This is a genomic window from Novosphingobium sp. FSW06-99, from assembly GCF_001519065.1.
Classification (GTDB): Bacteria; Pseudomonadota; Alphaproteobacteria; order Sphingomonadales; family Sphingomonadaceae; genus Novosphingobium.
Genome location: NZ_KQ954260.1, coordinates 161504 through 216379 on the forward strand (window position 1 = coordinate 161504; position 54876 = coordinate 216379).

Sequence of the window (54876 nt, forward strand, 5' to 3'; positions counted from 1 at the left end):
GAGTCTGCTGGCATGGTTGGAACGGCGCGGAGGTTCGGTGAACGACTTCATCTTCCCCAGTCGGATTGATTACACGGGACACCTCAGCACCCGGCAATATGCTCGCCTTCTTGATGAGTGGGTGTCGACCGTTGGCCTGGACAAGCGCCAATATGGCACGCATTCGATGCGCCGAACGAAGGCCTCTCTTATCTACAAGGCGACCGGTAATCTGCGAGCCATCCAGATCCTGTTGGGGCACACCAACATCGAGCATACGGTCCGTTATCTCGGCGTCGATGTCGACGACGCTTTGACACTGTCCGAAAGAACGGAGCTTTGATCAATTCGCTGGCCCATCGCTCAACCGGTGGGTCAGCACTTTCGGCATGAACGAACGGTCGGTTTCGACGAAATCATATTTGCCTGCGAATGACCGCTATCAAGGCGAGCCTGGCAATCTCCTTGAGCTGGTCCTGCGAAAACACAACGGATCCCCAATCAATCCGGCGCAGGCGGCGCTGGGATCACCGCCAGCAACTCCACTTCAAACGTCAGTGTGGCGTTCGGCGGGATGGTGCCGCGTGAGCCGCGATCGCCATAGGCGATGTTTGGGGGGCAGGTTAGGCGGGCTTTGCCGCCTACGCGCATCATCTGCAGGGCTTCGGTCCAGCAGGGGATTACGCGCAGGACGGCGAATTGGGCGGGTTGGTGGCGGTCGTATGAGCTGTCGAACACGGTGCCGTCTTCCAGCATGCCCTTGTAGTTCACGCGCACCATATCGTTGGCGGTGGGGGTGTCGCCGTCGCCATCGCGCAGCGATTGGTAGATCAGGCCGCTGAACGTGGTGATCGGGCCGGTTTGCGCGGTGGCGCTGCCGCCCGCCGCCACGGCGATGGCGGCGGCGATCAGGGCCGCCTGGCGGGCAATGTGGTGTGTGATCGACAAGCGGGACCTCCCCATGGGTTGCGCCATCCGTGCGGGCCCGCATGCCCTACGATCCGGGGGTGCCCATTTCAATGGCGCAAGGGGGCCTGTGCGGGTCGTCGCGCGTCAGGGGTGGTGGATCATCGCGCTTTTTGGGCCCTGGCCCAGGCGATGGCATCGTCGATGGTGGGCAGGATCGGGCTGGAATGTGGCGTGGCGGCGTTGCAGGCCAGCGCCTCGATCGCGGCTTCGCGCGTATGGGCGCGCACATGCCGGGTCGCCTGTCTGGCCAGATCATGTTTCAACAGGCGACCGTCGTAATCATAAAGGCCCACATAGCTGAGCACCGTCTTGTGCGCCTGACAATCGTTGATGTAGCGGCGCATGATATAGGCGATCTGGTGCGGATCATCGGCGCCAGCGTTGGTGTTGGCGGACAGTATCCAATAGGTTCTGGCCGTGCCGTCGATGGCGATGCTCGACGTTTCGATGAAATCCCACGATTCGACATAGGGTGTTGCGCCGATCGGCAGGAAATCCCTGGCCAGCGCGCGCGTGGCTTGCGCCGACAGCAAAACCACCAGCAACGCCAGAATTTCGCGCGGTTTTTTTGGTATCGCTGACACGACTTAGCCGGGAATGTTGAAGCTGCGGATGCCGCCGGCGCGCTGGATCGCGGCCTGGATGTCGGGCCGCTGTTTCAACGCTTCGATCCCGATCTTCCACATGCCGGGCGGGACGGGCAGGGGCGAAGGGGCATACGTGCTCAGTTCGAGCAGCGCGGCGGTGTGCTGTTCGGTCTGGTTCAGCCGGGCGATCTGGTCGGCGGCGGCGCCGTCGAGATCGTTCATGCAGATTTCCAGTTCGACAATCGCGCGCGGCGCAATGTCCTGATGTGCGCGCAACAGCGCCAGATCCGTCTTGGCCGCCTCGACCTGACCCAGCCGGTAGCTGGCACAGCCGTGGCTTTCGACCAATTGCATGCGGCCAAACAAGCTGATCGGGGCGTTTGGCCCCAGCAGCGGTTCCAGCGTGTGCAACGCCTCTTTGTAATGGCCGAACCGGTTCTGCGTTTCCGACAGGTTGATGGCCTGGCTGACATTGGTGGCGATGCCGCGTTCGCCCGATGCCACGCCCTGGCGATAGGCGGTTACCGCATCGTCGTAGCGGTTGAGGTCGATATAGGCGCGCGCCAGTGTGTTCCACCACCAGTTGGCCTGTTCATCCTGGTCGACGTATTTTGGCCCGTCCGCGCTGCCGGGGCGAACGCTTTGCAGAACCGCAATCGCCTGATCCGCCTCGCCCAGTGCCAGGTAGTCTTCAGCAACACTGATCACCGGTTCCTGGGCATCGGGATGCGCGGAAGCCATGGCCTGCATGACGGCCATATGGCGCTCGACTGCGGCGCGTGCGTCAAAGTTGGCAGGCATAAATTCGCGCAGGCGCGAATCCACGGCGGCGCCCATTAACGACCGCGGTTCCCTGATATGCGCCAGCAGCTCCGCTGCGCCAGCCTTGTCGCCGTCTTCTGCCAGCACTCTTGCATAGTCGATGCGAAAACTGTCGCCGGAATACCCTGGCTGGTTTGGCACATAGGCTGGACTGGCCAGCACTTTGAGCAGTCTGCGATGGAGCTGGGTCTCCGAACCGTCGTACAGGGCCCGCACCATCTCCGAAAGCAACCGGATGCGAATGGCATTGATGGCGCCGGGCGCAGTCTGAGCCATCGTTTCGATCGCCGTCACGGCGCCCGCATGATCGCCCGCCTGCCATGCCAGAAAGACGCGCGCGCCCCAAAGATAGGGCGATGCATTGGCGAAGGCGGTACCCGCCACGGCATATTTCAGTTGGAGATCGGGGCGTTTTGTCTTGAACGCACACTGCAGGCCGATCGCGTCGATCTCCATCCTGGCGCGGTCGGACCCCGATTGGAACAGTGGCGCCAGCGCAGGTCTTGCCAACAGGTCGAGCGCCTTGTCACACTGTTTGGCCTGCACCAGCGCGACAAGCTGGTCATGCGCATCCTCGGCATTGTCGGGCGTGCGCGCCTGCACCGCACACGACTGCGCCACAAGACCGCAAACAAGCATGCCGACCGATCCCAGCCGCCGTCGGATACTTGCCATCAATTTCCCCCAACCCATCAACAAATTGTGCGGACGGAATGGCTTAATTGTCGTCTTGGGGCAAGCCCGCGTGATGGGAATACTGCGCAGTCGACAATCACGGCGAAGTTGCATTGACGGCCAAGGTGCCGAAATGCACCCTCATCGTCAGTTGGCGCCCTATCCGGCGGGGGGTTCTGAACGGATCGGCTCGATCAGGTCCCAGCGATTGCCATACAGGTCTTCGAACACCGCGACCGTGCCATAAGGTTCGTGGCGGGGTGGTTCGACAAAGCGGACGCCGCGTTCGGTATAGGCCTGGTGGTCGCGGACGAAATCGTCGGTCTCCAGAAACAGGAACACCCGGCCGCCGCCCTGATGGCCGATCGCGCGGCGCTGGTCTTCGTTGGCGGCGCGGGCCAGCAACAGGCCGGCGTCGCTGCCGGGCGGACTCACCACCACCCAGCGCTTGGCGGGGGACAGTACGGTGTCTTCGCGCAGGACAAAGCCGAGCTTGCCCACATAGAACGCGATGGCCGTGTCATAGTCATCGACCACCAGCGCGGTCAGGCTCAGGCGCTGGGGCATCAGGCGCGCGCCAGCGTGGCAAAGCGTGCGGCGTTCACAAAGTCGGCGTGGCGGCGGGTGCGGCGGGCTGTGGCTTCGGCATCGTGGCCCCACAATTCGGCCTGCCACAACTCTTCCAGATGGGCCGCATCCCACAGGCGATCGAGCGGCGCATCGGGTTCGAGCGCGGCCAGGCCGATGATCAGCGAGGCGGCCAGGCTGGTCAGCGTGTGCAGCGCGGCCAGCGTGAACGCGTCGTGGCGATCCAGATGCGCGCGCAGCGTGGCCAGCGTGGCGTCGGGCTGCGCGCGGTGGATCACCCCGGCCACGCGCACAAACTGCACATCGAAACGCGCCTCTGCCGCCAGCACCAGGGGTTCCCAATCGGTCTGTTGGCGCGCGGCAAAGGGCTCGTCGGGCCAGGCGCGATAGCACAGCGTGTCGGTCTGCGCGAAACCGAGCAGCGTGGCGCGGATGGCGGCAGGATCGGGTGCAATCGCATCGATCGCATAATCGGCCAGATCGCGCAGGAAAAACCGCGTGGTGTCGATGGTTTCGCCCTGATCGGCCCATTCGGCGCGCATCGCCTCGGCCAGCGCGAGCGTGGGCACCACTTGGGCGCGGCCACCCTGAGTCTTGATCGCCCGCCCGTCGAGCAGCACGCGCCAGCCTCCGGCGGTTTGTGCCGCCGTTACATCACGATAAAACCGTTTCATCCCCTGCTTTTCCAGCGTTTGGCCAGGATCAGCGGCACCGCAAAGAACAGCACCGCGCCCGCCACGATCAATCCATCGCCCAATGCATCGGGCGCCCATGCCAGCAGCGCGATGCGATGGCTGAGCATCACCACGCCCAGCAGCGCGATCGCCGCGCCCGCCGCGCGCGCGGCCTGCAGGGCCATGAAACGCGGCAATGCGGGATCGTTCACGCCTCCAGCCCCTTGAGCAGCAGTGCCAGTTCGTCGACCGATCCGGCAATCGCCTCGGCCCCTGCGGCAATCAGTTCGACGGGGTGGTGGTATCCCCAATCGACCCCGATCGCGCGCACCCCGGCATTGACCGCCATCGCCATGTCATAGGCGGTGTCGCCGATCATCACGGTATGCGCGCGTTCGGCGCCGGTGGCATCGAGGCAGGCCTCGATCATCGCCGGGTCGGGTTTTGACGGGTGGCGGTCGGCGGTCTGCAAAGTCACGAAATGGCCGGTCAGGCCGTGATGGTCCAGGCAATGCGCCAGGCCCCGGTCGCTCTTGCCGGTTGCCACGCCCAGCAGCCAGCCCGCCGCATCCAGCCCGGCGACCAGCGCGGCAATGCCGTCATACAGCGGTTCTTCGACCATGCCCGCCGCGCGGCGCGCGCGAAACGCGTCTTTATACGCCTGCACCAGGGCCGAGGCGGTCTGTGCGTCCAGATCGGGGGATAGCTGGCGGATCGCTTCGCCGAGCGACAGCCCGACAATGCGCCGGATGTCTGCGCGCGGCGGCGCGGGCAGGGCGTGGGTGGCAAACGCCGCCTCCATCGCCAGCGCGATGTCGGCCTGGCTGTCGACCAGCGTGCCGTCGCAATCAAAGATGGCGAGGCGCAACGGGGTCACGGCTTTACGGGCGCCAGCGCGCGCATCAGCGTGGCCACCGCGCCCGATCCCGCCGCTTCCAGCCCCGCGATCACCCGCGCGCGTTCTTCATCGCGCTTGTTCTGCGACAGTTTCAGCGTGGGGCGCCAGGCCAGCACCTCCATCTCGAACCCGACGATCGCGTCGGTCAGCTTGGCCATCGTCGGCGGGGAGACTTTGTCCATCGTCCACGGCTTGCCCTCCAGCCGTGCCTCGTTGAGCGCCGAGGCCTCGGTCAGCAGGGCGATCAGTCCGTCGTGATCGAGCCGCCGCACCGGCCCTTCGCATTCGAGCGCCAGATAGTTCCACGTCGGCACCTGATCCGCATCGTGGTACCAGCGCGGAGAGACATAGCCATCGGGGCCATTGACCACGATCAGCGCGCTGGCGCCGTCGAGATGGCGGGTCAGCGCGTTGCCGCGCGCCAGGTGAAACGCGATGCGTCCGCCTTTACGCAGTACCAGCGGGGTATGCGCCACGCGCGGGCCATCGGGCGTGGTCAGGAACACCATGCCGAACCCGACTTCGGCAATCAGCCCGGCATAGAGTTGCGCGGTGTCGGCCGGATCGGTTTTCGGGCGAAAGGCGGGATTGGGGTGCATCGTTCGCGGCCGTTTTCAGGTGTTGCCCCTGGGCGTACGCGCCGGGGCGCGCCGCACGGGTTTACCCACAGGTTTGCCCACAGGTTTGCCCACAGGTTTTCCGGCGGGTTTCGGGCCCGGTTTTGCACCGGTTCTCCCCGGGGTTTTGCCCGGCTTTGCCACAGGTTTGCCCACTGGTTTGTCCACAGCCTTGCGCACCGGTTTGCGTGCCGGTTTGGCGCCGCCTGCTTCATCGCCGCGTTTGCGCCGTTCGCCCTTGCGATCGCGGCGCACATCGCGCGCATGCGCCAGCGCGGCGCGTTTTTCCACCACGCGCGGGTCCTTTGGCGGGGCGGCCAGCACCATCGCATCGCCATCGGCCTCGGTAAAACCAAGCTGGGCAAGGCCCGTGGCAAAATGGTCGGGCAGCGGCGCCGTGACGTCGAGCGCGTCGCCTTCGGGATGCGGGATCACCAGGCGGCGCGCATGCAGGTGCAGCTTGCGGCTGATCGTGCCGGTCAGAAACGCGGCCTGCCCGCCATATTTGCCATCGCCCACGATCGGGTGGCCGATCGCCGCCATATGCACGCGCAACTGATGCGTGCGCCCGGTCAGCGGTTGCAATTCGACCCAGGCGGCACTGTTGCCCGCGCGATCGATCACGCGATAGCGGGTGCGCGCGGTCAGGCCCGCGCCGCTTTCATCCACCATCATCTTTTCGCCGCCGGTGCCCGGCTGTTTGGCCAGCGGCAATTCGATCAGCCCGTCAAACACTTCGGGCACGCCGACCACCAGCGCCCAATAGATCTTGCGCGCCGAACGCCCGGCGAAATGGCGCGAAAAATAGGCCGCGCTGCCCGGTGTGCGCGCGATCAGCAGCACGCCCGAGGTATCCTTGTCGAGCCGATGGACCAGCCGCGGGCGCGGATCGTTGTCGCCGGCATAGGCATCGAGCAGGCCATCGACATGCACATGCGTGCCGCTGCCGCCTTGTGTGGCCAGGCCCGGCGGCTTGTTCAGCACGATCGCCGCGCGGTCCTTGGTCAGCACCATCGCTTCGGCCTGGGTGATCTGTTCGTCGGTCAACGGCGTGCGCGCGCGTGCGCCGCCGGGGCCGGGGGGCAGCGATCCGCCCGGCGGCACGCGCAGCGTCTGCCCCGCGGCCAGCCGCGTATCGACATCGGCGCGTTTGCCATCGACGCGGATCTGCCCGGTGCGCGCCCAGCGCGACACGGTGGCAAAGCCGACTTGCGGCAGGTGGCGTTTGAACCAGCGGTCGAGCCGCACGCCTTCGTCATCGCGGCCGACGACAAACTGGCGAACGGCGTCTTCGCCCGAGGGGGAGGAGCGGGGCGCCTTCATGCCACCGCTCGCGTGGCGGCCAGCCCGAAGAACAGTGCGCCGAACCCGGCCAGCAGCGACACGCCGACATAAAGCGCCGCCAGCCCCAGATTGCCGCGTTCGACAAACAATGCGAATTCCAGCGCGAACGAGGAAAATGTGGTGAACCCGCCGAGCACACCGACGCCGAGCAGCATCCGCCAGGCTTCACCGCCGGCCGAATGGCGCGCCAGCCAGCCGATCAGCATGCCCATCAGCAGCGAGCCGACGATGTTGACGCTGAGCGTAGCCCAGGGAAATTCGTTGGCCGCGATCGGGCCGATGGCAAAGTGCCACAGGCGCCCGGTGGCAAAGCGCAGCCAGGACCCGGCCGCGCCGCCGACCGTCACCAGCACAGAGGCCGTGACAAAGGAAAGAGGTGATTGCATGGGTGGTCCATAGAGCAAGGTGCGCAAAAGTGGTAAGCGGTTTTATTGGCCGCGATGCCGATGGTGCCGCGCGGGTGCTTGCGCGGGTCGGTTCGAAGTGATAATGGGCCCCCATTCTGAGCCGATCCCGTTCGGGAATCGGCCCTTTTTGTTTTTCCCTATTGGGTGTTCCCCCGGGTTCGTCCGCGCCTTCAATCCTTGTGGTGCGGCAGTCGGGGTTCTGGCCTGTCTTTTCGTGAGGTGTGGTTTTTTATGCAGATTCTCGTCCGCGACAACAACGTCGACCAGGCTCTTCGCGCGCTCAAGAAGAAGCTGCAGCGCGAAGGTGTGTATCGCGAGATGAAGCTGCGTCGCCACTATGAAAAGCCGTCGGAAAAGCGCGCCCGCGAAAAGGCCGCTGCCGTGCGCCGCGCCCGCAAGCTGGAGCGCAAGCGCGTGGAACGCGACGGCGGCAAGTAGGATTCGGATAAGGAGGGGCATCCCCTCCTTATCTACCCCCTTGCGAGGCGGCCCGTGCTGGGCCAAGAGGGCGCCGTCATCGCGGCGCCCTTTCGCTTGTGCGGTCGGTTCACATCGATCCGGCGAATCGGTACCGCCCACCCAGATTCTTCCCTAGAGGGGCCAACATGACCGAAATCACCCGCGTTCCTTTGCAGCCCATCGCCAAGGGTGCGATCGGCAAGTTGTGGCTTGGCGTCGTGCTGGCGGTTGCGCTGGGCGGGGCAGTGGCCTTTGAAACCCGGCAAAAGGGTCTGGAAGTCGTCACGGTAAAGGCCGGGTCCGGCGCCACGCCGGGGCTGTCCGACGTGGTCGAGGTCAACTATGTCGGCTATCTGGCCAACGGCAAGGAATTCGACCGTGGCGAACATGCCGGTATCCCGGTGGAAGGCGTCATCCCCGGCTTTTCCAAGGCGCTGCAGCAGATGCAGAAGGGTGGCAAATACCACGTCGTCATCCCGGCCCGGCTGGCCTATGGCGCCAAGGGTGTGACCAATCCACAGACCGGTGAGGTTTCGATCCCCGGCAACGCCGACCTGACGTTCGACATCGAACTGCTCGATTACAAGAGCGCGGCCGAACTGATGCGCGAACGCGCGATGATCCAGCGTCTGCAGCAACAGATGCAGGGCGCGGGCAGCGCGCCCGGTGGTGCCGCAGGCGGCACTGTGCCGCAGTAATTTCAGGGTACGGGCCCCGCGTGGCCCGGCCTGTTTCATGAACCGGAAAGGCAAAGGGCATGTCAGTCGCCCCCGCAGACGTGGCGAAAATCGCGTCGCTCGCGCGCATCAAGGTAACCCAGGCTGAAATCGAGGCGATGGTGCCCGAATTGAACGGCATCCTCGCCTGGGTCGATCAACTGGGCGAAGTCGATGTGGCCGGCGTCGAACCGATGACCGCCGTCATTCCCAACCAGTTGCGCCTGCGCGCCGATGTCGTGGGTGCAGACCCGCTGACCGGCGGCAATGTGCGCGATGCGGTGCTGGCCAATGCACCCGCAGCCGAACACGGCTTTTTCGGTGTGCCCAAGGTGATCGAATAACATGAGCGAACTGACCGATCTGGGTATCGCCGCGATCCGCGACGGCGTGGCCAAGGGTGATTTTACCGCCACCGAAGTGGCACAGGCGTTCAACGCGGCAGTGGCCGAGGCCAACCCTGCGCTCAACGCGTTTATCGTCACCACGCCCGATCACGCGCTGGCGGCGGCGCAGCGCGTCGATGCCGCGCGCGCAGCCGGGCAACCGCTGGGCAAACTGGCGGGCGTGCCGATCGGCATGAAGGACCTGTTCGCGACCAAAGGCGTGCAGACCACCGCGGCCAGCCACTTCCTCGAAGGCTTTGTCCCGCCCTATGAATCCACCGTCAGCCAGCGGTTGTGGGATGCCGGTGCGGGCATGCTGGGCAAGCTCAATCTCGACCAGTTCGCGATGGGATCGTCCAACGAAACCAGCGCGTTCGGCAATGTGATCTCGCCCTGGCGGGCCGCTGGCGACAACGCGGGCCGTGCGCCGGGCGGATCGTCGGGCGGGTCTTCGGCCGCCGTGGCCGCGCGTATCGCGGCGGCGGCAACCGGCACCGATACCGGCGGATCGATCCGCCAGCCCGCCGCGTTCACCGGGATTTCCGGGATCAAGCCGACGTATGGCCGGTGCAGCCGCTGGGGGATTGTCGCGTTTGCCTCGTCGCTCGATCAGGCGGGGCCGATGGCGCGCGATGTTACCGATTGTGCGATCATGCTTGAAGCCATGGCCGGGTTCGATGCCAAGGATTCGACCAGCCTCGATCTGCCGGTGCCGGCATGGTCGGCGCAGTTGTCGGATGATCTGAAGGGTCTGAAAGTCGGCATTCCGCGCGAATACCGCATCGACGGGCTGAACGCCGATGTCGCCAAAAGCTGGGACGACGGCATCGCCTGGTTGAAGGATGCGGGCGCGCAAGTCGTCGATATCAGCCTGCCGCACACCCGATATGCGCTGCCGACCTATTACATCATCGCCCCGGCCGAAGCCTCGTCAAACCTCGCGCGGTATGATGGCGTGCGCTATGGCTTGCGCGATCTGCCCGAGGGCGCGGGGTTGCAGGACATGTATGCAGCCACCCGCGCCGCCGGGTTCGGCAGCGAGGTCAAACGCCGGATCATGATCGGCACATATGTGCTGTCTGCCGGGTTTTACGACGCCTATTATACCCAGGCGCAAAAAGTCCGCACGCTGATCGCGCGCGATTTCGAAGAGGCGTTCCGCCAGGTCGACGTGATCCTGACCCCGACCGCGCCGAGTGCGGCGTTCGTGCTGGGGCAAAAGAGCGACGATCCGCTGGAAATGTACCTGAACGACGTGTTTTCGGTGCCCGCCTCGCTCGCCGGTCTGCCCGCGATGTCGGTGCCTGCCGGGGTTGATCGGCAGGGGCTGCCGCTGGGGCTGCACCTGATCGGGCGGCCGTTTGACGAACAGGGCGTGCTGAACGCCGGCCTCGCGATCGAGCGCCGCGCCGCCTTCACCGCGCGCCCGGAAAAGTGGTGGTAAGATGAGCAGCTATCGTATCCAGGGCGCCACCGGCGAATGGGAAGTGGTGATCGGGCTGGAAGTCCATGCCCAGATCAGCACCCAGGCAAAGCTGTTTTCGGGCGCCGCCACCGCCTTTGGGGCAGAGCCCAACACCCAGGTCAGCCTGGTCGATGCGGCGATGCCCGGCATGTTGCCGGTGCCCAATGCCGAATGCATCCGCCAGGCGGTGCGCACCGGGATTGCCATCGGCGCGGTGATCAATCCGTGGTCGCGGTTCGATCGCAAGAACTATTTCTATGCCGATCTGCCGCAGGGTTACCAGATCAGCCAGTTGTACCATCCGCTGGTGGGCGAGGGCGCGGTGACCATCACGCCCGACGACAAAAAGCCCGATGAGACCAAAGTGATCGGCGTCGAACGCATCCATGTCGAACAGGATGCGGGCAAGCTGATGCATGATCAGCACCCGACCATGAGCTATGTCGATCTCAACCGGTCGGGCGTGGCGCTGATGGAAATCGTCAGCAAGCCTGACATGCGCAGCCCGGCCGAAGCGGGCGCCTATCTGGCCAAGCTGCGCACCATCCTGCGGTATGTCGGATCGTGTGACGGCAACATGGACCAGGGATCGATGCGCGCCGACGTCAACGTGTCGGTGCGCCGCCCGGGCGAACCGTTCGGCACGCGCACCGAAACGAAAAACGTCAATTCGGTGCGCTTTGTCATGGCAACGGTCGAATACGAGGCCAGCCGCCAGGTCGACGTGCTGGAGGCCGGGGGCAAGATCGTGCAGGAAACCCGCCTGTTCGACCCCGATACCGGCACCACCCGGTCGATGCGCAGCAAGGAAGACGCGCACGACTATCGCTATTTCCCCGATCCCGATCTGCTGCCGCTGGTGCTGCAACCCGCGTTTATCGAGGAATGCCGCGCGTCGTTGCCCGAATTGCCCGATGCCAAGCGTGCACGGTATGAAACCGCGCTGGGCCTGTCGGCCTATAACGCCGGGGTGCTGACGGCAGAGGCGGAAACCGCGCGCTGGTTCGAACGGTTGATCGCCGAAAGCGCGCGCCGCCAGGGCAAGACTGAGGCCGAAGTGGCCCGGGCCGCGTCCAACTGGCTGACCAGTGAACTGTTCGGCGCGCTCAACAAGCTGGGCCGCACGCTGTCTGACAGCCCGGTCAGCCCCGAGGCGGGCGCCGAATTGCTGGCGCTGGTCGGCGATGGCACGATTTCGGGTTCGATTGCCAAACAGGTGCTGGAAAAGATGCTCGAATCCGGCGATGCGCCGGGGGTGATCGTCGAACGCGAAGGGCTGAAACAGACCAGCGACACCGGCGCGATCGAGGCTGCCGTCGATGCCGTGCTGGCCGCCAATGCCGACAAAGTCGAACAGTATCGCGCGGGCAAAGAGGCCTTGTTCGGCTTCTTCGTCGGCCAGACGATGAAGGCGATGCAGGGCAAGGGCAACCCGCAACTGGTCAACCAGGTGATCAAGGCGCGGCTGGGCTGAACCAGCGCGCCGGGGCGCCATCGTCCGGCCTGCGCACCGGCGCGCTGAAATCCCGCGAAGACTTGTCCACCCGATCGACTGCGTGATCGCCTATGGCATGGCCTGGCACGAGGGCCAGTTGCTCGGCCCGGTCAACCAGGCGATTGGCGTGGTTACCGTGGTGATGCTGCTGACCCTGGCGATCAGCGGCATCGCCAACCCGCGATGGTGGGGTGGCCAAGGCTGTCACGATGCGGGGCACGGCACACCGGGCCCTCGTGCTGCTACGCGCCGGCAGACTTGCGCGGGCGACCGCCTTTGGCCCCATTGGCGCGCGCGGCGGCGGCTTTGGCGGGTGATCGCGCCTGTCCGGCATGGCGCGCCATATGGGACCTGGTGCCGAACAGGCCCGCCAGCAGGCCGGGGATCGACAAGTCCACGTCCAGGCTTTCCCAGTGGAGGCCATAACCGCCCCCCAGAATCTCGAACGCGGCGATCTGTTCGTCGCTGGCCTGCTCCAGCCCTTGCGCCAGGCGCACAGGAAACGTGAAGGAGCAACCGTTGGTCAGTGCGATCACCATCCGCCCCCGGCGGCGATCATAGCGCGCGCTTGCGGCCCGGGGCTCGGTCTGCGCGGCGATACGGCCGCGTTCTTCGGCGGCGGCGAACCGGGCCAATTGCTATTCCTTCTTTCTCGAATTCATCCACCATCGCATGGATCTCCAGGCATGACGTTTTAGAAGGCTTGGTCCTGCGCCCACCCAAACGCATCCGCAGTCAAGGAATTTGGGGCCAGGGAATTCGGGGCCAGTATACCTATTATGGCCGATCAACGAGAGACGAATTCCGCGCGCCTTCCACACCCTCCATTTAAAGGCGCATTTTGTCCTATTCCCCCGCCTTAACCTCCTCCACCGGCAGCCCAAGCGCCGCCAGTTGCGGGCGGATCGTGGCGGCATCGCCCACCACCACCCACACGATGCGTGCGGGGTCGATTTTGGTGCGGGCGGCGGTGTCCAGGTCGGTGGTGGTCAGGGCGCGATATCGGTCGGGGAGGTGGGTGTAGTAATCGTCGGGGCGGTGGTGTTCGATGATTGCGGCGATGCCGTCGAGCACGGCACCCGATGTTTCGAAGTGGCCGGGCAACTGGCGGGCCGATCCGGTGGCGGCCAGTGCCAGTTCGGTCGGCGTGGTGCCCTTGGTGCCCAGATAGGCCAGCGTTTCCTTGCGCAGTTCGGCGATCGCGGGGCCGGCCTTGTCGGTCTGCACCGGGGCATAGATGCCCCAGGCGACATTGCGCAGATGCGTGTCGATCTGGCTGTAGGTGCCATAGGACCAGCCTTTGTCTTCGCGCAGATTGGTGGTGAACCGCGCCAGGAACGATCCGCCCAGCACCTCGTTGGCGGTGCGCAGGGTCACCAGATCGTCGGTGCCTTTGGCATTCAGCACTTCGCCGCCGACGATCATCGCCTGCGGCACGCCGGGCCGGTCGATCAGCACGATATGTTCGTGCTGCGCGGGCAGGGGGCGGTCAAAATCGAGCGTCGGGGCGGGCTCGGCCGGGGCCTGCCAGTCGCCAAAGCTCTTTTCGAGCAGGGGTTTTACGGCATCCAGCGTAGTGTCGCCGGTTACGAACAGGCTGGAGCGATCGGGGCGCAGCCAGGTGTGGTGCCAGTGTTCCAGATCGGCGCGGGTCAGTCGGGCCACGCTGGCGCGCGTGCCGATGCCGCTCTGCGCGGTGCCATAGGGGTGATCGGGGCCATAGAGCGTGTGGTACAGCACGCGCAGCGCCAGGGCATCCGGATCGTTGGCCTCGGCATCGATGGCCGACAGTTGTTGCGCGCGAACGCGGGCCAGATCGGCCTCACGCAGGCCGGGATGGCGCACGAAATCGCGCAGCAGATCGATCGAGGCGGCCAGATTGGGCGCCAGCGCGTCTAGCTGGAACGCGGTCTGGTCGGCGCCCGAGGTGTCGCTGATCACCGCGCCCAGCCGTTCGCGCGCACGGGCCAGATCGATCGCGGGCAGATCCAGCGTGCCTTCGTCCATCAGTTTCAGCAACAGCGCCTGCGTGCCGCGCGCGCCGGCCGGATCGGCGGCATAGCCCGCGTCGAACGACAGCCGCACTTGCACCACCGGCACTGCGCTGCGCCGCGCGAAATAGACTTTCATCCCGTTCGACAGCGTGGCGCGCTCGATCGCCGGAAACGGCAGCGGCGGCACTTCGGCGGCGTCGGGCAGGTGGTTGCGATCGCCATCGGTGGCCAGCGCGCTCAGCCCGGCAGGCGTCGGCGGGGCGGGCTGTGCGGGGGGCAGGGCATTGTCGCCACCCCGGTTTTCGCCCCCGGCGGTGCGCGTGCCGGGCGCGATGGTCAGCGCAAAGGCCGGGCTGCGCAGCCATTTCTGCATCGCCGCGCGCACCGCCTGCGGGGTGATCTGCGCGGCGCGGTCCAGTTCAACCCGGTAATGCGCCGGATCGCCCGAATAGAGCAGGCCCTGCGCCAGTTCGGGCGCCTGTCCCGAAAAGCCGCCGACCGATTCCAGGCCCCGGATCATCGACCCGACATAGGCGACGCTGGCGCGCTGCACTTCATCGAGCGTGGGGCCCTGTTCGATCAGGCGGGTGATTTCGGCATCGAGCGCGGCGCCCACCGCCACCGGATCGGCACCGGGTTTGACATCGGCCTGTGCCGAAAACTGCCCGGCCTGGGCAAAGATATCCGCCTCTGCCCCCGCATCGACCGCGATTTCGCGCCCATGCACCAGCGTATCGGCGAGGCGCGAACTGGTCAGCCCGCCCAGGATTGTCGCGCCGATCTGCAGCGGCAGATAATCGGGATTGTCGAGGCCCGGTATGGCCCAGATGCGCATCAGCCGGATGGTCGCCACCTGATCATGGATGGTTTTTGCCACCGGTGCGGTCAGCGGCACCACCGGCGCGCGCACCGGCTGAACCTTTGGCCCGGGCGGGATCGCACCGAACCAGGTGGTGACTTTGGCGCGGGCGGTGGGCAGGTCGATATCGCCCGCCAGCACCAGAATGGCATTGTTGGGAGCATAATGGTCGCGGAACCAGCCCTTTACATCGTCGAGCGAGGCAAGGTCGAGATCGTCCATCGAGCCGATCGTGGCATGGTGATAGGGGTGTCCGGCGGGATAGAGCGTTTCCTGCTGTTCATACTGGGTCAGGCCATAGGGCTGGTTGTCGTCCTGGCGCTTTTCGTTCTTGACCACCGCGCGCTGCGCATCGACGCGCGCCTGCGTCATCGCGGGCAACAGCCAGCCCATGCGGTCGCTTTCCATCATCAGCGCGCGATCGAGCGCGCCGGTCGGCACGGTCTCGAAATAGTTGGTGCGATCGAACCAGGTGGTGCCGTTGGCGTCGGTCGCGCCGACCTGGGTCAGCGGCGCGAAGAAATTGCCCGGATTGTGCTGCGAGCCATAGAACATCAGGTGTTCGAACAAGTGGGCAAACCCGGTGCGCCCGCGCGGCTCGTTTTTCGACCCCACCGCATACCAGACCGATACCGCCACGATCGGCGCCTTGCGATCGGTGTGCACCAGCACCGTCAGGCCGTTCGGCAGGGTGAACCGGTCATAGGGCAGATCGACCCGCGCGGCGAGTTCGGACACCGGGGCGGGCGCCTGTTGCGCCTGTGCCAGCGGGGCCAGCAACAGGGCGGCAGAGGCAAGCAGCAAGGGACGGAGCATGGCAAAATCCTCTAGCAGGATGAGCGGTTTGCCCCGACATTCCAGAACCGCGCGGCAATGAACAGGGCCTAAATTTGCAAACGCAGGCCGATTGCCCGCAGGGGCCGTTGGCGATAGGCCATGCGGGGTGATCACAGCATGAGGTGCGCCGCGATGAAACTGCCCGTTCTGCTTGCCGCCACGCTGTCCGTCGCCAGCCTGGCGCAGGCGCAGGAGGTGCCGATCCGGGCATCCGATGTGCAGGCCGATGTGACCTTTCTGGCCGATGACTTGTTGCTGGGGCGCGAACCGGGGACGCCGGGGTTTGACATCGCGGCGCGGTTTGTCGCCGCGCGCTATCAGGCGCTGGGGCTGAAACCTGCCGGGGCCGACGGCACCTATTACCAGCCGGTCACCTTTCGCGAGGCACGGCTGGCGGGGCCGCCTGCGGTCACGTTGCGCTATGGCGGGCGGGCGATGGCGATTGCGCCCGACCGGGCGTTGTTGCGCGCCAGCCTGACCGATCGGGCCGTGGCGATCAGCGCGCCGCTGGTGTTTGCAGGGTTTGGCATCGATCGGGCCGATCTGGGCCAGGACGATTATCGCGGGATCGACGCGCGCGGCAAAGTGGTGGTGGTGCTCTCGGGCTATCCCAAGGGTGTGGACAGCGAGCTGGGCGCGTTTCTGGGCGCGGAAAAGACGGTCATGGCGATGCGGCGCGGCGCGGTGGCGGTGATCACGGTGCAGACCTTGCAGGATCGCAAGCGCGGAACGTGGGACCATCTGATCGAATCCGTCGCGCGCCCGGCGCGCACCTGGGTGGGCGACGACGGGCAGGCGTTTGTGCGCGCGCGGGACATCAAGGTGTCGGTCATGCTGCACCCCGACGTGGCAGAGCGGCTGTTTGCCGCCGCGGGGCACTCGCTCGATGGCGTGCTGGCGCAGGCCGATCGGGCCGGCGGGCGGCCCGGCGGGTTTGACATGCAGGCCAGCGCCGATATCGCGCTGACCAGCCAGTGGCGCGACATCAGGACCGAAAACGTCGTCGCGCTGCTGCCCGGCAGCGACCCCGTGTTGGCCCGGCAGAGCGTGGTGCTGAGCGCGCATCTCGATCATCTGGGGGTGGGCGGCAAAGGGCCCGACCGGATCTATAATGGCGCGATGGACAATGCCGCCGGGGTGGCGACAATGCTGGCGGCGGCGCGCGCGCTGGCGGGTGTGCCACAGCGCCCGCGTCGGTCGGTGCTGTTTGCCGCGCTGACCGGCGAGGAATCCGGGTTGCTGGGGTCGGACTATCTGGCGCGCCATCCGCTGCCGACGGCAGGGGCGATGGTGGCCGATGTCAATTTCGACATGCCGGTGCTGCTCTATCGCTTTACCGATCTGGTCGCGTTCGGCGCGCAGCATTCGACCATCGGGCCGATCGCGGCAGCGGCGGCGGGGCGCGACGGCATCACGCTGTCGCCCGATCCGATCCCCGAAGAGGGCGTGTTCACCCGGTCTGACCACTATCGCTTTGTTCAGCAGGGCATCCCCGCGGTGTTCATGGTGCCGGGCTTTGCCGGGGACGGCGAGCGGCAGTTCCGCGCGTTTTTGAAGGACCATTACCATCAGGTCAGCGATGATCTGTCGCTGCCGTTCGATTGGGAGGCGGGCGCGCTGTTTGCGCGGGTCAACACCGATATCGTGCTGGGCCTGGCCAATGCCGAGCAACCGCCGCGCTGGTTTGCGGGGGATTTCTTTGGCCAGCAATATGCGCCCGACGCGCCCAAGGCGCCGAAGCCTTGAAAGTGTGTTTCGCGGATCTCAGATCCGGCCCCCTTCAATCCTCCCCGGTTCGGGGACCATTTTGGTTGGGGGTTTCTGGACAGACCATGCGTGAAATTTGATCCATCTCCTTGTGTGGCGAAAATGCCACACTACCTTGGGTGGCAAAGGAGGAACCTGTTTCCATGAACCTCGAAAAATTCACCGACCGCGCCAAGGGCTTTTTGCAGGCGGCGCAGACGCTGGCGATCCGGCTCAACCATCAACGCATCACCCCCGAACATGTGCTCAAGGTGTTGCTCGAAGACAGCGAAGGGATGGCCAGCGGCCTGATCCAGCGCGCCGGGGGCAATGCCGTGCTGGCACAGGCCGAAGTGGACCGCGCGCTGACGCGTATTCCCGCGGTCAGCGGATCGGGCGCGCAGGCCTCGCCGGGGCTCGACAACGATACCGTGCGCCTGCTCGACCAGGCCGAACAGATCGCGACGAAATCGGGCGACAGCTATGTCACCGTCGAACGCATTCTGGTGGCGCTGACGCTCGCCACTACGACGGCGGCTGGGCAGGCGTTGAAGGACGCCAATGTGACTGCGCCCGCGCTCGAGGCGGCGATTGCCGCGTTGCGTGGGGGCCGCAATGCCGACAGCGCGGGGGCCGAAAACGCCTATGACGCGATGAAGAAATATGCCCGCGACCTGACCGAGGCCGCGCGCGAGGGCAAGCTTGATCCGGTGATCGGTCGCGACGAGGAAATCCGCCGCACCATCCAGATTCTGGCCCGCCGCACCAAGAACAACCCCGCGCTGATCGGGGAACCGGGCGTGGGCAAGACCGCGATTGCCGAAGGGCTGGCGGTGCGCATCGCCAATGGCGATGTGCCCGAAAGCCTGCGCAACCGGCGGCTGATGGCGCTCGACATGGGCGCGTTGATCGCGGGGGCCAAATATCGCGGCGAATTCGAGGAACGGCTGAAGGCCGTGCTCGACGAAGTGAAGGGCGCCGAGGGCGAGATCATCCTGTTCATCGACGAAATGCACACGCTGATCGGCGCGGGCAAGACCGAAGGCACGATGGATGCCTCGAACTTGCTGAAACCCGCGCTGGCGCGCGGCGAACTGCATTGCATCGGCGCGACCACGCTCGACGAATACCAGAAATACATCGAAAAGGACCCCGCGTTGCAGCGGCGGTTCCAGCCGGTGTTCGTGGGCGAACCGACGGTCGAGGACACCATCTCGATCCTGCGCGGGATCAAGGAAAAGTACGAATTGCACCATGGCGTGCGCATCGCCGATGCGGCGATCGTGGCCGCCGCGACGCTGTCCAACCGCTATATCGCCGACCGTTTCCTGCCCGACAAGGCGATCGACCTGATGGATGAGGCCGCCAGCCGCATCCGCATGGAAGTGGAATCCAAGCCTGAAGAGATCGAAAATCTCGACCGGCGGATCATCCAGTTGAAGATCGAGGACATGGCACTGGCCAAGGAAACCGATGCCGCGTCGAAAGACCGGCTGACGGCCTTGCGCGCGGAACTGGCCAATCTGGAACAGCAATCGGCCGAATTGACCACCCGCTGGCAGAACGAACGCGACAAGATCGCTGCCGAAGGAAAGATCAAGGAAGCGCTCGATGCTGCGCGCAACGAACTGGAACAGGCGCAGCGCCAGGGCGACCTCGGTCGTGCGGGCGAACTGGCCTATGGCCGCATTCCCGAGCTCGAACGCCAGATTGCCGAGGCGCAGAGCCAGGCGCACAATGCCCTGCTGCGCGAGGAAGTGACCGCCGAGGATATCGCCGGGGTGGTCAGCCGCTGGACCGGCATCCCGGTCGATCGCATGCTGGAAGGCGAACGCCAGAAACTGCTCAATATGGAGGCCGCGCTGGGCGCGCGGGTGATCGGGCAGAGCGATGCCGTGGCCGCCGTGTCAAAGGCGGTGCGGCGTGCGCGGGCGGGGTTGCAGGACCCCAACCGGCCGCTGGGCAGTTTCCTGTTCCTCGGCCCCACCGGCGTCGGCAAGACCGAATTGACCAAGGCGCTGGCCGGGTTCCTGTTTGATGACGACAACGCGATGGTGCGCATCGACATGTCGGAATTCATGGAAAAGCACAGCGTCAGCCGGTTGATCGGCGCACCTCCGGGCTATGTCGGCTATGACGAAGGCGGCGTGCTGACCGAAGCGGTGCGGCGGCGGCCCTATCAGGTCGTGCTGTTCGACGAAGTCGAAAAGGCCCATGCCGATGTGTTCAACGTGCTGTTGCAGGTGCTCGACGACGGGCGCCTGACCGACGGGCAGGGGCGGCAGGTCGATTTCACCAACACGCTGATTATCCTGACCAGCAATCTGGGTAGCCAATATCTGGCCGCGCTGGACGAAGATCAGGATGTCGCGCTGGCCGAACCGCAAGTGATGGATGTGGTGCGCGCGCATTTCCGCCCCGAATTCCTCAACCGGCTGGACGAGATCATCCTGTTCCACCGGCTGGGTCAGGCGCATATGGCCCCGATCGTCGACTTGCAGATGGCGCGTGTGGCCGCGCTGCTGAAGGATCGCAAGATCACGCTCGATCTGTCGGAAGCGGCCAAGCGCTGGCTGGGGCGCGTGGGGTACGACCCGGTCTATGGCGCCCGCCCGCTCAAGCGCGCGGTGCTGCGTTATGTGCAGGACCCGCTGGCCGACATGCTGTTGGCGGGCGACATTCCCGACGGGCATGTCGTGCATATCGACGATGGCGAGGGCAAGCTGACGTTCTTGGTGGAATGAAATCTGCTCGAAAGCCCTTCCCCTGAAGGGGAGGGGGGAAGATTGGCAATCATTGCAGCTTGATATCAGTGCGGCTGCCCGATTTCGGGCAGCCGCATCGCCAGGGTATCGATGGCGTGTTGCAGGTGGACGGCGGCGCGCACTTCGCCGGCCAGATCGAGCAAGTCGATGGCCTGTTGCATCAGCACGGCGGCCTTCAGCAGCGTCGTGTCCTGGTCTTGCCGGTCAAACTGTTGGAACGCATTGTTCATCGCGGGGTCCGATAGCAGGAATCTGGGGGCATATCCTCATTGCAAAACTGCGTTACAGTCGGGTTCACGCGGCGCTAGGCTGAAACGCGATAGGGCATCATTTTTCTCGTCGTAGCGGCTTGCCAGCGTACGCCGGGTGCGGTGAGATGACACCATGACGATGGACCTTCCCCATTCCCTCCCGCTGACCCAATGGCCCGCCCGCACGCTGGTGGCCGCGATCGCCGCTCGGCAGGTTTCGTCGGTGGAGGTGACCAGCGCGTTTCTTGACCGGATCGAGGCGATCAATCCGCGCGTCAATGCGATCATCGCCATGCGCGACCGTGCCGACATTCTGGCCGACGCGGAACGGGCCGACCGGATGGTGGCGAGCGGTGCGCCGCTGGGCGTGCTGCACGGGCTGCCGCATGCGGTGAAGGATCTCGAACCGGTGGCGGGGCTGGCCTGGACGCAAGGGTCGCCGATCTTTGCGCGGCAGATCGCGCGCCACGACGGTCTGGTGGCCGAACGGTTGCGCCGCGCCGGGGTGATCTTTGTGGGCAAGACCAACACCCCCGAATTCGGGCTGGGCTCGCACAGTTTCAACCCGGTCTGGGGGGTGACGCGCAATCCGTGGAACTTGGCGCTGTCGGCGGGTGGCAGCAGCGGCGGCGCGGCGGCGGCGTTGGCGACCGACATGCTGCCATTGGCCGATGGCAGCGATTATGGCGGTTCGCTGCGCAATCCGGCGGGGTGGAACAACGTCTGCGGGTTTCGCACCAGTCTTGGGCGGATTGCCACCGAAGGCGCCGAGGACTGGCTGGTTTCGCCTGCCGTCACCGGGCCGATGGCGCGCGATGTGGGCGATCTGGCGCTGATGCTGTCGGTGATGGCCGGGTGGGACGCGCGTATGCCGCTGGCCATGCAATCCGATGCGGCGCCGCTGCGTGCGGTCGAACCTGTGGCGATGAAGGGCCTGCGGATCGCCTGGTCGGGCGATTTCGGTGGGCAAGTGCCGTTCGACCCCGGCGTGCTCGATGTCGCGCGGCAGGCGGTCGATCGCTTCGCCGCAATGGGCGCGCATGTCGAACAGGCGGTGCCCGACTTTCCCGTTGCCGAAGTCTGGCGCGCGTTTGTCGGCCTGCGCCATTTTCACAGCGGCGCGGGGATGCTGCCGCTGTACAACGATCCCGCCACGCGGCGCCTGTTGAAGCCCGAGGCGCTGTGGGAGATCGAGCGCGGGTTTGCGCTGTCGGCTTATGATGTCGCCGCGCTGTCGGCGATCCGCACCGGCTGGAGCCGCGCGGTCGCCGCGTTCCTGTGCCGCTACGACGTGTGGATCGTCCCCACCGCGCAGGTCTTTCCGTTCCCGGTCGAACAGCACTGGCCCACGGTGGTGGGCGGGCAGGCGATGCAGACCTACCACGAATGGATGCAGGCGGTGTGTCTGGTGACGATGGCGGGCTGCCCTGCGCTGGCCGTGCCTGCCGGGTTCAGCGCCACGGGCCTGCCGATGGGGGTGCAGATCGTCGCGCCGATCCATGGCGAGGCGACGTGTCTGGCGGTGGCGGCGGCCTATGAGGCGGCCGCCGCCGATCTGTTCAGAACCCGGCCGGCGGTGTGACGCCGTAATCGGCCCAGATCGTATCGATTTCGGGCCGCGTGCTGCGCGCGCGTGACAGATCGGCCAGCGCGCGGTTGCGATCGCCCAGCCGGGCCCAGGCGATGCCCCGGCCATAGAGCGAACTGACCAGATCGGGCGAATGGCGCAGCGCCGCCGAATAGTCGGCAATCGCACCTTTGGCATCGTTGGAGCGCAACCGCACCAGACCCCGGCTGTCGAGATATGCGGGGGTGCCTTCGGCCAGTTTCAGTGCGGCATCGCAATCGGCCAGCGCGCTGTCGAGTGCGACATTGCGCGTGGCCTTGAACCAGCACACCAGATTGAGCGCGCTGGCATCGCCGGGGTGTTTCGCGGTGGTGTCCTGCGCCAGTTTGAGCGCGGCTTCCGCTTCGCCACGCTTGGCCATCAGATCGAGCTGCAATCCGGTCAGCGCCAGATTGTCGGGTTTGAGCGCGCTGGCCTGGGTCAGCGCGCGTGCGGCGACATCCAACTGCCCGGTGGTGATCGCGCCTTGCGCGCGCAGCATGAACGCGCCCGCATTTTTGGGATCACGTTTCAGCGCGGCGGCAATGTCTGCCTCGCGCCGCGCGGTATCGGTCAGCGGCAGCAATTCAGCGTGGATGAGATAGTCCTGCGCGCCCGGATTGTGCGCCAGCAAATAGTCGGCATCGGCCAGCGCGCCAGCCATGTCGCCAGTCTCTTCGCGCACCGTGATGCGCAGCACGCGGGTCTGGCGATCGTCGGGGGCGTGTTCGATTGCCTTGTCGGCGGCATCGAGCGCATCGGCGCGGCGGCCAACCCCCGCCAGTGCCATCGCGCGCAGTGCGGCAATCGGCAGATCGGGAATGATTGCTTGCGCCGCGTCGAAATCGGCCAGCGCCAGCACCGGGTGATCCAGTTCCAGATGGGCGGAACCGCGCCCGATCAGCGCGTTGAGATCGCCATGGTTGGCGTCGAGCACTTTGGTATAGGCGGCCAGCGCCCCGGCATAGTCGCCCCGCCGCAACAGCACCGCACCGCGCGCCGACCAGGCCAGCCAGCGTTGTCCGTCGGCGGCGGTCTTGGCCGCCAGCACAGTGTCGGCTTCGGCCAGTGCACGCGTATCGTCGTGTCCTTCGCGCGCCAGCGCCAGCGCCAGCACGCCATGGGCCATTGTCAGATCGGGATCGAGTGACAGCGCGGCGGTGGCTTCGGCAATGGCCGATGCCGCATCGTTGCGGTCGAGCAGCACTGCGCCGTTCTGCATATGCGCACGGGCCAGCGCCACTTTGTCTGCGGCCAGCGCCTGAAAATCGGCCGCGGTGCGCAGATAGCCATCGGGCAGATGGATGAACACGCCCTCGTCGGCGAGATCCTGCATCGCGCTGTGCACGCCGTCTGCCTCGGCGGCGGGCAATTCGGATTTGAGCGAGCGGGTGTCGTTGTCCATCGTCACCACGCCGTTGGCCATGGTGACCGTGCGGTGAAAGGCATAGAGCCCGCCCACCGTGCGATCGACATCCCTGGCTTGCAGCGTAAAGCCTTCGCCGTGCCGGGGCAGGATCACCGTTTCATGATTGGCCCACCATTCGGGATGGGGAAACGCGAACGGCGCATCGGGCAGCAAGTCGCCATCGCGGGTGGTGTCGAATTTCCATCCCACCCTCGCACGATCGAGTTCGTACCAGCGTGATGATCCGCTGAGCGACCAGTCCATCCTGGCCCGCCCGCGCAAGGTGATCACAAAATCGCCGCCGGGTTCCTCCTGCCGCGCCGCGACCGTGTCGGGGGTGATGAAATCATAGGTGTCGTGCCACAGCTTTTTCAGGCTGTGATCGAGGTCTGCGCTCGACAGCCCGGCATATTTCATCCGCATCGTCGCGCCGTCTTCGCCGTGAAAACGCATTTCGGCGCTGGCCTTGGCCGGCGCCTCGATCCCGGCCGAGGCGTCGAGGGTCAGGCTGGTGACGTTTTGCGGGGCAGTCGGCGGCGGCGGAATCATGGCGATCAGCGCACTGCCCTCGGTGGTGGCGGGCAGGCCCACGCCGTAATTGGGCATTTCCAGACGATCGAGATGCGTATCGCCCTGGCGCGTGCCATCGAGCCAGTAGCTCTTGCCGCCGATTGTTGCCTCGACAATCACATGGTCGAACCCGGCCATTGTCGGCAGGCGATGCGCGGTGGCATCGCCATCCTGCGTGTTGACCAGCACCGGGCGCGCGGCGATGCCCAGGCCATGCAGCAGCGCGATCAGCAGCGCGGTCTTGCCCTTGCAATCGCCATAGCGGCGTTGCCAGGTCTGGTCGGCGGGCGCGGGGACAAAGCCGCCATCATCGATGCCGACGAACAGATAGCGCACTTGTTCTTCGGCCAGTGCCAGTGCCAGTTCGGCCCGGCGCACCGGATCGGGCGAAGCGGCGGCGATGCGCGCGATTTCTGCATGGAGCGGACTGTTGGCGGGCAATGTCGCGGCGGCGTCGAACAAGCCGGCAAACCGGCGCGACACCGCCGGCCAGTCGGCAAATTCGCTCAGTTCGACCAGATTGACAAAGCCATAGCGCGACGGGGCATGGGATGGACCATGGTGGGTCAGCACATTGGTCAGGTCGGTCAGCAGTTCGATCTGTCCGCCGGTTTCGGTCCGTTTGGGCTGCACGACGCCGGGCGCGGCCCGCCATTGCACCTGGCGCGCGTCGGGCCAGGTGATCCGCAGGCGATAACGCCCGTATGACCAGCCATCCTGCGGACCATAAAGCCCCTCGGCGCGCCCGCCGGTCGCAGGATCGCGCCGCACGATGGTATAGGCCAGATCGATCACATCACCCAGCCGCAAGTCTTCGGGCTGTTGCGACGCGGTCAATTCACCGTCGAGCGTGGCGTTTTCCAGGTTCTTTTCGCGCCGCACCACTTGCAGATGCGATCCATCGCCCAACAGATCGATCGTCTGGCCGTCGCGCAGTATGCGATAGCGGTGGATCGTCAATTGTTCGAGGCTGGGGTCCCAGTTGATCTGCAACGCGGCTGAATCGAGCCCTTGCGAGGTGGCAATGCGATAGATGTTGTCGCGATAGAGCGCGACTCCGCCATCGGTCAGGTGCGCCTGTTCGTCGGTCAGCAGAACGATCACCGATGAGCGTTCGGTCTGGTCAGGCGGCGGCGGGATCGTGGCGGGCAGCACCCAATCGGGCGGCGGCGCGATGGCCGGGCGAGGGGCGGCATCCGGCGCCACCGCGCCGAACGCGTTGACACCGCCGCCAAGCGCGGTGGCGCCAAGCAGGAGAATCGCACAGCGCAAAAGGGGACGTCGCATCGACGCCAGCCTAACCTGATCCCAAAGCGGGCGCCAGCATGTGGATCGACCGATTTACGCCCCGGCCAGCACCGCGTGGCTGAGCGCGAGCGCGGCCAGTGGCTGCACGCGTTCGGACATCGCCCTGGCATGCGCGGACGATGCGGTGCCGTCGATCACCCGTTTCTTGATGCCCTGGATGATCGCGGCCAGGCGGAAGAAGTTGTAGGCCAGATACCAGTCGATCTGCGGCACATTGCCGCGCCCGGTGCGCGCGCAATAATGCGCCACCACTTCATCGAGTTCGGGGATGCCCAGCGCCGCGCGGTCGAGATCCTTCACCCCCGAACGCCCGCCGTTGTCTTGCGCCCAGGCAGTGCAGAAATAGGTGAAATCGGCCAGCGGGTCGCCCAGTGTCGACAGTTCCCAGTCGAGCACGGCCAGCACTTTGGCCTCGTCGCGGGCAAAGATCATGTTGTCGATGCGGTAATCGCCGTGCACCACGCTGATGCGCATCTGTTCGGGCAGGGTTTGCGGCAACCATTCGATCAGCCGCTCCATTTCGGGCATCGTTTCGGTTTCCGACAGGCGATATTGCTTGGTCCAGCGATCGACCTGCCGCCCGAAATAGTTGCCCGGCTTGCCATAATCGCCAAGGCCCACCGCCTCCGGATCGACCGCATGGAGCGCGGCAAGCGTGTCGACCATCGCGAAATAGTGCGCGCGGCGTTCTGCGGGCGTGGCGCCGGGCATCGCACCGTCCCAGATCGTGCGGCCATCGACACAGCCCATCACATAGAACCACGATCCGATCACGGTCTCATCGAGGCACAGCCCATATTGCCGCGCCACCGGATAGCCGGTGGCCGACAGCGCCGCCTGCACTTTGTATTCGCGATCGACCGCATGGGCCGATGGCAGCAATTTGCCGAACGGCTTGCGGCGCAGCACATAGGGGCCCGAAGGCGCATCGATGCGATAGGTCGGGTTGGATTGCCCGCCCTTGAATTTCGACACCGACAACGGGCCGACAAAGCCTGCGACATGGTCGGCACACCAAGCGGTCAGCCGGGCTTCATCGAGCCGGTCGTCGCCTTCGGGCGGGACGGTGCCGGTAAACGCGGTCTGCGCGTCCATCGCCGGGGTCTGGGTCATGGGCTGTGGTCCTCAGCTATCGAACACGATCACCGAACGCGCCGAATGGCCCGCCCGCATCTTGTCGAACCCGGCATTGATCGCGTCGAGCGGGATGCGTTCGGCGATGATCGTGTCGAGATCGAGCAACCCGCGCAGATAGAAATCGACCAGACGCGGCAGATCGACCGGGAACCGGTTGCCGCCCATGATCGCGCCTTGCAGTTTCTTGCCCGACAGCAGGTCCATCGCCGACAGACCGACTTTTTCGGCCAGCGGCATCATCCCCAGGATCGTCGCGGTGCCGCCCCGGCGCAAACTGGCGACCGCCAGGCTGGCCGACGCGGGACGACCGACCGCCTCGATGGCATGGTCGACGCCGCCTTTGGTCAGTTCGACTATCTGCTTGGCGGCATCGGGTGCGCTGGCATCGATCACGTCGGTCGCGCCCAGCTTGATGGCCAGATCGCGCTTTTCGGCGATCGGATCGGCGGCGATGATCCGCCCGGCGCCGGCGATTTTTGCCGCGTTGATCGTGGCCAGGCCCACCCCGCCGCAGCCGACCACCGCCACGGTTTCACCCGGCGTGACCTTGCAGGCGTTGAAGATCGTGCCCGCCCCGGTGGTGACCGCACAGCCGATGATCGCCGCGCGATCGAGCGGCATGTCGCGATTGATCGCAACGCAGGCATGTTCGTGGATCAGCATCAGTTCGGCAAACGCCGACAGATTGAGCATCTGGTTGACCGTGGCGCCATCGCTGTCGCGCGTCAGGCGTGGCGGCTGGCTGGACGAACGCCGGGTGTCGCCGCCCAGGCATAGCGCCATGCGCCCGGTCACGCAGAATTCGCAATGCCCGCAAAACGCCGACAGGCAGGTAACGACATGGTCGCCCTTTTTGACCGTGCGCACTTCGCTGCCGACGTCTTCAACCACGCCCGCCGCTTCGTGCCCGGCCACGCAGGGCATGGCGTGGGGGTACGACCCTTCGATGAAGTGCAGGTCGGAATGGCACAGCCCGCAGGCGGCGGTGCGGATCAGCACTTCATGCGGGCCGGGCTTGGCCACGCTCAGCGTCTCGATCACCAGCGGCGTGCCGGCTTGTTGCAGAACGGCGGCTCTCATCGCAACTTTCCCTCTTGTAAAGGACCATCCCCGCTTATGCCGGGCCGGTCGAAGCAGGCACCCCCACTTTGACCGGCGCGACATAAAGCGGGTCAAGGTTCAGCGTGCGACCCCCAGGTCGCCCGAGCTGAAGTCGGTCTTGTCGCCCGGCTTGTCGCTGTGACGGGCAAATTCGATGCGGGCGATCGCGCGGTTGTGCACTTCGTCGGGACCATCGGCCAGCCGCAGCGTGCGCTGATGGGCATAGGCTTCGGCCAGGCCGAAATCCTCGGACACGCCCGCGCCGCCATGCGCCTGGATGGCATCGTCGATGATCCGCAGTGCCATGTTGGGCGCCTGCACCTTGATCATCGCGATTTCCAGCGCCGCCGCCTTGTTGCCGACTTTGTCCATCATGTCCGCCGCCTTCAGGCAGAGCAGGCGGGTCATGTCGATATCGATGCGCGCGGCGGCGATACGCTGTTCCCAGATCGAATGTTCAGAGATTTTCTTGCCGAATGCGACCCGGCTTTGCAGGCGACGCGCCATCTTGGCGATCGCTTCCTCGGCCACGCCGATCGTGCGCATGCAGTGGTGGATGCGGCCCGGCCCGAGGCGCCCTTGCGCGATCTCGAACCCGCGCCCTTCGCCCAGCAGGATGTTTTCGACCGGCACGCGCACGTTGTTCAGCCGCACTTCCATGTGGCCATGCGGTGCATCGTCATAGCCGAACACCGGCAGATGGCGCACGATCTCGACACCGGGGGTGTCGGTGGGCACCAGCACCATCGATTGCTGCGAATGGCGCTTGGCGCCAAAATCGGTCTTGCCCATCACGATCAGGATCTTGCAGCGCGGATCGCCCAGACCCGATGACCACCATTTGCGGCCGTTGATCACATAATGGTCGCCATCGCGCGCAATCGAGGTTTCGACATTGGTGGCGTCCGACGAGGCGACTTGCGGTTCGGTCATCAAAAAGGCCGACCGGATACGCCCGTTCATCAAGGGTTCGAGCCATTCGTCCTTTTGCGCGCGCGTGCCATAGCGGTGCAGCACTTCCATGTTGCCGGTATCGGGCGCGGAGCAGTTGAACACCTCGCTGGCAAAGCCGATGCGGCCCATTTCCTCGGCGCAGAGCGCATATTCCAGATTGGTCAGGCCCGGGCCTTCGAATTGAAAGCTGTCATCGACATGATGATGGCCCGAATTGCGCGGGGGCATGAACAAGTTCCAGATCCCCGCCGCCTTGGCACGGGCCTTTTCCTCTTCGACCACTTGCAGCACTTTCCAGCGGTCGCCGGTACGCTGTTCCGCCTTGTAGTCGGCGTGGCGCGGGCGCACGCGGTTTTCGATGAAATCGCGCACGCGGTCGCGCCAGTACACTTGCCGTTCGGTCGGATCGAAATCCATCTCAGCCTCTCCCAGGCGCCCGCTTGGCGCCGAATCTGTTCGCGTTTAATCTATCGGTTAAATCTCTGCGCCAAGCCTTGCGCCAGATCAAGGTGGGCTTTGCGGACTTTGCGCAAATTGTTCCAGCATCTCGAAAATGCCAGGGCTGGCAGGGTCCCAGCTATGGCGCGGGCCGATGGTCAGCCCGCCATCGACCACCAGCGAGGTGCCCGTCACGAAACCGGCATTTTCGCTGGCGAGGAACAGCACCGCCTGGGCAATGTCGTCGCCCTGGCCGCCGCGCGCGACAGGCTGCGCGGCCTGCGACATGTGTGCAATGGCCGCCTTGGCCATCGTCTCGGCATCGCCCGACAGATCGAGCGCGCGGGTAAAGATGTTGGTGTTGATAAAGCCCGGCTGGACCGCCGCGACACGGATGCCGTGTTTGGCCAGATCGGCGGCGGCGACTTTGGTCAGGTGCAGCACGCCGGCCTTGGCCACGGCATAGGCGGTGGGCGAATAGCCCGGGCCGACCGCGGCCACGCTGCTGGTGTTGATGATCGCTGCGCCGCCGTTGCGAGTCGAGGCGCGGCCTTTCATGTGCGGCACGGCATAGCGGATGCCGAACGCCACCGAGCGCAGCAGCAGATCCATCGTGCGGTCCCACCCGGCGGGTTCGATCTCGTCGATCGGCGCACGATCGCCGCCTGCGCCGGCATTGTTGAACACCACGTCGATCCCACCGGTTTCGGCCGCCGCGCGGTCCATCAGCGCGCGGATATCTTCGGTGCTGGTGACATCGGCGACATGGGTGTGGATCACGCCGTTCGACGCGGCGGCCGTGGCGGCAAGCCCTTGCGCATCGATGTCGGCGGCATAGACTACGCCGCCTTCGCCCGCAAAGGCCAGTGCCGTGGCGCGCCCGATTCCCGACGCCGCGCCGGTGACGACCACCGTCTTGCCGGTGAAGCGTGATGTGCTGCTCATGGCCTGTGGCCCCTTTCCCGTACGTCGTCTTGTTGGCGGCAGACTGCGGCGCAAATCGGGGCGCGTCAACCGCCACGCGGTTTACGCTACGGCATGCGACACTTCCCAAAATGCCCGGAAATCCGGGCTTGCAGCACCCCGCGAGTCGCCTTAACCTCTCGTTTAAGAGAGGAGACAACGATGTCGGATCTGGACACATTCCGCGCGGAAATCCGCGCTTGGCTCGATGCCAATTGCCCCGCCGAGATGCGCAAACCCGTGCAGGATGAAGACGATGTCTGCTGGGGCGGGCGCAATTTCGTGTTCAAGAGCGAGGCGCAGAAGGTCTGGCTCGAACGCTGCGTCGCCAAGGGCTATACCGTGCCCGACTGGCCGCAGGCCTATGGCGGTGCCGGGCTGACCGCGCCGCAGGCGAAGATCTGGCGCGAGGAACTGGCGCGGATCGGTGCGCGCCCGCCATTGTCGAGCTTTGGCATCTGGATGCTGGGCCCCGCATTGCTCAAATTCGGCACCGAAGACCAGAAAGTGCACTATCTGGGCCAGATCGCGCGTGGCGAGATCCGCTGGTGCCAGGGCTATTCGGAACCCGGCTCGGGCTCTGACCTGGTGTCGCTGCAGACGTTCGGCGAAGATCGCGGCGATCACTGGGTGGTCAACGGCCAGAAGATCTGGACCAGCTATGCCGACAAGGCCGACTGGATTTTCTGCCTGGTGCGCACTGACAAGGCCAACAAGTATCAGGGCATCAGCTTCTTGTTGTTCGACATGACCACGCCGGGCGTGACGACCAAGCCGATCAAGCTGATCAGCGGCAATTCGCCGTTCTGCGAAACGTTCTTCGACAATGTCGTGGTGCCAAAGCACCAGATCGTTGGCGAATTGAACCGCGGCTGGGATGTGGCCAAGTATCTGCTCGGCCACGAGCGCGAGATGATCTCGGGCGCGGGCGGCGGCGAACGGCTCAATGCGATCGGCGCGGTGGTGCAGCGCCACGGCGGCATCGACAATCCGGTGCTGCGGGCCGAACTGGCGCAATTCGACATCGATGCGCTGGCTTATGCGGCGATGGGCGAAAAGTTCCTTGATGAGGCCAAAGTCGGCCGTGCGCATCCCGCGCAGCCCAACATGATGAAATATGCCGGGACCGAGCTCAACAAACGGCGCCATGAATTGCTGATGGCGGCGGGCGGCTCGACCGCGCTCGAATGGGACAGCCCGGCAACCCGTGGCGGCGCGGCCGCGCGCGGCTGGCTGCGCACCAAGGCCAATTCCATCGAGGGCGGCACCAGCGAAGTGATGCTCAACGTGGTTGCCAAGCGCATCCTCGATCTGCCGGGCGCCTGATTTCCTTTTCTGCGGAGAGCGACATGCCGCTGTACCATACCGAAGACCAGGCCATGCTGGCCGAAACCGTTACCGGCTTTATCGCCGATGAAGGTGCAATCAAGACCCAGTTGCGCCGCCTGCGCGACAGTGGCGACAGCGCGGGATATGATCCCGCGCTGTGGGCGCAATTTGCCGAAATGGGGCTGACCGGCATTCTGGTGTCCGAAGCCGATGGCGGGCTGGGGCTTGGCCATGTCGAAGCGGGCATTGTGCTGCGCGAGATTGGCCGCAATCTTACCCCGTCGCCTTTCCTGTCGACCGCCGTGGTTGGCGCCACCGCGCTTGGCGCGGCGTCCGACGATCTCAAGGGGCGCTATCTGCCCGGAGTGATCGCGGGCAAACAGGTGTTGGCGCTGGCGATCGACGAAGGCGCCAAGCACCGCCCCGAACGCATCGGCCTGCGCGCCGAACGCGCGGGCAACGGGTTCCGCCTGACCGGGGCCAAGCAATTCGTGGTGCATGGCGCGACCGCCGATGCGCTGATCGTGGCGGCGCGCACGGCGGGCAGCGACAGCGATGACGACGGGGTGACGTTGTTTGCGGTGCCGCGCGATGCAGCGGGCATTGGTCACAACGCGGTGCGGCTGGTCGACAGTGCGATCGCCAGCCATGTCACGTTTGACGGGGTGGATGTCGATGGCGGCGCGGTAATCGGCGAAGTCGATGGCGGCCGCGCGCTGCTGAACCAGGTGCTGGCGGCCGGGCGCATCGGCGCGGCGGCCGAACTGACCGGGGTGGGCATCGGCGCCTTTGCCCGGACCACCGATTACCTGAAGACCCGCAAGCAGTTCGGCAAGCTGATCGGCGAATTCCAGGCCTTGCAGCACCGCGCCGCGCATCTCTATGCAGAGCTGGAAATCGCCGATGCGGCGGTGATCAAGACGCAGCAACTGCTCGATGGCGGATCATCGCAGGCCGATCTGATGGTCAGCGTGGCCAAGGCCAAGGCCAGCCGCGCGACCAATCTGGCGGTGCGCGAAGGGGTGCAGATGCATGGCGGCGTCGGTATGACCGACGAATTCGACATCGGCCTGTTCATGAAGCGCGATCGCGCGCTGGCCGAATTCCTCGGCGATGCCAGCTATCACGCCGACCGCGTTGCCACGTTGTCGGGTTATTAAGGATCAGAACGATGGATTTTTCCAAACTTTTCAGCCTGGAAGGCCGAGTTGCCGTGGTCACCGGCGGGTCGCGCGGGATTGGCGCGATGATTGCCGAGGGGTTCCTCGCGGCAGGGGCGGAGCGCGTCTATATCACCGCGCGCAAGGCCGAAGTGGTGGCCGAAACGGCCGCCCGGCTGGGCAGCCGCTGCATCGCCTTGCCCGGCGACATTTCCTCGACCGCCGGGCTCGATGCACTGGTGCAGGACTTGTCCGAACGTGAAAGCAGCCTCGACATCCTGGTCAACAACGCCGGGGTCGCGTGGGGCGCCGATTTTGACGTGTTCCCCGAAATGGGCTGGGACAAAGTGATGAACCTCAACGTCAAGACGTTGTTTTTCCTCACCCAGAAACTGCACCCCCTGCTCAAGGCGGCGGCCAGCGTGGACCGCCCGGCCAAAGTGATCAACATCGCCTCAGTCGACGGGCTGCGCATCAATCCGTGGGAGACGTATTCGTATCAGGCGTCGAAGGCGGCGGTGGTCCACCTGACCAAGCGCATGGCCGCGCGGCTGATTACCGACAATATCGTCGCCAGTTGCATCTGCCCCGGCGCGTTCCCGTCGGAAATGAACAAGGCGGCCAAGCTGGCCCCCGAAAAGTCGGCGGCGGGCATCCCGTCAAAGCGGGTCGGCACGATCGAAGACATGGCCGGTGGTGCGATCTACCTGGCCAGCCGGGCAGGCGACTATATCGTCGGTACCCCGCTGCCGATCGACGGCGGTATCGTCAACGGCTGGATCCCGAGCGAATTCACCGATCCATCTGGACATTGAGGGCGCGGAATTGAGGCGCAGGGCAGGGTGCCGCTCAGCGCGCCCTGCCCGTCAATGTCAGTATCCAGAAATCGGGCGGGGCGTTGAGGCGGATCGGGGGGATCGTTGCCGCGCCCACCCCGCCGGTGGTCACCACCAATTGCGTGCCCAGATGCGCGATCCCGCAGCGCAGTTCGGGGGGAAAGCGCTGCATGCCGTTGGGCACGTCGTACGAATTGTCCCAACCGGGCAGGACAACTTGCCCGCAATGGGTATGGCCGACCAGAATCAGCGGAATGTCGGTGCGGGTCTGGCCGGGGAAGGGCGGGGCATGGGTCATCAGCACGGGAAAGCCGCCCATCGCGCGGGCCTGTGCCAGCACCGGCCCGACATCGGACCAGGTGTCGGCAAACATGTCCATGCCGATCAGCGCGATGGGGCCAATGCGTTCGGCGCGGTTGTGCAGCACATCGATGCCCGCCATGCGCAGCGCGAAATCGACATAGCGGCGCGAACTGCCCTCATCATGGTTGCCCAGCACGGCGTGAACGCCCAGCGGGGCACGCAGCCGGGATAGCGGTGCAACCAATGCCCAGGGGTGAAAATCCCAGCTTCGGCTGCCTGTCCCGTTGACGAAATCACCCGCGATCAGGATGGCGTCGGGATGTTGTGCGTTGATCTGGTCGACCACGCGGTTCAATCGCCAGGTCGGCGTGGCCAGATTGCCGACATGGATGTCGGACAGCAGCGCCACGCGCAGCGCAGGCGTGCGCGGATCGACGCCCGGCAGCACGATCTGCGCCCGGCGCACCACCGGGTCGGACCGGGCCTCGAGCAACCCGCGGAGCGCAACTGCGCCCAGCAGGCAAAGCACAAGGCCGAGCAAGCGGCGGCGAAGCGATCTCATCACCGGGGCGCTTTGCGCAGGGTTCAGCCGCGCGTCAATTCCCTTACAAAATCAATCAATCCGGTCTGGCGTTTGCGTCGCATGCGTTCGGCGGCGAGGATCTGGCGCACTTTTTCGAAACAAGTGTCGACATCGTCGTTGACCACGACGTAGTCATAGGCATCCCAGTGGCTGATTTCCGCCTGCGCGCGCGCCATGCGGGCGGCAATCACGTCTTCGCTGTCGGTGCCGCGCCCTTCCAGACGGCGGCGCAACTCGTCCAGACTGGGCGGCAGGATGAACACCCGCACCACGTCGGCCTCGGCCTTTTGATGCAATTGCTGGGTGCCCTGCCAGTCGATGTCGAACAGGAAATCCTGCCCAGCCTTCAATCCGTTGCGGATCTGTCCCTTGGGCGTGCCATAGGCATTGCCGAACACGCGCGCCCATTCATAGAATTCGCCCGCTTCGACCATGCGATCGAATGCGTCGGGCGAAATGAAATGATAATCGCGCCCGTCGACCTCGCCGGGGCGCATCGGGCGCGTAGTGGCCGAAACCGACAGGCCCAGTTCGGGCTCGACGGTCAGCAGCTTGCGCGCGATGGTGGTCTTGCCGGCGCCCGATGGCGAGGACAGGATGAACATCAACCCGCGCCGGTGCAGCGCGTCGTTCTGGTTTTGCGGTTCGGTCATGGGCGCAAGTGGCAAACCACCGGGGGGGTGGTCAAGCGCTGTTATCGTCATCGGGTTTCGGCAGCGCCGCTTTCGCCTGCGCTGCCCGCGTGATTTTTGCCTGCGCTTCACGCGCGATGCGCCGATCACGCAGTGTCTTGGCCAGCAATCCGCCGCCAACCAGGATCGCGCCGGGCACCGATCGCCGCGCCACTTCGGCCATGACCGTGCCGATCACCGTTTCGCCCAGCGTCGCGCCGCGAATCACCCGCCCTGTCCTGGCCGGCTTGCCGTTCAGCAACCCGCGTTCCACCCCGCGCCGCACCAGCCGTTCGCCCGCGCGCAACGCCAGGTCGGCCAGAATCACGCTGAGCAGCGGCGTCAGCGACGGCGTGGCGCTGTCTGCCGGCGGTGTGGGCGGTTTTTTCTTGAACAGTGCCATGGCCCGCCTCCTGTCTGCGGTCCGGGCAGTTGGCTACTTCTTGCGGCCGAAATCAACCGTTACCACGTTCGAACCGTCATCGGCGGTGGCTGGCGGGGTGTCGGGCGTGTCGTTTTCGGCACTGTCGTGCAATTCGTCATCCAGATCGCCCGCCGCCTGGAACTGCAGGCCGAAATCGACCGCCGGATCGACAAACGCGGTGATCGCGCTGAACGGAATGATCAGCGTGGCTGGCACCTGGCTGAACGACAGGCCCACGGTAAAGCCGGTGTCGGTGACTTTCAGATCCCAGAACTTGTTTTGCAGGACGATGGTCATTTCGTCGGGAAAACGTTCCTTCAGCCGGTTGGGGATGTTCACCCCCGGGGCGGCAGTCTTGAACGTGATATAGAAATGGTGGCTGCCGGGCAGCACGCCGCCCGAACTTTCAACCTGGCCAAGCACGCGGCCGACCACGGCGCGCAGCGCTTCCTGCACGATTTCGTCATAAGGGATCAGGCTGTCAGGGGCTTCGCTCATCGCACAGGGAAATGACGCCGCACGCGCCACGGGTCAAGCGCCGATTAAGTGTTCCGTGCGGGAACTGTCGATTGATTTGCGTCTTTGTAGGCTTATAGGCCTCTGGTCATGCGCACAGGAACGATCGCCCGCACCACTGCCGAAACCGATATTGCTGTCACCGTCAATCTCGACGGTACCGGCCTCTATGACGTGTCGACCGGCATCGGCTTTCTCGATCACATGATCGAACAGTTCAGCCGCCATTCGCTGATTGATGTTTCGCTGCGGGTCAAAGGCGATCTGCATGTCGATCAGCATCACACCACCGAAGACAGCGCGATCGCGCTGGGGCAGGCGATCCACCAGGCGCTTGGCGACAAGAAGGGCATTGCCCGTTATGGCGAAGCGCATGCCCCGATGGATGAAGCGCTGGCCCGTGTCGCGCTCGATATTTCGGGGCGCCCGGTGCTGGTGTGGAACGCCACGTTCACCCAGCCGCGCCTGGGCGAAATGGATACCGAACTGTTTGAACACTGGTTTCAATCGGTGTCGCAGGCCGCGGGCATCACGCTGCACATCGCCTGTCTCTATGGCAGCAACAACCACCATGTGATCGAAGGCATTTACAAGGGTTTTGCCCGCGCGATGCGTCAGGCCGTGGCGATCGACCCGCGCAAGGGCGATGCCGTGCCGTCGACCAAGGGGCAACTGGGTGGCTGAGGTTACCGCGCTGATCGATTACGGCGCGGGCAATTTGCGGTCGGTCGCCAATGCCCTGCGCGCTGCCGGTGGCGAGGGCGTGGTGATCACCGCCGATCCCGATGTTGTGCGCGGCGCAGACCGCATCGTGTTGCCCGGTGTCGGTGCGTTTCGCGCGTGCATCGGCGCGCTGCGCGGCGTGCCTGGCCTGGTCGAGGCGATGACCGAGCGGGTGCAGGTGGGTGGCGTGCCGTTTCTGGGCATCTGCGTCGGCATGCAACTGCTCGCCACGCGCGGGATCGAATTCGGCGTGACCGCCGGGCTCGACTGGATCGGCGGCGAAGTGCGACCGATCGTGGCGAGCGACCCCGCGATCAAAGTGCCGCACATGGGCTGGAACGATGTCGTGCCGCGCGTCGATGGCTTGATCGCGCCGGGCGAGGCCTATTTCCTGCACTCCTATCATTTCGTGCCCGATCACGCCGATCATGTCGCGGCCAGCAGCGATCATGGCGGCGCGCTGGTGGCGGCGGTGGCGCGCGACACCGTGCTGGGCGTGCAGTTCCACCCCGAAAAGAGCCAGGCATACGGGCTGAGCCTGCTCGCCCGCTTCCTGGCCTGGAAACCTTGAGAAAAGGCAGTTTGCGATGATCGTCTTTCCCGCCATCGATCTCAAAGCGGGCCAGGTGGTCCGCCTGGCCGAAGGCGACATGGCGCGCGCCACAGTCTATGGCGATGATCCTGCGGCCCAGGCCCGGCTGTTTGCCGAACAGGGCAGCCAGTATCTGCATGTCGTCGATCTGGACGGCGCGTTCGCCGGAGAGGCGCGCAACCGGGCCGCCGTCGAATCGATTCTGACGGCCTTTCCCGGCCATGTGCAATTGGGCGGCGGTATCCGCAACGCGGTGTCGGTCGATGGCTGGTTCGATCTGGGCGTGTCGCGGGTGGTGATCGGCACCGCTGCGCTCAACGATCCGCAATTCGTGCGCGATATGGCGGGCGCCTATCCCGGCGGGATTGTCGTGGCGGTCGATGCGCGCGACGGCATGGTGGCCACGCATGGCTGGGCCGAAGTGTCCGATGTGTCGATCGCCGACATGGCGCGCCGGTTCGAGGATGCCGGGGTTGCCGCGATCCTGTTCACCGATGTCGGGCGCGACGGCCTGCTCAAGGGCTGCAATGTCGAGGCGACGGTCGATCTGGCGCGCAGCACGCGCCTGCCCGTGATCGCGAGCGGCGGCGTCAAGGGCCTCGACGATATCCGCGTGCTGAAGATCCACGAAGTCGACGGGATCGAAGGGGTGATCACCGGGCGCGCGCTCTATGACGGACGGCTCGACCTGGGCGCCGCCATTGCCATTGCCGAGGCGGCATGACCGTCCGCGTCCGCGTCATCCCCTGTCTTGATGTCGCCAATGGCCGCGTGGTCAAGGGCGTCAATTTCGTCGACTTGCGCGATGCCGGCGATCCGGTCGAACAGGCGCGCGCCTATGATGCCGCCGGCGCCGACGAGCTGTGCTTTCTGGATATTTCCGCCACCCACGAAGGGCGCGGCACGCTGCTCGACGTAGTCGCACGCACCGCAGAGGTGTGTTTCATGCCGCTGACGGTGGGCGGCGGGGTGCGCGAAGTGGCCGATGCGCGCGCGCTGCTGCTGGCCGGGGCAGACAAAGTCGCTGTCAATTCCGCCGCCGTCGCGCGGCCCGAACTGGTGCGCGACATTGCCGAGAAATTCGGTGCGCAATGCGTGGTCGGGTCGGTCGATGCCCGGCGCACCGGTATCGGCACCTGGGAAATCTTTACCCATGGCGGGCGCAAGCCGACCGGGATCGATGCGCTGGCCCATGCGGTACGGCTGGCAGAACTTGGCGCGGGCGAATTGCTGGTGACCAGCATGGATGGCGATGGCACCCAGGCCGGCTATGACCTGGCACTCACGCGTGCGATTGCCGATGCGGTGCCGGTGCCGGTGATTGCCAGCGGCGGGGTCGGGTCGCTCGATCATCTGGTGGCCGGGGTTAAGCAAGGGCACGCCAGCGCGGTGCTGGCCGCCTCGATTTTCCATTTCGGCACCCATTCCATTGCCCAAGCGCATGCTGCACTGCGCGCAGCCGGTCTGCCCGCACGCGACTGAACCGGGTGTCCTGCATTGGGACGGGCCCGCGCAAGAGCCGCCGATTTCGTTGGCGAATCATTGTATCCGGGATAAGCGGCAGGGATGGTTACCCGCATCCTTACCGCGATGGCGACGATCTTCGCATGTGCGGCATCACCGGCCTGGGCCGCGCCTTTGGGCAACGGTGGCACGGCGGTGGATGAACCGGCGGCACTGGCGTTGCTGGCGCTGGGTGTGGTCGGGCTGATCGTCGGGCGACACGCTGCCAGACGGCGCGATTGACGCCGCACGGTGGACCGGCCGCAAGGGCCGATCCACCGCCGTTTTACCGGGTATTTGCCGTTCGCAGGCGATCAGTGGCCGCGATGTTCGCCACCACCGCCATGGCCACCACCGCCACCGCCACCACCATGGGGAGCGCCGCCGCCGCCATGGCCGCCGCCGCCGCCATGGAATTCACCGCCGTGCGGCGCACCGCCGCCATGGTAACCGCCACCGCCGTGATATCCGCCGCCGCCGTGGTAACCGCCACCGCCATGCATGTAATGGCCACCGTGGCCACGCCAGCCATAGCCGCCGCCCCAGCCATAGCCGCGCCGCCAGGCATAGCCGCAATAATACCAGCCGGGGCCGCGCCAGGCGGAATCGTACCAGCAATATTGCTGCCCGCCGAACGCGAACGGCGCGATGATCACGGCCTGGGCCTGGGCGCTGTCGAAGGCGGGAACGACGCCCGCGACGACCGCGGCAGCCATGACGGTCTTGGTAAGAAATCGCTTCATGCTACTCTCCTCGCAATCATCTCCGGTCGGTCGATGGCCCGAGATGCCTTGTACTGACGGTCAATTGCGCGCCGGATAGCGCCCCCCGGATTGGCGGCGCCTGTTCATCACCTTGCGCAATGTATTTCATCCATTTGTACAGACTGCCAATTTCGGATCGAAAAAATGCATCCGGAACGTCGCTGTATCGATTGTCTTGTCTTTAACGGGCATCGCATTACGCGCGTATGAATGGCCTGATCGCGAATGTGCAGGTTCATGCTTGACGCCATCGGGCCGTCGCTTCATGGCCTGCGGGGATGGATCATGCCGAAATTCTTGCCCGTCTGGAAACGGTGATTGCCGGTCGGCTGGGCGGCGACCCCGCCGCCAGCTATGTCGCGCGGCTGCACGCGCGCGGGCTGGGCAAGATCGCGCAGAAAGTGGGCGAAGAGGCCACCGAAACGGTGATCGCCGCGTTGACCGGGGATGATGCCGAGCTGACCGGCGAAGCGGCCGATCTGCTGTTTCACCTGCTGGTGCTGCTGGGCGCGCGCGGGATTGCGATCGATGCGGTGCTGGGCGAGCTGTTGCGGCGCGAAGGCACCTCGGGGATTGTGGAAAAGGCAAGCAGGAGTTCGTGATCATGGCGGTCGATGCCACCCGTGCCTATGACGACCAGAATGTCTTTGCGAAAATCCTGCGCGGCGAAATCCCCGCGCAGAAGGTATACGAAGACGACTGGGCGCTGGCGTTTCACGACATCAATCCACAGGCGCCAACACATGTGCTGGTGATCCCCAAGGGCGCCTATGTAAGTTGGGACGATTTTTCGCTGCGCGCGACCGAGGCGGAGATCGCCGGATTTGTCCGCGCGGTGGGCCATGTCGCGCGTGAGGCGGGGCTGGTCGCGCCAGGCTATCGCCTGCTGGCCAACACCGGGACCGACAGCCATCAGGAAGTGCCGCATTTGCACGTCCACCTGTTTGCCGGGCGTCCGCTCGGGCCGATGCTGGTGCGTTGATCCGCGTTGATTTTCCGGTCGGGTCGGGCAACGCGGCCTTGCCCTGGCCCTTCGCGACCGGTTACTGAGGCGTTCATGCAGGCCCTGTTACCCCAATCCGGCTGTTTCGACGGCACGCGGCATGTTTTTGCCGTGCGGGTCTATTTCGAGGATACCGACCTGTCGGGTGTGGTCTATCATGCCAATTACTTGCGCTGGTTCGAGCGCGCGCGGTCAGACATGTTGCGGCTGGCCCGGATCGACCAGCGCGCGGCGCATGACGCCGGGGAAGGGGCCTATGCCGTGACCGATATGGCGCTCAGATATGCCCGCCCCGCGCGGCTGGATGATGCGGTGACCGTGGTCAGCACGGTGGCGGAGGTGTCGCCGGTGACCTGCCGTCTGGATCAGGCGGCGTGGCGCGGCGATGATCTGTTGTGCAGCGCGACGGTGCGTGTTGCCTTTGTTGCCCCCAATGGTCGACCCCGGCGCCAGCCGCCGCACTGGGTGGCCGCGTTCCGGGCGCTGGTTGCCCCTGAACGATGATCGACGTGCCATGATCAAAAGGATGAAAGTCAGCGCATGATGCTCGCAATGCTTGCCGAAAGTGCGATCGGTGCTCCGACCCGGCTCAATCCGGTCGAACTGTTCCTGCATGCCGATGTCGTGGTGCAGGCGGTGATCGGCGGGCTGGTGCTGGCCTCGATCTGGGTGTGGATGATCATCGTCGGGTTTACCGTGCGGATGGGCCTGATCGGTTCGCGCTGCCGCAAATATGAAGACGGGTTCTGGAGCGCGCGCGATATCGACGCCTATCAGAAGGACCAGGGCAAGAAGGATATCCCCACCGCCCGCGTCGTCACCGCCGCGCTGGCCGAATGGCGACGATCGACATCGGGCAAGACGATTGATCGCGACGGCACGCGCCAGCGGCTGGCCGCCGCGATGGACGGCGCGGTCACCGAGGAAACCGACCAGCTCGCCCGGCGGCTGAACTTTCTGGCGACAGTCGGCTCGGTCGCGCCGTTCGTGGGCCTGTTCGGCACGGTGTGGGGGGTGATGGACAGCTTTTTCCGCATCGGTGCGATGCAGAATTCGTCGCTCGCGGTGGTTGCTCCGGGGATTTCCGAGGCGCTGTTCGCCACCGCCATCGGGCTGTTCGCCGCCATCCCCGCCGTCGTTGCCTACAACCGCTTTTCGTTCCGGGTTAACGCGTTCGAAGCGTCGCTGTTCCGCTTTACCGACCGGTTTCACGGCACGCTCAGCCGCGAACTGGAACAGTAGATGGCGATGCACATGGCCTCTGGCAGTGGCGGCGGACGGCGGCGGCGCGGGCGTGGCCGGGCCGGGCCGATGGCAGAGATCAACGTTACCCCGCTGGTCGACGTGATGCTGGTGCTGCTGATCATCTTCATGGTCACCGCGCCGATGCTGACCGCCGGGGTGCCGATCGACCTGCCCGACAGCAAGGCCGAGGCGCTGAAAGAGGAACCCCATGCGATCACCATCAGCATGGATGGCAATGGCCGCGTGTTTCTCGACCAGCAGGAACTGGCGCCGGGAGAAATGACCGACCGGCTGGCCCAGGTGGTGCGCGATGCGGGCGACAAGCTGCCGCTGGTCACGCTGCGTGCCGACCGCCATCTCGATTATGGCCGGGTGATCGCGGTGATGGGCGAACTGAACGCGGCAGGGTTCAAATCGATCTCGCTGGTCACCAACGGTTCAGTTGAAGCGCCTTAAGGGCCCGGCGGCATGCGCGAATCCCGCTCCTTTGGTTTGACCCGCGAAGAGGCTCTGGGCCTGGGCGTGGCGATCGCGGCGCATGTCGCGCTGATCGCTGCGCTCACGCTGTCGCCACTGGGCCGCAAAGTGCAACCGCCGCCCCAGCGGATGACCGTGTCGCTGGCCAGCACGATATCCGACCAGTCAACTTCGCCCAAGCCCGACGCGCAACCCGCCCCCGACATGGCGCAGGATCTGGGCGAACCCGCGCCCGCCGATCAGCCGCAGCCGGCGCCGGTTCCCGCGCCGAAACCGGTGCCAAAGCCGGTGGTCAAGCCGGTGCCCAAACCCGAGCCGAAACCCGTGCCCAAACCGGAACCGCAGCCGGTACACAAACCCGTGCCCAAGCCGGTACCAAAGCCCGAGCCGAAGCCAAAACCCAAGCCCGAGCCGAAGCCAAAGGTCGAGCACAAGGCCGAGGCCAAACCAAAGCCCGAAGCCAAGCCAAAGCCCGAGACAAAGCCCGAGCATGAGGCGAAGGCGAAACCCGACAAACACACCAAGCCCGACACAAAACCCGCAGGTGGCGAGGCGCAGGCCAGGCCACATCCCGACAAACCGGTCGGCCACAGCCGGATCGGCGATATTCTCAACGGCATTTCGACCGATCCGAGCACGGGCCGCGACAAAGTCTCGCCCGGTGACAAGGCCTCGGTAATTCCCGCCGCCACGTTGGTCAGCGCGATTTCGCGCCAGATCAAACCGCACTGGAGCGCGCCGCAAGGGGTCGATTCGGACAAGCTGGTGACGGTGCTCGCCTGGTCGCTCAATCCCGATGGCTCGCTTGCCGGCCGGCCGGTGGTGGTTTCGCAATCGGGCATTACCGACAGCAACCGCGCGCAGGCGCAGCGCCATGCCGAACTGGCGATCCGCGCGGTCATGCTGGCCGCGCCGTTCCCGTTGCCGCCACAGGCCTATGCCCAATGGCACCGCGTGGCCGCCTTCCGTTTTGACCGCAAGCTTTCGCAATAGGGACTATGGCCCGATGAAACCGATGATCCTGAACCGCGCCCGCCGGGCCGTGTTGTATCTGGCACTGGCCTTGCCCGGCCTTCCGGCCCATGCCCAACAGCAGCCCTTGCCCGCCTCCAGCGCGCCGCAGGCCGCCGATTCGGGTGGGCTGACCGGGTCGGTCACTGATGACAGCGCGTGGCGCGATCTGGGCATTGCCATTCCCGCCTTTCCCACCGACCGTTCGGTGGCAACCGGCGCCGATGGCGGCAATACCGAGGCGCTGGGCCGCAATCTGGCCCGCGTGGTGTTCAGCGATCTGAAGAACAACGGCCTGTTCAAACCGACCGGGCCGGATTCGCTGCCCGGCATCGGTTATGCCGAAGTCGCCGCGCCGGCCTTTGCCGGGTGGCGCGCACGTTCGGCGGAAATGCTGGTCCAGGGGTTTGTGAAAGGTGGGGCCAATGGCCAGTTGACGGTCGGCTGCTATCTGTACGACGTGGCGCTGGGCAAGGAACTGGCGCGCCAGGGCTATGTGGTGTCGCCGGTGGAATGGCGACGCGCGGCGCACAAATGTGCCGACATGGTCTATTCGCGGCTGTCGGGGGAAAGCCCGTTCTTTGATTCCAAGATCGCCTATATCGCCGAAACCGGGCCGAAGGATCACCGTCGCAAGCAATTGGCGATCATGGATTCGGATGGTGCCAATCACCGTTTCATCACCAGCGGGCAGGCTGTCGCGCTGACCCCGCGCTATTCGCCCGATTATCGCCAGATCGCCTATCTCAGCTATGTCGATGGCCGCCCGCGCATCTATGTCTATGATATCGGCACCGGGCATCAGCATCTGGTGACCGAGGCCAAGGGGCCGACATTTGCGCCGCGCTGGTCGCCCGATGGCAAATATATCCTCTATTCGATGGCGATCGCGGGCAACACCGACATCTACCGCGTGCCCGCCACTGGCGGACAGTCGGTACGCCTGACCAACACGCCGGGCATCAACATCGGTGGCAGCTATTCGCCCGACGGGCGCAAGATCGTGTTTGAAAGCGATCGTGGCGGCAGCCAGCAAGTCTATGTGATGAACGCCGACGGCTCCGGCCAGCACCGCATCACCTTTTTCGGCGGACGCGCGGCCACCCCCGAATGGAGCCCGCGCGGCGACCAGATCGCGTTTACCTGCATCTGCGGCAATTTGCGTGTCGCGGTGATGGACCCCGATGGCCACAATCGCCGTTTCCTGACCGACAGTTGGCAGGACGAAGCGCCGACCTGGTCGCCCAATGGCCGCATCGTGCAGTTTTTCCGCACCGAACGCGGCACCGGACACACCAGCATCTGGCAAGTCGACCTGACCGGGCGCAACGAACGCCGCCTGAAAACCCCGGTCGATGCCTCGGACCCGGCGTGGGGGCCGGTCCTGCCGTGATGGCTGTGCTTTCCGTTTGAATTTCCCTTACGCTCGTTGCACCCTCTCCCCGAACGACCAAGGAGCTTTCCCTCATGTCTCCCAGCCCCGTTTTTGTCCGCCTTGCGGGCGTATCCCTGCTGATCGCCAGCGTCGGTCTGGCCGGATGCGCCCACAAGCCCAAGGAACTGCCGCCGCAGCCGGTGTCGGCCAGCACCAGCACGCAGTCCGAGGCGATGCCGCCGGCCCAGCCGCAGCAGAGCGGTCCGGTGCCGGGTAGCGAGGCTGATTTCCTGGCCTCGGTGATTTCCGACACGGTGCATTTCGACACCGACAAGTACGGCATCGATGGCGAAAGCGAAGGCATCCTGCGCAGCCAGGCGCAGTGGCTGGCACGTTACCCGGGCAAGGCGATCACCATCGAGGGCCATTGCGACGAACGCGGTACGCGCGAATACAACCTGGCGCTGGGTGAACGCCGTGCCAATGCCGCCAAGAACTATCTGATCGGGCTGGGCGTCGATGCCAGCCGCATCAACACGATCAGCTATGGCAAGGAACGCCCGGTCGCACTGGGGTCCGACGAAGCCGCCTGGGCCAAGAACCGCCGGGCGGTGACGATCACGGTAAACTGATCGCGGGCGATGGTACGGGTGCCCATATAAAGTCCGTGGGCACCCGGTACGGCTTGACCTTTGCCTGCATGTTGGGCTTGGGTTGAGGGATGTCGCGGCACACACGATCAAACGACTGGGGATTCCCGCGCTGGCGGGGCTATGGCGGCGGTCGCGATGCCAAGCCGATCCGCATGTGTGACCGGTCCGGGTGCGATCAACCCGGCAATTGCCCCGCGCCCAAATCGCCCAATACCCCGGATCGCTGGTATTTCTGCCCCGCGCACGCCGCCGAATACAACGCCGGCTGGAACTATTTCGAAGGGCTCGACAAAGAGGAAGCGGCGGCGCGCGAACGTGCCGAAAACACCGAATCGTCGGGTTATCGCCAGGCCACCTGGGCCGAATGGGGCGGATCGGGCGACGGCACGCGCAGCCGCGACGAAATGCGCGCCCTGGAAGTGCTCGAACTCGACAGCGACGCCGATTTCGAAGCGGTGCGCAAGGCCTGGCGCACGCGCGCCAAGCTGGTGCACCCCGACGTACGCCCCGGCGATGCCGAGGCGGCCAACGAATTCCAGCGTCTGCAACTCGCCTATGAAGTGCTGCGTGCGGCCGAAGAGCGCCGCTCGTGGAAGGGCTATTCTTCGGGGGCCTGACATGCAACAGCCGTCGCAGCGCCCGGCCGGACCGGGCTGGATCATCGTTGCATCGATCTGCATCGCCGCGCTGATGGTGCTGTGGCAAGTGCTGCCGCAACTCGACGGGATGCTGACGGGCAACACCGGTACGCCGCGCACGGTTACCCCGCGCGGCGATCTGGGCCGTGACGAACAGGCCACGATCCACTTGTTCGAAAACGCGCGCGGGTCGGTGGTGTCGATTTCCACCGCGCATCTGGTTGAGGATGTCTGGTCGCGGAATGTCTATTCGGTGCCGCAGGGCACGGGTTCGGGCATCATCTGGGACAATGCCGGGCATGTGCTGACCAATTTTCATGTGATTCAGGGCGCGTCGGAGGCCACCATCCGCCTGGCCGACGGGCGCAAGTTCCGCGCCAGCCTGGTCGGGGTCAGCCCCGATCACGACATTGCGGTGCTGCGCATCGGGGTGGCGTTCCGCCGCCCGCCGCCGATCCCGATCGGCACCAGCCACGATCTGAAAGTGGGCCAGCGCGTGTTTGCCATCGGCAACCCGTTCGGGCTCGACTGGACCTTGACCACCGGGATCGTCTCGGCGCTCGATCGCAGTTTGCGCGCCAGCACCGGATCAGGCGGCGTGCAGCATCTGATCCAGACCGATGCGGCGATCAATCCGGGCAATTCGGGCGGGCCGCTGCTCGATTCGAGCGGACGCCTGATCGGCATGAACACCGCGATCTACAGCCCCTCGGGCGCCTCGGCAGGGATCGGCTTTGCGGTGCCGGTCGACACCATCATGGATGTCGTGCCGCAGCTTATCCGGGCGAACTGAGCGCTTCGTCGAGCAAGTGCTCGACCCGGCGGGCATCGGGAAAGCCTTCGGCAATCCAGCGCTGTTCCACCTGGCGCAGGATGCGTGCCACCTCGGGACCGGCATGGATACCGCGCGCGACGATGGCTCCGCCCTTCAGCGGAAAGCGCGGCACCGTCCAGCCGGCGATCGGGGCAATGTCAGCGCCTGCCAACAACAGCCGGTCGCGGGCATCGGCCAGACCCAGCCGATAGGCCAGTGCGCGGGCGTCGTCGGCATCGTCGGGGCGCCGCGCCGCAGCCACCGCCAGGCGCTTTTTCTGCGCCGCCGAAAAACGCAGCCGCGCGGCCACCGTTTCGGCCAGCAGGGGATCGGGCGGCAACAGCGCGGCCAGACGGCGCAAGGCATCGGGCGCGACACCCGCGCGCGTTTCGGTGGCGATCAACGCGGGCAGCGCGGCGGGGTCGGCTTCGGGCAGGACTTGCCCCAGCACACCCAGATCGGCCATGCGCGCCAGCGTCGGCGCCGGATCGGGATGCGCCAGCAGGCGGATCAGTTCCCACCCCACACGTTCGCGCGACAGGCCTTTCAGCCCGGCGGCCAGCGCGGCGCAGGCATGTTCCGCCTCGGCATCGGCGGGCAGCGCGCCGAATCGCGCCTGAAACCGGAAATAGCGCAGGATACGCAAGTAATCCTCGCGGATGCGCGCCTGCGCATCACCGATAAACCGCACCCGGCGCGCGGCCAGATCATCGAGGCCGCCGAAAAAGTCGGTGATCGCCAAAGTGGTCGGGTCGGCATAGAGCGCGTTGATGGTGAAATCGCGCCGGGCGGCATCCTCGTGCCAGTCGCTTGAAAAGGCGACCGTGGCATGGCGCCCGTCGGTGGCGATATCGCGGCGCAAGGTGGTCACCTCGACCGGACCGTCGCCCAGCACGGCGGTGACCGTGCCATGGGCGATGCCCGTCGGCACCGCGCGGATGCCCGCCGCCGCCAGCCGGGTGATCACCGCCTCGGGCAGCAGGCTGGTCGCCATGTCGATATCCTTGACCGGCACGTCTGCGAGCGTATCGCGCACCGCGCCGCCGACCCAGCGGCACAGCCCCTCGTGCATCGGATCAAGCGCGGCGACCAGCGCGGCCAGATCGGCGCGCGCGGTCCACGCCGCAGCGGGCAGCGTGGCGGTCATGCCGGATCGTGCCAGGCGATGCGGTGCGACAGATTGGCGATGATCGCGCCGGTCACGCCCCAGATGCGGTGGCCCGACCACAGGATCTCGATATAGTCGCGCCGCGTGCCAGCCCAGTCGGCGCTGCGCCGGTGCTGGTTGGCGGGATCGATGACATAGCCGAACGGCGGTTCGAACCATTGCGCCACTTCGCCCGGATTGGGCGTGATCGCGATGTCACCCGGCACCACCGCCAACACGGGCGTGATGTCATAGCCGGTGCCGGTCTGGAACCGGTCGCTGGTGCCCACCACGCGCACGCGGGCGGGATCGACGCCGAGTTCCTCGTACGCCTCGCGCAGGGCGGCCTCGATCGGGGTTTCGCCCGCATCGATCTTGCCGCCGGGAAATGCGGCCTGGCCAGGGTGCGCGCGCATGGTGGTGGGGCGCTGGATCATCAGGACGCCGGGACCATCGGCATGGCCGGGGCGATCGGTCACCGCGATCAGCACGGCGGCCGGGCGCAGCGTGGTTTCGGCGGGCGGGCGCCAGTCATCCCACCGCGGCGCGGTGTCGCGCGCATGCCCCGCGGTCAGCAGGCGGTGCAGCCGATCGAACAGCGCATCGGTCATGCCGGCAACAGGCCAAAGCGCTGCCCCGCGCTGGTCACCGCCAGCGCGTCGGGCGACGACACGGTCAAAGCGTGATCGATCAGTTGCGCATACGTGCTGCGGTTCAGCCGCGCCTCGGTGCCGTGGCGCACGCCGAGATAGAAGGCGGGCACGTCGGCAGTCCCCGCCACGCGCAACGGGTGATCGGGCCCGGCCAGCACCACATCATCGGTGTTGAGCCGAAACGCCAGCACCGGTTGCCCGGCGCGATCGGTGCGCAGGGCCATGTCGGTGGCGACAAACGCGGCATCGTCGACTGCGATCGCCAACTTTTCCACCGGCGTAAGCAGATAGTGCTGCCCGTCGTCCGCGCGCGTCAACAGGGCGGAAAAGGCGCGCACCATCGCCGGGCGGGTGATCGGGCCGCCATCGTGAAACCACGTGCCGTCGGCGGCAATCCGCATCAGGCTGTCACCATGCTGCATCGGGGCCCACTGGTCGATCGGCGGCAGGCGTCGCGCAGCAGCAGCCTCGGCAATTTGCGGCAGACTCAGCGCGGCCAGTTCGGGGGTGGGGTCATAGGGCACGGATGATGCCCTGCCAGATCAGGTCAGCCGCGCCAAGGGCCCAGCGTGCCCTGCGGGGGCAAGATTGCCGGATTGGCGCTGCGGCACAGCAGGCGGTGCGCTTCATAAGGGCCCGGCAGGCTCCAGCCGAGCGTCGGCGCATTGGCAAAGCCGAAAAAGCGCGCGTAATAGTCGGGATCGCCGATCAGCACTTGCGGCAATGGCGCGCGCGGATCGATCGCAGTCAGGCTGGCGGTCATCAGCGCCTGGCCATAGCCACGCCCTTGCTGGGTGGGCAGCACGGCAACCGGGCCGACCATGATCATCGGGTGTGCGCGCCCCGCCGGATCGGTCAGCGCGACTGGCCAGCACTGGATCGTGCCCGCCAGCAGATCGTCCTCGTCAAGCGCGGCAAACGACAGCCCCGGCAGCCAATCTGTGCCCGCGCGGATCTTGTAGGCAGTGCGCTGATGGCGTTCCGGCTCGAACGCGGTGTCGAGCAGCGTTTCGATCAGCGCGGGATCGACATCGGCAAGCGGGATGATCTTGGACAACGGGGCAGGGCTTTCGCGCAGGGGGAATCGGACCGCCGCCGGATAGCCGCAGTTCAGCTTTCGGCAAAGGCAAACGGCGCCGCCACCCGCCGATAATCGTCGGGCAGGATGTCGCGGCCAAGTGGCGGTTCGGCCCGCGCGGTGCATTCGGCGCGGTTGCACAAGCGGCAGGTCATGCCGATGGGGGTGGGGGCGGGGGGCACAGCCTGGTCTTGCGCATAGACCAGCCGAGGCGCGTGTTCGGCGGCGCAGGCGAGCGCGACCGCGCGGGTGATCGAGGGGCGGTCGTGCGCGCCGCCGCCGCTCGACACCGTGCGCACGATCGAAAAGAAGCGTTGCCCGTCAGGCAGTTCGAGCCATTGCGTCAACACCTCGCCGGGGCTGCGAAAGGCCTGATGCAAGTTCCACAACGGGCATCCGCCGCCATGCGCGGCAAACGGAAAACCCGCACCGTCGAGCCGTTTGGAAACATTGCCGGCGGCATCGACGCGGATGAAGAAGAACGGCACACCCTGCGCACCGGGACGGCCCAGCGTGGTCAGGCGGTGCGCCACTTGTTCGAAACTGACCCCGAACACCCCGGCCAGCGCGCCGATATCATGCCCGCGCGTCCAGGCGGTGCGGGCAAACCGGTCATAGGGCATCAGCATGGCGGCGGCGGCATAAGTCGCCAGCGCACGGCGCACGAGGTGTGCGGCGGTCGCGCTGGCAAAGCTTTCGCCCCGCACCAGCGCGGCTATCTCGGCACGCAGCGCGGTATAGGCGATGTGCAGCGCCACTTCCCATTGCCGTGCGGTGGGCGACAGCGTGTCGTCGATCAGCAACTGTTCGCCGTGCCGGTCATAGCGGCGCAGTGCCCCCATCATCACATCGTCGGGCAGGAAGCGCAGCCGCACGCCCTGTTTCTGCAACCAGTCGGCCTGCCCCCCGGCGCGGGCGATCTCGTCGGCCAGCGCCTCGGCGCGGGCATCGAGTGCGGGAAAATGGTTGCCCGCGCGCGCGATGAACCGCCGCGCCTCGCCCACCGCATCGCCAGCCGGATCGCTCGTGCCGCTTTCGCGCAGGCCTGCCAGCGCCTGCTGTTCGCGGGCATAGGCGCCGTGCAGCCGCAGCATGGCCTCGGCCACGCCAGGAAAGCTGGTGGCGATATCGGCCACTTCGAGCGCGGTCAGGTCGATTTCGGCAAAGATCGGGTCTTTCAGCATGACCGACAGCCGCTGGGCATAATCGTCGCGTTCGTCGGCCGCGAGTTCGCTCATGTCGAGTTTATAGCTGCGCGCCAGCCGCAACAGCAGGTCGGCGGTCAGCGGGCGCTGGTTGCGCTCGATCAGCGCGACATAGCTGGGCGAAATGGCCAGATCATCGGCCATGGCGGCCTGGGTCAGCCCCAGTTCGCGGCGCAAACGCTTGATGCGGGGGCCCAGATAGAGCGGGCGGGCATCGGCCATGACGGTCTCCGTATAGAACTGTACAACTGTACAAGCATTTTTTGTAAAGTTTGACAACATGACTTCGCAAGGGGTCGCGCGCTTTCGCGGTGCAGCGTAGCGACGGGTCACACAGACGGGCCCGTCGGGCCACCATGCAACAGGAACCCGTGTTCATGACTTATGCGAAGACCATTGCCGAAGCACGCGCCGCGATCGGTACTCTCGGCCAGGCCTGGAACGGCGTCGAGGCCGAATCCGCAGCGCGCATGCGGCTGCAGAACCGGTTCCGCACCGGGCTCGACATTGCCCGCTATACCGCCAAGATCATGCGCGCCGACATGGCCGCCTATGACGCCGACACTGCCAACTACACCCAGTCGCTGGGGTGCTGGCACGGCTTCATCGGGCAGCAGAAGATGATTTCGATCAAGAAGCATTTCGGCACCACCAAGGGCCGCTATCTCTATCTGTCGGGCTGGATGGTTGCGGCACTGCGCAGCGAATTCGGGCCCTTGCCTGACCAGTCGATGCACGAAAAGACCAGCGTTCCGACGCTGATCGAGGAATTGTACACGTTCCTGCGCCAGGCCGACGCGCGCGAGCTGGGCGGGCTGTTCCGCGAACTCGACGCGGCCAAGGCGGCGGGCGACGCGGTCAACACGCACCGCCTGCTGCACAAGATCGACGAATACCAGACCCATGTCGTGCCGATCATCGCCGATATCGACGCCGGGTTCGGCAATGCCGAGGCGACTTATCTGCTGGCCAAGAAATTCATCGAGGCAGGCGCCTGCTGCATCCAGATCGAAAACCAGGTTTCGGATGAAAAGCAGTGCGGCCACCAGGACGGCAAAGTCACCGTCCCGCACGAGGACTTCCTCGCGAAGATCCGCGCGGTGCGCTATGCCTTCCTCGAACTGGGGGTTGAAGAAGGCGTGATCGTGGCGCGCACCGACTCGCTCGGCGCCGGGCTGACCAAGCAGATCGCCTATAGCCGCGAACCCGGCGATATCGGCGACCAGTACAACAGCTTCCTCGATTGCGATGAAGTCGATGCGGCCAATCTGGGCAATGGCGACGTGCTGATCGCGCGCGACGGCAAGTTGCTCCGTCCCAAGCGCCTGCCGTCAAACCTGTTCCAGTTCCGCCCCGGCAGCGGCGAGGACCGCGTCGTGCTCGATTGCATCAACAGCCTGCAGAACGGTGCCGACTTGCTGTGGATCGAAACCGAAAAGCCGCATATCGGCCAGATCGCAGGCATGGTGAACCGCATCCGCGAAGCCGTGCCGCATGCCAAGCTGGTCTACAACAATTCGCCCAGCTTCAACTGGACGCTGAACTTCCGCCAGCAAGTCTATGATGCCTGGGCCAGCGAAGGCCGCGATGTCTCGGCCTATGACCGGGCGCGGCTGATGAGCGTGGATTATGACGGCAGTGATCTGGCCAACGAAGCCGACGAACGCATCCGCACGTTCCAGCGTGATGCGGCGCGTGAAGCGGGCATTTTCCACCACCTGATCACGCTGCCGACGTACCACACCGCCGCGCTCAGCACCGATACGCTGGCCAGGGGCTATTTCGGCGAAGAAGGCATGCTGGCCTATGTCGCCGGGGTGCAACGTCGCGAAATCCGCGAAGGCCTGGCCTGCGTCAAGCACCAGAACATGGCCGGATCGGACATCGGCGATGACCACAAGGACTATTTCGCCCGCGATGCCGCGCTCAAGGCCGGTGGTGCCCACAACACGATGAACCAGTTCGCAGCATAAACCCAAGGAGAGAGCACATGGCAGAACCCCAACGCGCCCGCGCGGTCCTTTCCACCGAAGACTTTCGCCTGATCCGCGAAGCCGTGCTGAGCCATCTGAAACAGATTGAGGACACCCCCGACTCGGTCAAATTCTCCAACCTCTATCACCGCCTCGGCAGCGCCGCCGGGCGCTGATCCCAAGACCTTTCCTGGGGAGGAAAGCGGACCCGCGATGCCCGACAGGGTGTCGCGGGTCCATTCCTTGCCGGCACGCCGCCAGATCCTCCCCGATTCGGGGAGGATTGGGTGGGCTATTTCAATGGGTCAGAATCGGCGCCAGGTCGGACAGTTTGCCGTCGTTGGGCAGCGGGGTGATGCCCAGCACTTTGGCCATCAGCGGATAGACATCGACATTGGGGAAGGGCGCAATGGTCAGCCCGGTGCGAAATGCCGGGCCATTGGCGATGAACAGCGCGCCCATCGCGGGATCGTTGATATCATAGCCGTGGGCGCCCTTTTCGATGCCGGGGTGGGCCTCCTGGCCGCGCCGGTAACTGTCGCGGGTCAGCGCCAGCCAACCGGTGGCCACCTGGCAGACGACCGCAGGCACGCGCGGGTTGGTGCCGTAATGCAGGTCGGCGGGCACATGGGCTTTGTCCCAGCACTGCATGTGCGGCTGGGGCGCGAGCAGTTTTTGCCGGGTCGCATCGCCTGCCGGGGTGCCGGGGGTATCGATCCCCAGCACGGTGCCATCGAACGCGACATGGGCTACGCCGGTGTCGATCACGTCGTCGAGCAGGATCAGATGCTCGTTGCCAACCGGCGCCATGCCATGGTCGGCCACCACGATCACGTTGGCGGCAATCCCGCGCGCCTTCAACCCGTCCAGCAGGCGGCCCACGGCGGCATCGATCGAGGCCACGGCGGCGTTCACTTGCGGCGAATCCGGGCCAAAACTGTGGCCCGCGCTGTCGACTGCCTCGAAATAGAGCACTGCAAAGGCGGGGCGACGGCCGGCCGGCAGGTCCATCCAGCCGAGCACGGCATCGACGCGCGCAGCCGGCGCCACGCCGTGGTCGAAATCATGCCACAGGCCCGGGCGCGTGCCGTGGTGCGGCACCGCGACGCCAGGCCAGAACATCACCCCGGTGTGGATGCCGGCGCGTTCGGCGCTGATCCAGATCGGCGTGCTCTGGCCCCACCAGGCTTCTTCATGGCTGGTCATGGTGAAATGGCCGGGCAGCGCAGGATCGTCGAACGCGTTGTTCACGATGCCGTTGTGATCGGGGTAGAGCCCGGTCACCAGCGCAGTGTGGTTGGGGAAAGTGACCGAGGGAAACGAGGGGATCATGCGTTCGGCATGGACCCCGTCTGCGGCCAGCGCGGACAAGTTCGGGCTGACCCCGCGGTCGAGATAATCGGCCCGAAACCCGTCGATCGAAATCAGGATCAGCGGCGCGGGTTCGGCCATAACGGGCCCCGCCACGAACAGGCACAGCAGGCCCAGGAAACGGATCACGGTTTTCATGTCTCACCTCGCATCGTCGATGTCCTAGGCTGGCGTGGTTTCACCACCAAGACAAGCAATGCGCGGGTTTTTGTTTGATTATCCGCCTTTTGCCGCGACTGCGCCGACAATCGTGGTGCTTGATGCCGGAATCGAGATCTGGAACGGCCCGCCGAATTCCTGCCCGGTGGGCCCAAAGAACGCCGGGGCGATCGTGCCGCTGCCGGCCATCGTGCCGGTCAGGCTGCCGGTGTTGGCGGTGCCTGCGGTGATCGTGCCCGACACGTTGAACGTGCCGTAATTGGTTGCCGCGCTTTTCAGGCCAAAGTTGCCCGAATAGCCACCCATGTCGAAATTGACCGACAGGCTGGCGGTGCCGTTGACGCTGGCCTGGCTGGCGCCGTTCCATGCAGTGCCATAGGCGACGCCGGTATATGTCGCCGAACCGGTCCGCGCGGCGATCACCCCAGGATCGGTCCCCACCCCATAGACTTGCCAGGCGGTCGTCGTGCCACCGCCGCTGGCCGGGCCCTGCCAACTGGCGAAATTCATATAGGTCAGCGCCAGTTCGGTGTTGGCTTTGCCTTGTCTGTACATATCGACGGTGACCGCGCTGGCACCTGATCCGACGGTAAAGGCATTGAAATTGGTGTTGCTGCTGGTGGTCGCATTGGCGCTGGTCAGTGCCGTGGCG

58 protein-coding genes and 1 pseudogene (2 of these 59 only partly in view) are annotated in these 54876 nt (G+C 65.6%); 29 read left to right on the forward strand and 30 right to left on the reverse strand.

The features are described 5' to 3' along the window. Positions 1–322, forward strand: partial view of a tyrosine-type recombinase/integrase gene (locus AQZ49_RS16730; RefSeq protein ID WP_067618200.1) — the 3' portion only. The gene continues 311 nt to the left of window position 1, outside the view; the window shows 322 of its 633 coding nt (coding positions 312–633); its start codon lies beyond the left edge, outside the window; it ends in the stop codon at positions 320–322. A gap of 158 nt (positions 323–480) precedes the next feature. Here AQZ49_RS16730 and AQZ49_RS16735 read toward each other — a convergent pair whose 3' ends face one another. The 10 genes from AQZ49_RS16735 to crcB form a co-directional block, all read right to left on the reverse strand. Continuing rightward, positions 481–954, reverse strand: coding sequence for an FKBP-type peptidyl-prolyl cis-trans isomerase (locus AQZ49_RS16735; RefSeq protein WP_231739282.1), 474 nt, complete (start codon positions 952–954; stop codon positions 481–483). 92 nt (positions 955–1046) lie between these two features. After that, entirely contained in the window at positions 1047–1532 is a 486-nt protein-coding gene (locus AQZ49_RS16740; RefSeq protein WP_067618203.1) for a hypothetical protein, read from the reverse strand. A 3-nt stretch (positions 1533–1535) separates the two neighbouring features. Continuing rightward, positions 1536–3032 (reverse strand): tetratricopeptide repeat protein, encoded by a 1497-nt coding sequence (locus AQZ49_RS16745; protein WP_156428356.1) that lies wholly within the window; start codon positions 3030–3032, stop codon positions 1536–1538. A 159-nt stretch (positions 3033–3191) separates the two neighbouring features. Beyond that, a complete protein-coding gene (locus tag AQZ49_RS16750) occupies positions 3192–3599 on the reverse strand; it encodes a VOC family protein (RefSeq protein ID WP_067618208.1) in 408 nt (135 codons plus the stop codon). Beyond that, a complete protein-coding gene (locus tag AQZ49_RS16755) occupies positions 3599–4294 on the reverse strand; it encodes an ATP12 family chaperone protein (protein ID WP_067618211.1) in 696 nt (231 codons plus the stop codon). The genes AQZ49_RS16750 and AQZ49_RS16755 overlap by 1 nt, the downstream gene beginning before the upstream one ends. After that, positions 4291–4506 (reverse strand): hypothetical protein, encoded by a 216-nt coding sequence (locus tag AQZ49_RS16760; protein WP_231739283.1) that lies wholly within the window; start codon positions 4504–4506, stop codon positions 4291–4293. Before AQZ49_RS16760 ends, AQZ49_RS16755 begins: the two co-directional genes overlap by 4 nt. After that, entirely contained in the window at positions 4503–5162 is a 660-nt protein-coding gene (locus tag AQZ49_RS16765) for an HAD-IA family hydrolase (protein ID WP_067618422.1), read from the reverse strand. The genes AQZ49_RS16760 and AQZ49_RS16765 overlap by 4 nt, the downstream gene beginning before the upstream one ends. Positions 5163–5167: 5 nt before the next feature. Beyond that, the gene (locus AQZ49_RS16770; RefSeq protein WP_067618218.1) at positions 5168–5791 is read right to left on the reverse strand and encodes an FMN-binding negative transcriptional regulator; all 624 of its coding nucleotides are present in this window, start codon (positions 5789–5791) and stop codon (positions 5168–5170) included. Positions 5792–5806: 15 nt separating this feature from the next. Next, positions 5807–7132 (reverse strand): RluA family pseudouridine synthase, encoded by a 1326-nt coding sequence (locus tag AQZ49_RS16775; RefSeq protein WP_067618221.1) that lies wholly within the window; start codon positions 7130–7132, stop codon positions 5807–5809. Beyond that, positions 7129–7539, reverse strand: a complete 411-nt coding sequence (gene crcB / locus AQZ49_RS16780) for a fluoride efflux transporter CrcB (RefSeq protein WP_067618224.1) — start codon at positions 7537–7539, stop codon at positions 7129–7131. The genes AQZ49_RS16775 and crcB overlap by 4 nt, the downstream gene beginning before the upstream one ends. 252 nt (positions 7540–7791) lie before the next feature. Here crcB and rpsU point away from each other — a divergent pair, with 252 nt between their 5' ends. The 5 genes from rpsU to gatB all read left to right on the forward strand — a co-directional run bounded on the left by rpsU (position 7792) and on the right by gatB (position 12060). Continuing rightward, complete coding sequence (gene rpsU, locus AQZ49_RS16785; RefSeq protein WP_017671482.1) at positions 7792–7998, forward strand: 30S ribosomal protein S21; 207 nt, start codon at positions 7792–7794, stop codon at positions 7996–7998. Positions 7999–8165: 167 nt separating this feature from the next. Next, positions 8166–8717 (forward strand): FKBP-type peptidyl-prolyl cis-trans isomerase, encoded by a 552-nt coding sequence (locus tag AQZ49_RS16790; RefSeq protein ID WP_067618227.1) that lies wholly within the window; start codon positions 8166–8168, stop codon positions 8715–8717. A 59-nt stretch (positions 8718–8776) separates the two neighbouring features. Next, the gene (gene gatC / locus AQZ49_RS16795; protein WP_067618230.1) at positions 8777–9079 is read left to right on the forward strand and encodes an Asp-tRNA(Asn)/Glu-tRNA(Gln) amidotransferase subunit GatC; all 303 of its coding nucleotides are present in this window, start codon (positions 8777–8779) and stop codon (positions 9077–9079) included. Position 9080: 1 nt separating this feature from the next. Next, complete coding sequence (gene gatA, locus AQZ49_RS16800) at positions 9081–10565, forward strand: Asp-tRNA(Asn)/Glu-tRNA(Gln) amidotransferase subunit GatA (protein WP_067618233.1); 1485 nt, start codon at positions 9081–9083, stop codon at positions 10563–10565. A gap of 1 nt (position 10566) precedes the next feature. Beyond that, positions 10567–12060 (forward strand): Asp-tRNA(Asn)/Glu-tRNA(Gln) amidotransferase subunit GatB, encoded by a 1494-nt coding sequence (gatB, locus tag AQZ49_RS16805; RefSeq protein ID WP_067618236.1) that lies wholly within the window; start codon positions 10567–10569, stop codon positions 12058–12060. A gap of 263 nt (positions 12061–12323) precedes the next feature. Here the strand turns inward: gatB and AQZ49_RS16810 are convergent, their stop codons facing one another. Both AQZ49_RS16810 and AQZ49_RS16815 read right to left on the reverse strand, forming a co-directional pair. Beyond that, positions 12324–12716 (reverse strand): DUF2442 domain-containing protein, encoded by a 393-nt coding sequence (locus AQZ49_RS16810; RefSeq protein WP_067618239.1) that lies wholly within the window; start codon positions 12714–12716, stop codon positions 12324–12326. Between the two features lie 211 nt (positions 12717–12927). Continuing rightward, positions 12928–15750, reverse strand: coding sequence for a M16 family metallopeptidase (locus AQZ49_RS16815; protein ID WP_067618242.1), 2823 nt, complete (start codon positions 15748–15750; stop codon positions 12928–12930). A 153-nt stretch (positions 15751–15903) separates the two neighbouring features. Between AQZ49_RS16815 and AQZ49_RS16820 the strand changes: the two genes are divergently transcribed. Together AQZ49_RS16820 and clpB are read left to right on the forward strand one after the other, a co-directional pair. Continuing rightward, a complete protein-coding gene (locus tag AQZ49_RS16820) occupies positions 15904–17517 on the forward strand; it encodes a M28 family metallopeptidase (protein WP_067618246.1) in 1614 nt (537 codons plus the stop codon). 164 nt (positions 17518–17681) lie between these two features. Continuing rightward, positions 17682–20261, forward strand: coding sequence for an ATP-dependent chaperone ClpB (gene clpB, locus AQZ49_RS16825; RefSeq protein ID WP_067618248.1), 2580 nt, complete (start codon positions 17682–17684; stop codon positions 20259–20261). 65 nt (positions 20262–20326) lie between these two features. Here clpB and AQZ49_RS16830 read toward each other — a convergent pair whose 3' ends face one another. Continuing rightward, complete coding sequence (locus tag AQZ49_RS16830) at positions 20327–20512, reverse strand: hypothetical protein (RefSeq protein ID WP_067618251.1); 186 nt, start codon at positions 20510–20512, stop codon at positions 20327–20329. Between the two features lie 154 nt (positions 20513–20666). On the opposite strand from AQZ49_RS16830, the gene AQZ49_RS16835 reads away from it, so the two are divergent. Beyond that, positions 20667–22115 carry an amidase gene (locus AQZ49_RS16835; RefSeq protein ID WP_156428357.1) on the forward strand — a complete coding sequence of 483 codons (1449 nt, stop codon included), beginning with the start codon at positions 20667–20669 and terminating at the stop codon, positions 22113–22115. Here AQZ49_RS16835 and AQZ49_RS16840 read toward each other — a convergent pair. From AQZ49_RS16840 to AQZ49_RS16860, 5 genes are all read right to left on the reverse strand, one after another. Next, a complete protein-coding gene (locus AQZ49_RS16840) occupies positions 22093–25404 on the reverse strand; it encodes a DUF3857 domain-containing protein (protein ID WP_082701854.1) in 3312 nt (1103 codons plus the stop codon). The genes AQZ49_RS16835 and AQZ49_RS16840 overlap by 23 nt on opposite strands. Before the next feature lie 54 nt (positions 25405–25458). Further along, complete coding sequence (locus AQZ49_RS16845) at positions 25459–26538, reverse strand: phosphotransferase family protein (RefSeq protein ID WP_156428358.1); 1080 nt, start codon at positions 26536–26538, stop codon at positions 25459–25461. 12 nt (positions 26539–26550) lie between these two features. Continuing rightward, positions 26551–27642, reverse strand: coding sequence for a Zn-dependent alcohol dehydrogenase (locus AQZ49_RS16850; protein WP_067618256.1), 1092 nt, complete (start codon positions 27640–27642; stop codon positions 26551–26553). A gap of 99 nt (positions 27643–27741) precedes the next feature. Further along, entirely contained in the window at positions 27742–29034 is a 1293-nt protein-coding gene (locus AQZ49_RS16855) for an acyl-CoA dehydrogenase family protein (protein WP_067618259.1), read from the reverse strand. Positions 29035–29121: 87 nt separating this feature from the next. Then, complete coding sequence (locus tag AQZ49_RS16860; protein ID WP_067618262.1) at positions 29122–30000, reverse strand: SDR family NAD(P)-dependent oxidoreductase; 879 nt, start codon at positions 29998–30000, stop codon at positions 29122–29124. A 180-nt stretch (positions 30001–30180) separates the two neighbouring features. Between AQZ49_RS16860 and AQZ49_RS16865 the strand changes: the two genes are divergently transcribed. Genes AQZ49_RS16865 through AQZ49_RS16875 form a run of 3 tightly spaced genes read left to right on the forward strand, consistent with a single transcriptional unit; the run spans position 30181 to position 33322 of the window. Beyond that, entirely contained in the window at positions 30181–31344 is a 1164-nt protein-coding gene (locus AQZ49_RS16865) for an acyl-CoA dehydrogenase family protein (protein ID WP_067618265.1), read from the forward strand. Between the two features lie 23 nt (positions 31345–31367). Continuing rightward, the gene (locus AQZ49_RS16870; protein WP_067618268.1) at positions 31368–32507 is read left to right on the forward strand and encodes an acyl-CoA dehydrogenase family protein; all 1140 of its coding nucleotides are present in this window, start codon (positions 31368–31370) and stop codon (positions 32505–32507) included. A gap of 11 nt (positions 32508–32518) precedes the next feature. Then, the gene (locus AQZ49_RS16875) at positions 32519–33322 is read left to right on the forward strand and encodes an SDR family oxidoreductase (RefSeq protein WP_067618271.1); all 804 of its coding nucleotides are present in this window, start codon (positions 32519–32521) and stop codon (positions 33320–33322) included. Between the two features lie 34 nt (positions 33323–33356). Here the strand turns inward: AQZ49_RS16875 and AQZ49_RS16880 are convergent, their stop codons facing one another. The 4 genes from AQZ49_RS16880 to AQZ49_RS16895 are packed head-to-tail and all read right to left on the reverse strand — an operon-like array spanning position 33357 to position 35822. After that, complete coding sequence (locus AQZ49_RS16880; RefSeq protein ID WP_067618273.1) at positions 33357–34208, reverse strand: metallophosphoesterase; 852 nt, start codon at positions 34206–34208, stop codon at positions 33357–33359. A 23-nt stretch (positions 34209–34231) separates the two neighbouring features. Further along, positions 34232–34882: a guanylate kinase gene (gene gmk, locus AQZ49_RS16885; RefSeq protein ID WP_067618276.1), complete on the reverse strand. Its 651-nt coding sequence runs from the start codon at positions 34880–34882 to the stop codon at positions 34232–34234. A gap of 31 nt (positions 34883–34913) precedes the next feature. Next, the gene (locus AQZ49_RS16890) at positions 34914–35303 is read right to left on the reverse strand and encodes a hypothetical protein (RefSeq protein ID WP_067618279.1); all 390 of its coding nucleotides are present in this window, start codon (positions 35301–35303) and stop codon (positions 34914–34916) included. Between the two features lie 33 nt (positions 35304–35336). Next, positions 35337–35822 (reverse strand): SspB family protein, encoded by a 486-nt coding sequence (locus tag AQZ49_RS16895; RefSeq protein WP_067618282.1) that lies wholly within the window; start codon positions 35820–35822, stop codon positions 35337–35339. 108 nt (positions 35823–35930) lie between these two features. Between AQZ49_RS16895 and hisB the strand changes: the two genes are divergently transcribed. The 5 genes from hisB (at position 35931) to AQZ49_RS16920 (ending at position 38901) form a co-directional block, all read left to right on the forward strand. Beyond that, complete coding sequence (gene hisB, locus AQZ49_RS16900) at positions 35931–36524, forward strand: imidazoleglycerol-phosphate dehydratase HisB (protein ID WP_067618285.1); 594 nt, start codon at positions 35931–35933, stop codon at positions 36522–36524. Further along, positions 36517–37134, forward strand: coding sequence for an imidazole glycerol phosphate synthase subunit HisH (gene hisH / locus AQZ49_RS16905; RefSeq protein ID WP_082701855.1), 618 nt, complete (start codon positions 36517–36519; stop codon positions 37132–37134). Before hisB ends, hisH begins: the two co-directional genes overlap by 8 nt. Positions 37135–37150: 16 nt before the next feature. Beyond that, positions 37151–37879, forward strand: coding sequence for a 1-(5-phosphoribosyl)-5-[(5-phosphoribosylamino)methylideneamino]imidazole-4-carboxamide isomerase (gene hisA / locus AQZ49_RS16910; RefSeq protein ID WP_067618291.1), 729 nt, complete (start codon positions 37151–37153; stop codon positions 37877–37879). Continuing rightward, entirely contained in the window at positions 37876–38637 is a 762-nt protein-coding gene (gene hisF / locus AQZ49_RS16915; protein WP_067618294.1) for an imidazole glycerol phosphate synthase subunit HisF, read from the forward strand. The genes hisA and hisF overlap by 4 nt, the downstream gene beginning before the upstream one ends. A gap of 84 nt (positions 38638–38721) precedes the next feature. Then, positions 38722–38901, forward strand: a complete 180-nt coding sequence (locus tag AQZ49_RS16920; protein ID WP_067618298.1) for a PEP-CTERM sorting domain-containing protein — start codon at positions 38722–38724, stop codon at positions 38899–38901. Between the two features lie 71 nt (positions 38902–38972). Here the strand turns inward: AQZ49_RS16920 and AQZ49_RS22625 are convergent, their stop codons facing one another. Beyond that, positions 38973–39401 carry a hypothetical protein gene (locus tag AQZ49_RS22625; RefSeq protein WP_067618301.1) on the reverse strand — a complete coding sequence of 143 codons (429 nt, stop codon included), beginning with the start codon at positions 39399–39401 and terminating at the stop codon, positions 38973–38975. A 299-nt stretch (positions 39402–39700) separates the two neighbouring features. On the opposite strand from AQZ49_RS22625, the gene AQZ49_RS16930 reads away from it, so the two are divergent. From AQZ49_RS16930 to AQZ49_RS16975, 10 genes and pseudogenes are all read left to right on the forward strand, one after another. Further along, on the forward strand, positions 39701–40024 hold the full coding sequence (locus AQZ49_RS16930; protein WP_067618304.1) for a phosphoribosyl-ATP diphosphatase: 324 nt from the start codon (positions 39701–39703) through the stop codon (positions 40022–40024). 2 nt (positions 40025–40026) lie between these two features. Then, positions 40027–40404 (forward strand): histidine triad nucleotide-binding protein, encoded by a 378-nt coding sequence (locus tag AQZ49_RS16935; RefSeq protein ID WP_067618307.1) that lies wholly within the window; start codon positions 40027–40029, stop codon positions 40402–40404. Between the two features lie 75 nt (positions 40405–40479). Next, complete coding sequence (locus tag AQZ49_RS16940) at positions 40480–40929, forward strand: YbgC/FadM family acyl-CoA thioesterase (protein ID WP_067618310.1); 450 nt, start codon at positions 40480–40482, stop codon at positions 40927–40929. A 36-nt stretch (positions 40930–40965) separates the two neighbouring features. After that, the gene (gene tolQ / locus AQZ49_RS16945; RefSeq protein WP_067618312.1) at positions 40966–41667 is read left to right on the forward strand and encodes a protein TolQ; all 702 of its coding nucleotides are present in this window, start codon (positions 40966–40968) and stop codon (positions 41665–41667) included. Between the two features lie 6 nt (positions 41668–41673). Further along, positions 41674–42126 (forward strand): protein TolR, encoded by a 453-nt coding sequence (gene tolR / locus AQZ49_RS16950; RefSeq protein WP_067618430.1) that lies wholly within the window; start codon positions 41674–41676, stop codon positions 42124–42126. 12 nt (positions 42127–42138) lie between these two features. Next, positions 42139–43140 carry an energy transducer TonB gene (locus AQZ49_RS16955; protein WP_067618316.1) on the forward strand — a complete coding sequence of 334 codons (1002 nt, stop codon included), beginning with the start codon at positions 42139–42141 and terminating at the stop codon, positions 43138–43140. 13 nt (positions 43141–43153) lie between these two features. Next, the gene (gene tolB, locus AQZ49_RS16960) at positions 43154–44551 is read left to right on the forward strand and encodes a Tol-Pal system beta propeller repeat protein TolB (RefSeq protein ID WP_067618319.1); all 1398 of its coding nucleotides are present in this window, start codon (positions 43154–43156) and stop codon (positions 44549–44551) included. 74 nt (positions 44552–44625) lie between these two features. Continuing rightward, positions 44626–45165 (forward strand): peptidoglycan-associated lipoprotein Pal, encoded by a 540-nt coding sequence (gene pal / locus AQZ49_RS16965; protein ID WP_067618323.1) that lies wholly within the window; start codon positions 44626–44628, stop codon positions 45163–45165. An 89-nt stretch (positions 45166–45254) separates the two neighbouring features. Further along, positions 45255–45803 carry a J domain-containing protein gene (locus AQZ49_RS16970; protein ID WP_067618326.1) on the forward strand — a complete coding sequence of 183 codons (549 nt, stop codon included), beginning with the start codon at positions 45255–45257 and terminating at the stop codon, positions 45801–45803. Position 45804: 1 nt separating this feature from the next. Then, positions 45805–46608 (forward strand): annotated as a pseudogene (locus tag AQZ49_RS16975) (S1C family serine protease); the annotation flags it as partial. Here the strand turns inward: AQZ49_RS16975 and AQZ49_RS16980 are convergent. From AQZ49_RS16980 to AQZ49_RS17000, 5 genes are read right to left on the reverse strand one after another with little or no spacing between them, the layout of a single operon-like run. Next, a complete protein-coding gene (locus AQZ49_RS16980; protein WP_067618333.1) occupies positions 46601–47785 on the reverse strand; it encodes a CCA tRNA nucleotidyltransferase in 1185 nt (394 codons plus the stop codon). The pseudogene AQZ49_RS16975 and the gene AQZ49_RS16980 overlap by 8 nt on opposite strands. Beyond that, positions 47782–48396 (reverse strand): NUDIX hydrolase, encoded by a 615-nt coding sequence (locus AQZ49_RS16985; protein WP_067618336.1) that lies wholly within the window; start codon positions 48394–48396, stop codon positions 47782–47784. The genes AQZ49_RS16980 and AQZ49_RS16985 overlap by 4 nt, the downstream gene beginning before the upstream one ends. Continuing rightward, positions 48393–48962, reverse strand: coding sequence for a DUF1285 domain-containing protein (locus AQZ49_RS16990; protein ID WP_067618339.1), 570 nt, complete (start codon positions 48960–48962; stop codon positions 48393–48395). The genes AQZ49_RS16985 and AQZ49_RS16990 overlap by 4 nt, the downstream gene beginning before the upstream one ends. Positions 48963–48985: 23 nt before the next feature. Beyond that, entirely contained in the window at positions 48986–49495 is a 510-nt protein-coding gene (locus AQZ49_RS16995; RefSeq protein ID WP_067618343.1) for a GNAT family N-acetyltransferase, read from the reverse strand. Positions 49496–49548: 53 nt separating this feature from the next. After that, positions 49549–50943, reverse strand: a complete 1395-nt coding sequence (locus tag AQZ49_RS17000) for a helix-turn-helix domain-containing protein (RefSeq protein WP_067618346.1) — start codon at positions 50941–50943, stop codon at positions 49549–49551. A gap of 155 nt (positions 50944–51098) precedes the next feature. Here AQZ49_RS17000 and AQZ49_RS17005 point away from each other — a divergent pair, with 155 nt between their 5' ends. Next, positions 51099–52694, forward strand: a complete 1596-nt coding sequence (locus AQZ49_RS17005) for an isocitrate lyase (protein WP_067618349.1) — start codon at positions 51099–51101, stop codon at positions 52692–52694. A 17-nt stretch (positions 52695–52711) separates the two neighbouring features. Next, positions 52712–52870, forward strand: a complete 159-nt coding sequence (locus AQZ49_RS22630) for a hypothetical protein (RefSeq protein ID WP_197411096.1) — start codon at positions 52712–52714, stop codon at positions 52868–52870. A gap of 121 nt (positions 52871–52991) precedes the next feature. Here AQZ49_RS22630 and AQZ49_RS17010 read toward each other — a convergent pair whose 3' ends face one another. Both AQZ49_RS17010 and AQZ49_RS17015 read right to left on the reverse strand, forming a co-directional pair. Then, on the reverse strand, positions 52992–54203 hold the full coding sequence (locus tag AQZ49_RS17010) for an alkaline phosphatase family protein (RefSeq protein WP_067618352.1): 1212 nt from the start codon (positions 54201–54203) through the stop codon (positions 52992–52994). A gap of 78 nt (positions 54204–54281) precedes the next feature. Further along, a protein-coding gene (locus AQZ49_RS17015; RefSeq protein WP_156428362.1) for a beta strand repeat-containing protein crosses the window boundary here: on the reverse strand, positions 54282–54876 show its final stretch. It continues 1304 nt past the right edge of the window; the window shows 595 of its 1899 coding nt (coding positions 1305–1899); its start codon lies beyond the right edge, outside the window — the gene reads right to left on this strand; the stop codon is at positions 54282–54284.

Bases quoted from the DNA above. Each gene is read 5' to 3' on its own strand.
- AQZ49_RS16855 (WP_067618259.1), bottom strand. From the start codon at position 29,034: ATGGATTTCGATCCGACCGAACGGCAAGTGTACTGGCGCGACCGCGTG.
- AQZ49_RS17000 (WP_067618346.1), bottom strand. From the start codon at position 50,943: ATGGCCGATGCCCGCCCGCTCTATCTGGGCCCCCGCATCAAGCGTTTG.
- AQZ49_RS16755 (WP_067618211.1), bottom strand. From the start codon at position 4,294: ATGAAACGGTTTTATCGTGATGTAACGGCGGCACAAACCGCCGGAGGC.
- AQZ49_RS16850 (WP_067618256.1), bottom strand. From the start codon at position 27,642: ATGAGAGCCGCCGTTCTGCAACAAGCCGGCACGCCGCTGGTGATCGAG.
- AQZ49_RS16875 (WP_067618271.1), top strand. From the start codon at position 32,519: ATGGATTTTTCCAAACTTTTCAGCCTGGAAGGCCGAGTTGCCGTGGTC.
- AQZ49_RS16865 (WP_067618265.1), top strand. From the start codon at position 30,181: ATGTCGGATCTGGACACATTCCGCGCGGAAATCCGCGCTTGGCTCGAT.
- tolR (WP_067618430.1), top strand. From the start codon at position 41,674: ATGCACATGGCCTCTGGCAGTGGCGGCGGACGGCGGCGGCGCGGGCGT.
- tolB (WP_067618319.1), top strand. From the start codon at position 43,154: ATGAAACCGATGATCCTGAACCGCGCCCGCCGGGCCGTGTTGTATCTG.
- AQZ49_RS16980 (WP_067618333.1), bottom strand. From the start codon at position 47,785: ATGACCGCCACGCTGCCCGCTGCGGCGTGGACCGCGCGCGCCGATCTG.
- AQZ49_RS16860 (WP_067618262.1), bottom strand. From the start codon at position 30,000: ATGAGCAGCACATCACGCTTCACCGGCAAGACGGTGGTCGTCACCGGC.
- AQZ49_RS16775 (WP_067618221.1), bottom strand. From the start codon at position 7,132: ATGAAGGCGCCCCGCTCCTCCCCCTCGGGCGAAGACGCCGTTCGCCAG.
- AQZ49_RS16845 (WP_156428358.1), bottom strand. From the start codon at position 26,538: ATGACCCAGACCCCGGCGATGGACGCGCAGACCGCGTTTACCGGCACC.
- AQZ49_RS16735 (WP_231739282.1), bottom strand. From the start codon at position 954: ATGGCGCAACCCATGGGGAGGTCCCGCTTGTCGATCACACACCACATT.
- AQZ49_RS22630 (WP_197411096.1), top strand. From the start codon at position 52,712: ATGGCAGAACCCCAACGCGCCCGCGCGGTCCTTTCCACCGAAGACTTT.
- AQZ49_RS16920 (WP_067618298.1), top strand. From the start codon at position 38,722: ATGGTTACCCGCATCCTTACCGCGATGGCGACGATCTTCGCATGTGCG.
- AQZ49_RS16890 (WP_067618279.1), bottom strand. From the start codon at position 35,303: ATGGCACTGTTCAAGAAAAAACCGCCCACACCGCCGGCAGACAGCGCC.
- gatB (WP_067618236.1), top strand. From the start codon at position 10,567: ATGAGCAGCTATCGTATCCAGGGCGCCACCGGCGAATGGGAAGTGGTG.
- AQZ49_RS16895 (WP_067618282.1), bottom strand. From the start codon at position 35,822: ATGAGCGAAGCCCCTGACAGCCTGATCCCTTATGACGAAATCGTGCAG.
- gmk (WP_067618276.1), bottom strand. From the start codon at position 34,882: ATGACCGAACCGCAAAACCAGAACGACGCGCTGCACCGGCGCGGGTTG.
- AQZ49_RS16770 (WP_067618218.1), bottom strand. From the start codon at position 5,791: ATGCACCCCAATCCCGCCTTTCGCCCGAAAACCGATCCGGCCGACACC.
- AQZ49_RS16985 (WP_067618336.1), bottom strand. From the start codon at position 48,396: ATGACCGATGCGCTGTTCGATCGGCTGCACCGCCTGCTGACCGCGGGG.
- AQZ49_RS17010 (WP_067618352.1), bottom strand. From the start codon at position 54,203: ATGAAAACCGTGATCCGTTTCCTGGGCCTGCTGTGCCTGTTCGTGGCG.
- AQZ49_RS16745 (WP_156428356.1), bottom strand. From the start codon at position 3,032: ATGGCAAGTATCCGACGGCGGCTGGGATCGGTCGGCATGCTTGTTTGC.
- pal (WP_067618323.1), top strand. From the start codon at position 44,626: ATGTCTCCCAGCCCCGTTTTTGTCCGCCTTGCGGGCGTATCCCTGCTG.
- AQZ49_RS16840 (WP_082701854.1), bottom strand. From the start codon at position 25,404: ATGCGACGTCCCCTTTTGCGCTGTGCGATTCTCCTGCTTGGCGCCACC.
- clpB (WP_067618248.1), top strand. From the start codon at position 17,682: ATGAACCTCGAAAAATTCACCGACCGCGCCAAGGGCTTTTTGCAGGCG.
- hisF (WP_067618294.1), top strand. From the start codon at position 37,876: ATGACCGTCCGCGTCCGCGTCATCCCCTGTCTTGATGTCGCCAATGGC.
- AQZ49_RS16930 (WP_067618304.1), top strand. From the start codon at position 39,701: ATGGATCATGCCGAAATTCTTGCCCGTCTGGAAACGGTGATTGCCGGT.
- AQZ49_RS16790 (WP_067618227.1), top strand. From the start codon at position 8,166: ATGACCGAAATCACCCGCGTTCCTTTGCAGCCCATCGCCAAGGGTGCG.
- gatC (WP_067618230.1), top strand. From the start codon at position 8,777: ATGTCAGTCGCCCCCGCAGACGTGGCGAAAATCGCGTCGCTCGCGCGC.
- hisA (WP_067618291.1), top strand. From the start codon at position 37,151: ATGATCGTCTTTCCCGCCATCGATCTCAAAGCGGGCCAGGTGGTCCGC.
- hisB (WP_067618285.1), top strand. From the start codon at position 35,931: ATGCGCACAGGAACGATCGCCCGCACCACTGCCGAAACCGATATTGCT.
- AQZ49_RS22625 (WP_067618301.1), bottom strand. From the start codon at position 39,401: ATGAAGCGATTTCTTACCAAGACCGTCATGGCTGCCGCGGTCGTCGCG.
- rpsU (WP_017671482.1), top strand. From the start codon at position 7,792: ATGCAGATTCTCGTCCGCGACAACAACGTCGACCAGGCTCTTCGCGCG.
- AQZ49_RS17005 (WP_067618349.1), top strand. From the start codon at position 51,099: ATGACTTATGCGAAGACCATTGCCGAAGCACGCGCCGCGATCGGTACT.
- AQZ49_RS16935 (WP_067618307.1), top strand. From the start codon at position 40,027: ATGGCGGTCGATGCCACCCGTGCCTATGACGACCAGAATGTCTTTGCG.
- crcB (WP_067618224.1), bottom strand. From the start codon at position 7,539: ATGCAATCACCTCTTTCCTTTGTCACGGCCTCTGTGCTGGTGACGGTC.
- AQZ49_RS16750 (WP_067618208.1), bottom strand. From the start codon at position 3,599: ATGCCCCAGCGCCTGAGCCTGACCGCGCTGGTGGTCGATGACTATGAC.
- AQZ49_RS16830 (WP_067618251.1), bottom strand. From the start codon at position 20,512: ATGAACAATGCGTTCCAACAGTTTGACCGGCAAGACCAGGACACGACG.
- AQZ49_RS16970 (WP_067618326.1), top strand. From the start codon at position 45,255: ATGTCGCGGCACACACGATCAAACGACTGGGGATTCCCGCGCTGGCGG.
- AQZ49_RS16870 (WP_067618268.1), top strand. From the start codon at position 31,368: ATGCCGCTGTACCATACCGAAGACCAGGCCATGCTGGCCGAAACCGTT.
- AQZ49_RS16880 (WP_067618273.1), bottom strand. From the start codon at position 34,208: ATGAGATCGCTTCGCCGCCGCTTGCTCGGCCTTGTGCTTTGCCTGCTG.
- AQZ49_RS16940 (WP_067618310.1), top strand. From the start codon at position 40,480: ATGCAGGCCCTGTTACCCCAATCCGGCTGTTTCGACGGCACGCGGCAT.
- AQZ49_RS16835 (WP_156428357.1), top strand. From the start codon at position 20,667: ATGACGATGGACCTTCCCCATTCCCTCCCGCTGACCCAATGGCCCGCC.
- gatA (WP_067618233.1), top strand. From the start codon at position 9,081: ATGAGCGAACTGACCGATCTGGGTATCGCCGCGATCCGCGACGGCGTG.
- tolQ (WP_067618312.1), top strand. From the start codon at position 40,966: ATGATGCTCGCAATGCTTGCCGAAAGTGCGATCGGTGCTCCGACCCGG.
- AQZ49_RS16815 (WP_067618242.1), bottom strand. From the start codon at position 15,750: ATGCTCCGTCCCTTGCTGCTTGCCTCTGCCGCCCTGTTGCTGGCCCCG.
- AQZ49_RS16820 (WP_067618246.1), top strand. From the start codon at position 15,904: ATGAAACTGCCCGTTCTGCTTGCCGCCACGCTGTCCGTCGCCAGCCTG.
- AQZ49_RS16955 (WP_067618316.1), top strand. From the start codon at position 42,139: ATGCGCGAATCCCGCTCCTTTGGTTTGACCCGCGAAGAGGCTCTGGGC.